51 protein-coding genes (2 of these 51 only partly in view) are annotated in these 57,671 nt (G+C 38.4%); 38 read left to right on the top strand and 13 right to left on the bottom strand.

Annotation, left to right across the window (positions count from 1 at the left end; all coding sequences use genetic code 11):
* Nucleotides 1-205 carry the 5' portion of an NADP-specific glutamate dehydrogenase gene (gene gdhA / locus MUN87_RS10910; RefSeq protein ID WP_244747796.1) on the bottom strand. It extends 1,157 nt beyond the left edge of the window, so the window shows 205 of its 1,362 coding nt (coding positions 1-205); it begins with the start codon at nt 203-205; the stop codon falls past the left edge of the window.
* 72 nt (nt 206-277) lie between these two features.
* The gene (locus MUN87_RS10905; protein ID WP_244747795.1) at nt 278-1,567 is read right to left on the bottom strand and encodes an MFS transporter; all 1,290 of its coding nucleotides are present in this window, start codon (nt 1,565-1,567) and stop codon (nt 278-280) included.
* A 166-nt stretch (nt 1,568-1,733) separates the two neighbouring features.
* On the opposite strand from MUN87_RS10905, the gene MUN87_RS10900 reads away from it, so the two are divergent.
* Entirely contained in the window at nt 1,734-2,081 is a 348-nt protein-coding gene (locus MUN87_RS10900) for a hypothetical protein (protein ID WP_244747793.1), read from the top strand.
* A gap of 896 nt (nt 2,082-2,977) precedes the next feature.
* On the opposite strand, the gene MUN87_RS10895 is transcribed toward MUN87_RS10900, so the two are convergent.
* The 3 genes from MUN87_RS10895 to MUN87_RS10885 all read right to left on the bottom strand — a co-directional run bounded on the left by MUN87_RS10895 (nt 2,978) and on the right by MUN87_RS10885 (nt 4,870).
* Nucleotides 2,978-3,244, bottom strand: a complete 267-nt coding sequence (locus MUN87_RS10895; protein WP_244747791.1) for a hypothetical protein — start codon at nt 3,242-3,244, stop codon at nt 2,978-2,980.
* A 95-nt stretch (nt 3,245-3,339) separates the two neighbouring features.
* Nucleotides 3,340-4,173, bottom strand: a complete 834-nt coding sequence (locus tag MUN87_RS10890; RefSeq protein ID WP_244747790.1) for a DUF2268 domain-containing putative Zn-dependent protease — start codon at nt 4,171-4,173, stop codon at nt 3,340-3,342.
* Nucleotides 4,151-4,870: a class I SAM-dependent methyltransferase gene (locus MUN87_RS10885; protein WP_244747788.1), complete on the bottom strand. Its 720-nt coding sequence runs from the start codon at nt 4,868-4,870 to the stop codon at nt 4,151-4,153. The genes MUN87_RS10890 and MUN87_RS10885 overlap by 23 nt, the downstream gene beginning before the upstream one ends.
* A gap of 138 nt (nt 4,871-5,008) precedes the next feature.
* Between MUN87_RS10885 and MUN87_RS10880 the strand changes: the two genes are divergently transcribed.
* The 3 genes from MUN87_RS10880 (at nt 5,009) to MUN87_RS10870 (ending at nt 7,967) form a co-directional block, all read left to right on the top strand.
* A complete protein-coding gene (locus MUN87_RS10880) occupies nt 5,009-5,506 on the top strand; it encodes an Lrp/AsnC family transcriptional regulator (protein WP_244747787.1) in 498 nt (165 codons plus the stop codon).
* Nucleotides 5,503-6,687 (top strand): aminotransferase, encoded by a 1,185-nt coding sequence (locus tag MUN87_RS10875; protein ID WP_244747786.1) that lies wholly within the window; start codon nt 5,503-5,505, stop codon nt 6,685-6,687. Before MUN87_RS10880 ends, MUN87_RS10875 begins: the two co-directional genes overlap by 4 nt.
* Before the next feature lie 119 nt (nt 6,688-6,806).
* The gene (locus MUN87_RS10870) at nt 6,807-7,967 is read left to right on the top strand and encodes a family 43 glycosylhydrolase (RefSeq protein ID WP_244747785.1); all 1,161 of its coding nucleotides are present in this window, start codon (nt 6,807-6,809) and stop codon (nt 7,965-7,967) included.
* A gap of 399 nt (nt 7,968-8,366) precedes the next feature.
* Here the strand turns inward: MUN87_RS10870 and MUN87_RS10865 are convergent, their stop codons facing one another.
* Nucleotides 8,367-8,654, bottom strand: coding sequence for a HesB/YadR/YfhF family protein (locus MUN87_RS10865; RefSeq protein WP_244747952.1), 288 nt, complete (start codon nt 8,652-8,654; stop codon nt 8,367-8,369).
* 173 nt (nt 8,655-8,827) lie between these two features.
* On the opposite strand from MUN87_RS10865, the gene MUN87_RS10860 reads away from it, so the two are divergent.
* Entirely contained in the window at nt 8,828-9,160 is a 333-nt protein-coding gene (locus MUN87_RS10860; protein WP_244723125.1) for a MerR family transcriptional regulator, read from the top strand.
* Between the two features lie 20 nt (nt 9,161-9,180).
* Here MUN87_RS10860 and fbpA read toward each other — a convergent pair whose 3' ends face one another.
* On the bottom strand, nt 9,181-9,405 hold the full coding sequence (fbpA, locus tag MUN87_RS10855) for a Fur-regulated basic protein FbpA (protein ID WP_244747784.1): 225 nt from the start codon (nt 9,403-9,405) through the stop codon (nt 9,181-9,183).
* Nucleotides 9,406-9,732: 327 nt separating this feature from the next.
* Here fbpA and MUN87_RS10850 point away from each other — a divergent pair, with 327 nt between their 5' ends.
* The 9 genes from MUN87_RS10850 (at nt 9,733) to MUN87_RS10810 (ending at nt 18,953) form a co-directional block, all read left to right on the top strand.
* A complete protein-coding gene (locus MUN87_RS10850) occupies nt 9,733-10,545 on the top strand; it encodes a glycosyltransferase family 2 protein (protein ID WP_244747783.1) in 813 nt (270 codons plus the stop codon).
* Between the two features lie 11 nt (nt 10,546-10,556).
* On the top strand, nt 10,557-11,894 hold the full coding sequence (locus tag MUN87_RS10845; RefSeq protein ID WP_244747782.1) for an MATE family efflux transporter: 1,338 nt from the start codon (nt 10,557-10,559) through the stop codon (nt 11,892-11,894).
* A 31-nt stretch (nt 11,895-11,925) separates the two neighbouring features.
* Nucleotides 11,926-12,939 (top strand): Gfo/Idh/MocA family protein, encoded by a 1,014-nt coding sequence (locus MUN87_RS10840; RefSeq protein WP_244747781.1) that lies wholly within the window; start codon nt 11,926-11,928, stop codon nt 12,937-12,939.
* A 60-nt stretch (nt 12,940-12,999) separates the two neighbouring features.
* Nucleotides 13,000-13,683 (top strand): CAP domain-containing protein, encoded by a 684-nt coding sequence (locus MUN87_RS10835; RefSeq protein WP_244747780.1) that lies wholly within the window; start codon nt 13,000-13,002, stop codon nt 13,681-13,683.
* Nucleotides 13,684-14,415: 732 nt separating this feature from the next.
* Complete coding sequence (locus MUN87_RS10830; RefSeq protein WP_244747779.1) at nt 14,416-15,570, top strand: MFS transporter; 1,155 nt, start codon at nt 14,416-14,418, stop codon at nt 15,568-15,570.
* A gap of 18 nt (nt 15,571-15,588) precedes the next feature.
* On the top strand, nt 15,589-16,494 hold the full coding sequence (locus tag MUN87_RS10825; RefSeq protein WP_244747778.1) for an AEC family transporter: 906 nt from the start codon (nt 15,589-15,591) through the stop codon (nt 16,492-16,494).
* Between the two features lie 171 nt (nt 16,495-16,665).
* The gene (locus MUN87_RS10820) at nt 16,666-17,463 is read left to right on the top strand and encodes a basic amino acid ABC transporter substrate-binding protein (RefSeq protein ID WP_244747777.1); all 798 of its coding nucleotides are present in this window, start codon (nt 16,666-16,668) and stop codon (nt 17,461-17,463) included.
* 114 nt (nt 17,464-17,577) lie between these two features.
* Nucleotides 17,578-18,234, top strand: coding sequence for an amino acid ABC transporter permease (locus tag MUN87_RS10815; RefSeq protein WP_244747776.1), 657 nt, complete (start codon nt 17,578-17,580; stop codon nt 18,232-18,234).
* Nucleotides 18,231-18,953 (top strand): amino acid ABC transporter ATP-binding protein, encoded by a 723-nt coding sequence (locus tag MUN87_RS10810; RefSeq protein ID WP_244747775.1) that lies wholly within the window; start codon nt 18,231-18,233, stop codon nt 18,951-18,953. The genes MUN87_RS10815 and MUN87_RS10810 overlap by 4 nt, the downstream gene beginning before the upstream one ends.
* Nucleotides 18,954-19,432: 479 nt before the next feature.
* Here MUN87_RS10810 and MUN87_RS10805 read toward each other — a convergent pair whose 3' ends face one another.
* Entirely contained in the window at nt 19,433-20,437 is a 1,005-nt protein-coding gene (locus tag MUN87_RS10805) for an HAAS signaling domain-containing protein (protein WP_244747774.1), read from the bottom strand.
* A complete protein-coding gene (locus MUN87_RS10800) occupies nt 20,424-20,786 on the bottom strand; it encodes a PadR family transcriptional regulator (protein WP_244747773.1) in 363 nt (120 codons plus the stop codon). Before MUN87_RS10800 ends, MUN87_RS10805 begins: the two co-directional genes overlap by 14 nt.
* 298 nt (nt 20,787-21,084) lie before the next feature.
* Here MUN87_RS10800 and MUN87_RS10795 point away from each other — a divergent pair, with 298 nt between their 5' ends.
* From MUN87_RS10795 to purU, 6 genes are all read left to right on the top strand, one after another.
* Nucleotides 21,085-21,999, top strand: a complete 915-nt coding sequence (locus tag MUN87_RS10795; protein ID WP_244747772.1) for a fumarylacetoacetate hydrolase family protein — start codon at nt 21,085-21,087, stop codon at nt 21,997-21,999.
* Nucleotides 22,000-22,382: 383 nt separating this feature from the next.
* Entirely contained in the window at nt 22,383-23,420 is a 1,038-nt protein-coding gene (gene argC / locus MUN87_RS10790; protein ID WP_244747771.1) for an N-acetyl-gamma-glutamyl-phosphate reductase, read from the top strand.
* Between the two features lie 12 nt (nt 23,421-23,432).
* Complete coding sequence (gene argJ / locus MUN87_RS10785) at nt 23,433-24,662, top strand: bifunctional ornithine acetyltransferase/N-acetylglutamate synthase (RefSeq protein ID WP_244747770.1); 1,230 nt, start codon at nt 23,433-23,435, stop codon at nt 24,660-24,662.
* 12 nt (nt 24,663-24,674) lie between these two features.
* Nucleotides 24,675-25,478 (top strand): acetylglutamate kinase, encoded by an 804-nt coding sequence (gene argB, locus MUN87_RS10780; RefSeq protein WP_244747769.1) that lies wholly within the window; start codon nt 24,675-24,677, stop codon nt 25,476-25,478.
* The gene (argD, locus tag MUN87_RS10775; RefSeq protein ID WP_244747768.1) at nt 25,471-26,649 is read left to right on the top strand and encodes an acetylornithine transaminase; all 1,179 of its coding nucleotides are present in this window, start codon (nt 25,471-25,473) and stop codon (nt 26,647-26,649) included. Before argB ends, argD begins: the two co-directional genes overlap by 8 nt.
* A 65-nt stretch (nt 26,650-26,714) precedes the next feature.
* Complete coding sequence (purU, locus tag MUN87_RS10770; RefSeq protein WP_244747767.1) at nt 26,715-27,617, top strand: formyltetrahydrofolate deformylase; 903 nt, start codon at nt 26,715-26,717, stop codon at nt 27,615-27,617.
* Nucleotides 27,618-28,362: 745 nt separating this feature from the next.
* Here purU and MUN87_RS10765 read toward each other — a convergent pair.
* Complete coding sequence (locus MUN87_RS10765) at nt 28,363-29,109, bottom strand: C40 family peptidase (RefSeq protein WP_244747766.1); 747 nt, start codon at nt 29,107-29,109, stop codon at nt 28,363-28,365.
* Nucleotides 29,110-29,547: 438 nt separating this feature from the next.
* Between MUN87_RS10765 and araD the strand changes: the two genes are divergently transcribed.
* The 17 genes from araD to MUN87_RS10680 all read left to right on the top strand — a co-directional run bounded on the left by araD (nt 29,548) and on the right by MUN87_RS10680 (nt 50,712).
* Nucleotides 29,548-30,249, top strand: a complete 702-nt coding sequence (araD, locus tag MUN87_RS10760; RefSeq protein ID WP_244747765.1) for an L-ribulose-5-phosphate 4-epimerase — start codon at nt 29,548-29,550, stop codon at nt 30,247-30,249.
* 33 nt (nt 30,250-30,282) lie between these two features.
* Nucleotides 30,283-31,767 carry an L-arabinose isomerase gene (araA, locus tag MUN87_RS10755; protein WP_244747764.1) on the top strand — a complete coding sequence of 495 codons (1,485 nt, stop codon included), beginning with the start codon at nt 30,283-30,285 and terminating at the stop codon, nt 31,765-31,767.
* A gap of 141 nt (nt 31,768-31,908) precedes the next feature.
* Nucleotides 31,909-33,024 carry a GntR family transcriptional regulator gene (locus MUN87_RS10750; RefSeq protein ID WP_244747763.1) on the top strand — a complete coding sequence of 372 codons (1,116 nt, stop codon included), beginning with the start codon at nt 31,909-31,911 and terminating at the stop codon, nt 33,022-33,024.
* Nucleotides 33,025-33,657: 633 nt separating this feature from the next.
* A complete protein-coding gene (locus MUN87_RS10745; protein WP_244747762.1) occupies nt 33,658-34,920 on the top strand; it encodes an extracellular solute-binding protein in 1,263 nt (420 codons plus the stop codon).
* Nucleotides 34,921-34,966: 46 nt separating this feature from the next.
* Complete coding sequence (locus MUN87_RS10740; RefSeq protein ID WP_439649669.1) at nt 34,967-35,866, top strand: carbohydrate ABC transporter permease; 900 nt, start codon at nt 34,967-34,969, stop codon at nt 35,864-35,866.
* Nucleotides 35,867-35,900: 34 nt separating this feature from the next.
* Nucleotides 35,901-36,746, top strand: a complete 846-nt coding sequence (locus tag MUN87_RS10735) for a carbohydrate ABC transporter permease (protein ID WP_244747760.1) — start codon at nt 35,901-35,903, stop codon at nt 36,744-36,746.
* Nucleotides 36,747-36,773: 27 nt separating this feature from the next.
* Complete coding sequence (locus MUN87_RS10730; protein WP_244747759.1) at nt 36,774-37,202, top strand: hypothetical protein; 429 nt, start codon at nt 36,774-36,776, stop codon at nt 37,200-37,202.
* Between the two features lie 527 nt (nt 37,203-37,729).
* Nucleotides 37,730-38,851: a GntR family transcriptional regulator gene (locus MUN87_RS10725; protein WP_244747758.1), complete on the top strand. Its 1,122-nt coding sequence runs from the start codon at nt 37,730-37,732 to the stop codon at nt 38,849-38,851.
* Between the two features lie 355 nt (nt 38,852-39,206).
* Entirely contained in the window at nt 39,207-40,727 is a 1,521-nt protein-coding gene (arfA, locus tag MUN87_RS10720; protein ID WP_244747757.1) for an arabinosylfuranosidase ArfA, read from the top strand.
* A 193-nt stretch (nt 40,728-40,920) separates the two neighbouring features.
* Nucleotides 40,921-42,222 carry a glycoside hydrolase family 27 protein gene (locus MUN87_RS10715; protein ID WP_244747756.1) on the top strand — a complete coding sequence of 434 codons (1,302 nt, stop codon included), beginning with the start codon at nt 40,921-40,923 and terminating at the stop codon, nt 42,220-42,222.
* Nucleotides 42,223-42,248: 26 nt separating this feature from the next.
* Nucleotides 42,249-43,727 carry an alpha-N-arabinofuranosidase gene (locus MUN87_RS10710; protein ID WP_244747755.1) on the top strand — a complete coding sequence of 493 codons (1,479 nt, stop codon included), beginning with the start codon at nt 42,249-42,251 and terminating at the stop codon, nt 43,725-43,727.
* 263 nt (nt 43,728-43,990) lie between these two features.
* Entirely contained in the window at nt 43,991-44,680 is a 690-nt protein-coding gene (locus tag MUN87_RS10705) for an IS110 family transposase (RefSeq protein WP_244747754.1), read from the top strand.
* Nucleotides 44,677-45,126 carry a transposase gene (locus MUN87_RS10700; RefSeq protein WP_244747753.1) on the top strand — a complete coding sequence of 150 codons (450 nt, stop codon included), beginning with the start codon at nt 44,677-44,679 and terminating at the stop codon, nt 45,124-45,126. Before MUN87_RS10705 ends, MUN87_RS10700 begins: the two co-directional genes overlap by 4 nt.
* A 1,580-nt stretch (nt 45,127-46,706) precedes the next feature.
* Nucleotides 46,707-47,648 (top strand): carbohydrate ABC transporter permease, encoded by a 942-nt coding sequence (locus MUN87_RS10695; protein ID WP_244747752.1) that lies wholly within the window; start codon nt 46,707-46,709, stop codon nt 47,646-47,648.
* Nucleotides 47,648-48,490 carry a carbohydrate ABC transporter permease gene (locus MUN87_RS10690; RefSeq protein WP_244747751.1) on the top strand — a complete coding sequence of 281 codons (843 nt, stop codon included), beginning with the start codon at nt 47,648-47,650 and terminating at the stop codon, nt 48,488-48,490. The genes MUN87_RS10695 and MUN87_RS10690 overlap by 1 nt, the downstream gene beginning before the upstream one ends.
* A 27-nt stretch (nt 48,491-48,517) precedes the next feature.
* Complete coding sequence (locus tag MUN87_RS10685) at nt 48,518-49,141, top strand: YesL family protein (RefSeq protein WP_244747750.1); 624 nt, start codon at nt 48,518-48,520, stop codon at nt 49,139-49,141.
* A gap of 239 nt (nt 49,142-49,380) precedes the next feature.
* Nucleotides 49,381-50,712, top strand: a complete 1,332-nt coding sequence (locus MUN87_RS10680) for an ABC transporter substrate-binding protein (RefSeq protein ID WP_244747749.1) — start codon at nt 49,381-49,383, stop codon at nt 50,710-50,712.
* A 770-nt stretch (nt 50,713-51,482) separates the two neighbouring features.
* On the opposite strand, the gene larC is transcribed toward MUN87_RS10680, so the two are convergent.
* Complete coding sequence (gene larC / locus MUN87_RS10675; RefSeq protein WP_244747748.1) at nt 51,483-52,280, bottom strand: nickel pincer cofactor biosynthesis protein LarC; 798 nt, start codon at nt 52,278-52,280, stop codon at nt 51,483-51,485.
* Nucleotides 52,281-52,504: 224 nt separating this feature from the next.
* Complete coding sequence (gene gltC, locus MUN87_RS10670; protein WP_244747747.1) at nt 52,505-53,416, bottom strand: glutamate biosynthesis transcriptional regulator GltC; 912 nt, start codon at nt 53,414-53,416, stop codon at nt 52,505-52,507.
* A 145-nt stretch (nt 53,417-53,561) separates the two neighbouring features.
* Between gltC and gdhA (MUN87_RS10665) the strand changes: the two genes are divergently transcribed.
* Nucleotides 53,562-54,944 carry an NADP-specific glutamate dehydrogenase gene (gene gdhA / locus MUN87_RS10665; protein WP_244747746.1) on the top strand — a complete coding sequence of 461 codons (1,383 nt, stop codon included), beginning with the start codon at nt 53,562-53,564 and terminating at the stop codon, nt 54,942-54,944.
* Nucleotides 54,945-55,646: 702 nt separating this feature from the next.
* Here gdhA (MUN87_RS10665) and MUN87_RS10660 read toward each other — a convergent pair.
* Nucleotides 55,647-57,671 carry the 3' portion of a helix-turn-helix domain-containing protein gene (locus MUN87_RS10660; RefSeq protein ID WP_244747745.1) on the bottom strand. The gene runs 273 nt beyond the window's last position, so 2,025 of the gene's 2,298 nt are visible here — the last part of the coding sequence; its start codon lies off the right edge, out of view; the stop codon is at nt 55,647-55,649.

Below are 57,671 nucleotides of genomic sequence, written 5' to 3'. Positions count from 1 at the left end.
GAAAACTGATAGCACGGTCTGGTTCGACGATGCGCTCTAATATATTATGTTCCATATAAACGGCTTTTTTCTCAAAGACAGGAACAAGTGAATGGAAAATTTCGCTGACCGCCTGAAGAAATTCATCTTCATTTGGATTTCGCTTTTTTACTGTTTCGAATACTTGATTTACGTAATTTGTTGCAGACTGTTTTGCGTTTGCCATCGTCACTAATTCTCTCCTTGTTCTGGTTAAAGTTTTTCATCTACAGAATGTTGTTCCCTATACCCGATTGACTCAAACGGTACTTCTCCCTGATGTTGAAGCATTTGATTGTTCGAATTTTTTATCTGATGGTACGAAATAAAGAATGATCATTCCACATACAAACAGGATGATTAAGCTTAATATTCCTGCATTAGATTTCCCGGTTATTTGAGCGGTAACGCCAAGTAACAATGGTCCAGTAATAGAGGCGAACTTCCCAAAAATGTTGTAAAAACCAAAGAATTCGTTTGCATTGTTTTTTGGAATTAATTTGGCAAAGTAAGACCTGCTTAATGCTTGCAAACCGCCTTGTGAAGTGGCGACCAGCATGGCAAGTACCCAGAAATCAAATGCTGTTTCTAAGAAATATCCATAAATACAAACGACCATATATATAATAATACCAACATTTAACATGCTTTTTGCAGAAAAACGATCCGCTAATCTACCGTACAAAATTGCGAATGGAGCAGCAACGACCTGAGTAACGAATAATACTACTAACAATACTGTAGAACTAAGACCGACATCTGTTCCATATGCGGTAGACATTGAAATAATCGTACCTACACCATCGATATAAAAGAAATAAGCTATTAAAAATAAAGTTAAATATTTATATTGTTTAATATTGCGGATGGTGCGAAATAATCTTTTGAAACTTTGGCTGACTGGCTTAGGATCTCTTTCTATATAATGCACCTGTTGGACATTTTTTATAATGGGTATAGCAAAAATCGCCCACCATGAACACGTAATCAGAAAGGCTACTTTACTTGCGGTGGTACTGGTATTGGGGAGGACTCCTTGCTGGGCAAGTAAAATGATAGCAATACTAAGAACAAAAGGAATGGCACTACCGATATAACCGAGAGCAAATCCACGAGAAGAAACTTTATTCATCCGTTTATCGTCTGTTACATCTACAAGGAAGGCATCATAAAAAACATTTGCACCAGTAGATCCTAAAGATGCCAATGTGTAAAACACTAACAGCAGCAGCCATTCTCCTTCGGGAACAAAAATAAGTGCAAAGGTGGAGAAAATACCTAAACAGATGAAGCTGACAAAAAATCTTTTTTTCAAGCCTTTATAATCAGCGATAGTTCCTAGTATAGGTCCTAGCATTGCCAATATAAAGGTGAAAATGGAAATGGTATATCCTAAATATGCCGTGGAATCAGCTGCTTCGATCCCTACTGCACTTGCTTGTGCTTTGTAAAAGATGGGGAAAATAGCTGTTGTTATAATAATGGAATATGCAGAGCTTCCCCAGTCATAAAAAACCCAACTTTTTTCATGTTTTGTTAACTTGTCCATTACGTCACCATCCTTGATTGTTTAGGTGTATGGTACTCTCTGTTTTATTTTACTAAAGATTTTGGCTAAAAACTCAGTAGATCAAAAAAAATTTACATAAAGTTTATTTTTTTTGGAAACGGGTACATTATAATCAGTACATCATTAAAATGAGAGGATGAGAGTAATGTATAAACCATTACAAGCTTTCTTTAAGACGGAAAATGATGCAGAGTCTGTAAAGGCAGATTTAAATAAGTTGAAGACCAATGATATTCGTGTGGATCAATTACCTGATGCTGACCATACGCTGATTCTGACCCCGTTAACTTATTCAGGTAACAATACTTCTGGAATGGGAGCAGGCGGTGGTATTGTGGCAGCCTTCAGACAAGATGATGAAGGGTTAGAAGTAGATAATGACCCGAGAGAGTACACGTTAGAGTGTGAAGTGTCTGAGGATGATTTTCAAGAGGCATTAAGAATTATTATGGATAATGAGGGATATGTTGACCAGGAGTCTTTCAATAAATAACAAAAAAAGCGGAATCGTCCAAACGGTTCCGCTTTTTTACATATTAGGAAAACATAAAATTTTAGAATGTACCAATAATAGGAAAAACAAGAAAAGCCCACCCGGTTCAAACTAACAGAATAATGTACAACTTCCTATAATATGGATTATGTAAACTAGCCGCTTTATGCTTAGTGGTAATTTTGAAATGATTCATGTGCTGGGATACCGCTCCGTCCAACCACTCCGCGTCCTGCGGGGCACGGCTGAAGCTAACTTTGTGAAGAAGGGCGCTTCACAAAGTGGATCTTCAGCGCCTGCATAATCCCGCGGGAGTCTACGTGGTTGGCCTACGCTAGGATTTTGGCTCTACAAATTCTGGAATTGCTAGCATATTGATTGCACCATAAATATCAGATTTTAAATAACATAATACCGAGAACCACTGCTTTTAGCTGCACCGTAAGTTGTAGCACTTCCCTTAAGCGCAGGAAATAGGCGGAGACTCCCGTGGAATCAGTGCGAGCTGAAGATCCACTTATATTTGTGCCTGTGTCTGCAAGTATCGCTTCGAAGTGAGCTTCCTCGGCACAATGCAGCACAGATGCTGTTCAAGTAGTAGCCTAGCTGAAGCCGTGCCCACAGGACGCGGAGCCTATTTCCGGAGCTTTGCAACGCAGATAAAATATATCAAAATGATCATTCTGCAATACAGCCTTAGTTTACATAATCCATATTATAAGAACCAAACGTGATGTTCAGCATGATTTGTTCTATTGCTGTACTTATATATTTTTTTGCTGATAGGAAAAACTCGGCATTTGCTTATGAAGAGGCGAATGCCGAGTTTCTTTGAGAATACTCACCGAAGTGGGAAGATAGGTGATACAATATTGTTTTATTCATCCTTGCTAGTCTTACCAGAAGAAAAGTGGCAGGAACGCAATTGTTGCGATGGCGCCAAGAGCGATACCTAAACCAAATCCTCCTCGGCCGTAACCACCATATCCACCACCGTAATAGCCAATACCATATCCACCCATTCGGTTATTTCCGCCAAATGGCTCTAGAAAAACCTTCGAGCGATTAACATTTCGGATAACGCCTCTGTGTATTTCACCATTATGTGTCACGATTCGTACCGGACGTCCCATATTATTACAACAAAAATCATAGTGTGACATGACCAAGCTCCTTTCCATTAGCAATTACCTCTAACTTTTACTAGCATATGCCAGTTAATAGGAAGGGAGTGGTCAGTTGTACGTCGGCACATTCATTAATTTTCAGTAGAAAGAAAGCTGACTTCATTTAGAATCTTTTTGTTATTGGTATGCAATAATGCGGTAGCTGTACATTTTTTACTTTTCATGAAGCGGTGAACGACATTAAAGCCAATCATATAACCAAGATTTTTTGGGGCACCACGCAAGCCATACATAATAATGTCATGTTTGGCATTTCCTCTTGTTACCTGCTGATTTGGTTCTATCCATTTCTTCCACAACCTTGCTAATTCTTTATCAGATACCGTAGTAACGCGCTTATTGCCATAGGATGGACCAACCATCTTTCGGACTAGCCATTCAGCGATGCCTTCAAGCATAATGGCATCTTCTAATGTATAATCTTGCTCTGGTTTAGGAAAACGTTGGAGGCGGCAAATATGGCTGTATTCATGGATGACCAGCGCTGCAACTTCACGCTTGGCTGCACCTTTTTGCAAAAACAAAAAAAGTTTATCAGGAAAACTTAATCCTGCATTGCCGTTAAACCATTCCTTTAACTCTGGGATGGACTCGTTAGAAGGAAAAATAAAAATATCTGTGTCAGGCCCTTTCCAGCTTTGTTTACACTTCTGATACATTTTATTAACTGCTTGTTCGTAGGATTGCTGTTTCCACTCTTGCCAATCTTCTTGACTGATGTCTGCAGCGAACAGACCATGTTGTAATAAATGCTGGTGAATGGCAGAAGATTCAACTGCAGGAAAGGAATCACCTAAGTATTTGGAGATCATCGATTGCTGCAGGCGGAACGCTTCTTTTTTAGATTTTGCTTCTTTCTTTTCAATGAAGGTGTCAATCCACTTAGTAGTAGGGTGAATAGTCACGTCCGATCCCCCGTTTTCCCACGATAAATAAGTACGTATGCAAGAAGTCGTTATACTTATCATTTAATTGATAATGGTGAAAGAGTGTATCGATTGCTTCGTCGGATATGGAGGAAGGTAAGGCAGGCGGTGTATGCGATATCTTTGTGAGCTGATCTGCAGTAATAACATCGAGAGATTGCTTTTCGAATTGCAGGAGCCATTCTTGCTTTGAAAACAGTTGTGGCAGCTGGTAGAAGGATTTAATTTCCTCTTCTTCTTCTGGACGAAGCTGATCAGACTTAACCATTTCTACAAGAACGATCTGACCATCAGGCTTTAATAAATCAGTTAAAAATTCGAGGTTTTCTGAAATCGGTGTGAAAGCAAGAACTGATTCCGATACAATCAGATCAAAGAAGTCATGCATAAATAGTAGCTCCTCGATCCGTTGCTGCATAATTTCGATCAATGGCATTTGTAACGTTTCTTTTTTGGCGATTTGTACCATTTCATTGGATTGATCAATTCCATACAGAAAAGCTTCAGTATGGTCTCGTAATTGTTTCAATGTTTGGCCAGTACCACAGCCGATTTCTAAGATGTGTTTCATTTGATCGAAATGAATCTGTTGTATCCACTGCTTGGTAGTGGCTTTTCCGCCCGGATGTGCATAGGCTATTTTTAACTGATTCAGGAGGTCTTGATAGCTGAACATTGGTTTCAGTCCTTTCTGGATTTAGGTTTGCTTTCTATATGGTTTATATTTAAATTTAATTGTAGTATTATTAACTATTAGAAAGATAAATCACAGTTGTATTTAGTGTATACACAACTTCTAAAGAAGGTGAATCAATTGGAACAAAAAGAAATTGAATTATTGAAATTATTAGAAAAAAACGGTCGAATGGATAATGAAACGATTAGTAAAATGCTAGATGTTCCATCAGCAGAAGTGGAAGAGATGATTCAAAAACTAGAAAAAGAACATGCCATCCTTGGATATTCCACGTTGGTTGATTGGTCTAGTGTTTATGAATATGAAGGTGTCGCAGCGTTAATAGATGTAAAAGTAACACCTGTTCGCGGCTTGGGTTTTGACAAAATCGCATCCAGAATTTACCGTTTCCCAGAAGTGAAAGCTGTTTATCTAATGTCAGGCGCTTATGATCTAAGTGTATCGGTAGAAGGAAAGACAATGATGGAAGTAAGTCGCTTTGTTTCCGATAAACTTTCGACGTTGGATACCGTTTTGTCTACTACTACTCACTTTATTTTGAAAAAATACAAACATGACGGAATTATATTTGATGATGGCGACGATGATGACAAACGCATCATGGTGACTCCATGACACGTTCATACTTAGCAAAGCAAGTACAAGATATTAAACCATCCGGTATTCGTAAATTCTTTGATCTAGCTTCGAAAATGGATAATGTGATATCACTAGGTGTAGGGGAACCAGATTTCGTAACTCCCTGGAATGTGATCGAAGCTAGCTATCATTCGCTTGAACAAGGTTATACAGCATATACAGCAAATGCAGGTTTGTTAGAACTTCGTGAAGAAATTAGTAAATACTTATATGAAACATTTAATGTATCTTATAATCCGGAAAATCAATTGCTAGTTACTGTTGGGGCGAGTCAGGCGATTGACGTTGCTTTACGAACGATATTAGATCAAGGCGATGAAGTAATTATCGTTGAGCCTTGTTTTGTTTCATATGGACCAGCTGTTTCTTTGGCAGGTGGTGTACCTGTATCTGTTAGTGCAACAGCGGATAATGCGTTTAAGATCACACCGGAGCAAGTGGAAGCAGCAATTACGCCACGTACAAAAGCGATTGTACTGTGCAGTCCTAATAATCCAACGGGTGCTGTTTTAAGTAAAGAAGAATTAACAGCTGTTGCAAAAGTCATCGAAAAGCACGATTTAGTCGTTCTCTCGGATGAAATATACGCAGAGCTTTCTTATGATGAACTTGCAAGCAGTATGGCAGCGATTGAAGGAATGAAAGAACGTACGATTGTTATTTCCGGTTTCTCCAAAGCCTTCGCGATGACTGGTTGGCGATTGGGTTATGTGGCTGGTCCTGTTGAGATTTTGGCTGCCATGACCAAAATACATCAATATACCATTATGTGTGCGCCAACTATGGCTCAGCATGGTGCACTAGAGGCATTGCGTAACGGTAATGACAGCGTGAGAGAGATGAAAACGAGCTATCGACAACGTCGTAATTTTGTTGTTAAAGCATTGAATGAAATGGGCTTATCCTGCCATTTGCCAGGAGGAGCATTTTATGTATTTCCTTCGATCCAATCGACTGGGTTCAGTTCTGAAGAATTTGCTCAAAAGTTGTTGGAAGAAGAAAGAGTAGCGGTAGTTCCAGGCCATGTGTTTGGAGAGAGTGGAGAAGGATATATTCGCTGCTCCTATGCAACTTCTATTAAACAATTGGATGAAGCGATGAAACGAATGGAACGTTTTGTTAATCGTCATAGTAAAATGGATGAACCAACAGTTTAATTAACTGTTGGTTTTTATTTTTTAAAATTAGTATTTAGTCAATTTGATAAACTAATATATTGATAGTGTTAATCCTCTCGTTTATAATGAAAAGGAAGAATGTAGAGAGGATGTCAAACATGGAAATAAAGCGGATACATGACGTGATGATCAGTATTGATAAGGGTGCGGATCTTTCGTTGCCGGAACAAGTCCTTGTTGATCTGGATCGGAAATTAACAGCACCATTTCCTGTTAAGTGGAATGATGTAAATATTAACGAACTTGAAAGTAAAGGAAATACGGAAGTAGAAGGCGAAATTGAACATATTGATTATTCAAAACCGTTTATAGAGCAAAGAGCAGATCCATATTTATATAAACATACAGATGGATATTATTATTTCACAGGGTCATATCCGTTATATGACCGAATTGTTTTAAGAAGGTCGAAAACTATCGAAGGCTTACCAGAAGCAGAAGAAAAGGTTATATGGTGGAAGCATGAATCAGGTATTATGTCAGAACATATATGGGCGCCGGAAATTCACTATATTGATGGTAAGTGGTACATGCATTTCGCTGCTGGTGAAAAAGAGGATGTCTGGGCAATCAGACCTTATGTATTAGAATGTGATGCAGAGAATCCATTAGAAGGCGAATGGATTGAAAAAGGACAAATCAATACCTCTTTTCAAAGTTTTTCACTAGATGCTACTACATTTGAGCATCAAAGTAAACGGTATTTAGTATGGGCTCAAAAAGTCGAGAATGATACGATTTCTAATCTGTATATTGCAGAGATGGAAAATCCGTGGACGATCAAGCAACAAGTTTTACTTTCAACACCTGAATATGATTGGGAAGTAATCGGATTTGATGTGAATGAAGGTCCTGCTATGATTAAAAATGATCAACGCATTTTTATTGCATTTTCAGCTAGTGCAACCGATGAGAACTATGCAGTTGGTCTACTGCATGCAGATGTAGGCAGTGATTTATTGGATCCGTCTTCCTGGACAAAGGAGAAGAATCCGGTACTTGTATCCAGTGACGAAACAAAGAAATATGGACCAGGCCATAATAGCTTTAGTGTCGATGAGAATGGGAATGATATTCTCATCTACCATGCGAGACCATATAAAGGATTTAATACGGAGAATCCATTATACGATCATAATCGCCATGCTCATATTCAAAGACTATTCTGGACAGAAGACGGATTCCCGTACTTCGGTCAGCCAGGTTATAAGTTAGATTTCTCCAATCACAAAGCAAAGGCGTATATAACACTGAACTAATCTAAAGCAGCAAAGAGGACAAATGACAGTTCTCCTTGTTGCTTTTTTGTATGATGAAAATTCAGGTTAAGATTGGGGGGATAAGTGTAGTTCTGATCATACATATGTCTACTAAGGTTGTATTGCAAGATGGTCATTTTGAAATATTTTATCTACTTAGTAAAGCTCCCGGAAATATGCTTCAAGTCCAGTGAGCACGGCAGTCTGCCAGGCTACTACTTGTGCTGCCTTGTGCCGAGGAAGACCACTTCAAAGCGATACTTGCAGATGCAGGCACAGACAAAGTGGATCTTCAGCTCGCGGTGAGGCATGAGGAGTCTCGGCATATTTTCTAAGCTTAAGCAATGGTTTCTAGATATCGTAACGGTAAGAGTGCGTGGGGCTACTGATCATGGAATATTACTCTACAATATACTCAATTTCATCATATTTACGTGAATATTTAATGTGAAGATTTTTTTGGTCAAAATACCAAATATCGGACTCTTCAACGAAAAATTGAATGCCTTCTTCTGTAATCTCTGCGCCAAGATTATTGGGTTCTGCTTTTTCGAGTGCCAGGGAGAAGCCCTTATGTACGCCGCCAAATCCGCCGTATCTAGCGAAAAAACGGATTGAATCGCCCTCTGTTAACTCTAATTCGTTGATGAACCATTTTGCTGCAGGCTTTGTAATGGACATTTCCATCATCATTCCTCCTTCCTTCTCTATACTAACGAATTTAGAGGTATGTAGCTAGCAAAAAAGAATAAAATTATTATTGTTATATTATCTAACAAAAGTTTGTGCAACTGTAAACTATAATTGTATAATTCTAGTAAGGTCACGTTACAACGGAAACGCAATAGGTGGTGTATCACATGGCAGAAAGTCAAAGTCCTTCGTACAAGGAACGTAAGGTGATAACGATAGGCGTGGTAAGTGAACTGACGGGGCTTTCAGAACGTCAAATTCGTTATTACGAGGAAAGAAAGCTTGTTTTTCCAGAACGTTCGGCAAAAGGCAATAGAAAATACTCTTTTGCGGATGTAGAATTACTGATCGATATTGCGAATAAGCGTGAAGAAGGTGTCCAAACCTACGAGATTAGACAAGATATGATACGGGCAGAGAAAAAGAAAGAGAAAAAATTACGCAAAGAACTACTTCGAGGGGAAATCAACGCACGTTTCGGTATCCAAAAAGAAAGATAAAAAAAGAGATAAGGAGAAGCCTAATGAAGACCAGGCTCCTCCTTATCTTTTTTTGGATTAAAACGTGTGAATTTCATTGCACTCTGTTTCTCGAATTCTACACAGAATTTCTCATAATCATGTACGATTTCACTTATAGGTTTGTTATAGAGGTCTTGATCATCTTTATCCACAATACCATTGGCCACCAACTGCTGAATCAGATACACTTTCTGCTTCTCAACTGCTTCGCGCAAAAAAGCCATGAGATTAACCTCCTAATAATGATAAATGCAATATGCATCCTTTTATAAGAAAAGTATTACCATTTCTGTTATATGTTATACAAAAAAACTTCATGTCACTTTCACAGAATTGTGTCTAAATTGTAGTAAAATTGTAATATGGAATAAAAAAATCGAATGATTTCGTAGATTACAACGGCTGTAATATAATGATTGAAGGAAATAGTAATGGGCTAGTAGATTAAAAGTAGGATATGTCTTTACTATATGCCATTATTTTAACTTTGTCATGGCGAATGTCAATAAAGTTTACATACAATTTAATTATTCTTAGTGAGGGGTTTACAAATGTCCAATCCTAAAGTGTCTGTCCTGATCACGACTTACAATCGTCATGTTGCACTAGCAGAACTACTAGCCGCTCTTATAGAGCAAACTTTCCAGGATTTTGAGGTTATTATTATTAATGATGCTGGTAAACCGGTCGATCATGTAGTCGCTTTATATCCAGAGCTTCAGATCAGTGTTATCCAATTATCGGAAAATCATTACCACGTTTATGCACGTAATCAAGGATTGAGAGTTGCTAGGGGGAAATTTATTATGCTGATGGATGATGATGATTTGCCGTTGTCTACTCATCTGGAAACAATGATACAGCATATAGAGCGTGTCGATCTAGTTTATTCAGATGTTGAAATTGTCAACTATCACAAAGGAGATAAGAGTAGAACACCACTAAATCATCAGCTCTTTGCATATGATTTTAATCTTGCAGCTATGCGTACATTTTCGACATATGTTCCTTCGGGCAGTTTGTACCGTAAATCACTTCACAAAGATATCGGCCTATTTGATGAGGAAGTTCGGAATTATTGGGACTGGGATTTCTTTTTGCGTATAGCAGAAAAACATCGAATCAAACGTGTGGCGGTCGCAAGTATACTATATGAATTTTCCGAGTATGGTCAGAATCAGTCCAAGAAACTAGATAGTATGCGATTATATTTAGATCGATTATCAGAAAAACATCAGTTAGGCAGCTTGCCAACTAAAAACTTCTTTCTGCTATTAGATGAACCAGAAGTAAAAAAGAGGCAAGCAGAGAGCCAGCGAGTCTGGGACGGGAAAACAATGCCCAAATCCAGGTTGAACAGCTAGGAGGAAATGTGTTGAGTAGACATCGTGATTTTACAAAAGGGAATATATGGATGGACTTATTTTATTTTTCTTCCCCTATTATGTTTGCCCAATTATTACAAGTATCCTATCAATTTGTCGACAGTATCTGGGTGGGGAATTTAATTGGGGCAAATGCTTTGGGAGCGGTTAACATAGCAGGAACTGTCATCTTCACAGTGTTATCGTTTATCATAGGTATCAATAATACAACGCTGACAGTCCTTTCCCAACAGAAGGGGAAAGGAGATGAACATGGTGTAGCGCGGTATGTAAATGCCTTCGTCGTTACCTTAACAGTATTAGGTATCATTATGGGGACTGTTGGATTTATTTTTGCAGAACCAGTTTTGAAGCTGTTGGACACCCCTTCCTCAATGCTTGATTCCTCCGTTGTGTATTTACAGATCAATGCGATTGGGATTTTATTTTTAGTTGGTTATAACTTTATCAGTACGGCATTGCGGGCGGTTGGTGATAGCAAGACGCCGTTAAAATTTGTCACAGTTGCGGTACTGCTTAATATTGTTCTCGATCCATTGTTTATCTCTGTATTTCATCTAGGGGTACAAGGGGCTGCGGTTGCCACGATTTTATCTCAAGGATTTGCATTTATATATGGAGTTGTGTATGTTGTCAGGAAGAAAATTATTCCGTTAAAGTGGCCGCTTATACCGCAATTATCAGAAGTGAAGCTGATCCTGAATCTAGGTATACCGTCTGGATTACAGATGGCGGTGATTTCTGCAGGTGCAGCCGCAATAATCAGTGTGGTGGCAGGGCATGGAGAAGCTGCTGTAGCAGGATATAGTGCTGCACAACGGTTGGATAGTTTGTTTTTGTTGCCGGCGCATGCGTTAAGTGCGACTGTCAATAGCATGGCTGGTCAAAATATTGGAGTGGGAAAATGGAATCGGGTGAAAAAAATTGCTACATATGGCGTCATCTATAATTTAGCTGTCATGCTTGTTGTCGCTGTTATCATTTCCTTGTTTGCTGAGTTTGGAGTCCGCTTGTTTATTCAGGAAGAGGATGCGGTACAATTTGGTGCAAGTTACTTAATGATCGTTGCCTTTTTCTACCCTTTTCTGGGCATTAACTTTGTCTTGAATGGTATTGTCAGGGCTTCTGGTGCAATGTATCAGGTGTTAGTGCTGAATCTTCTATCCTTTTGGGTGCTTCGTTATCCTCTTTCCTATCTTTTTTCTAAAATAATGGGTGAAGATGGTATTGGATATGGAATTGGTGTAAGCTTTTTGATAAGTAGTATTTTCGCCTTTTTGTATTACAAATACGGTAATTGGCGTCAGAAGAAAATATTTGTATCGTAAATCTTCCTGCTTCGGCAGGGGGGGCAATCATTTGGAAACGTTTAATTTGAAGGGAGAGGTAATTTTGTTACGTATTGGATTTATCGGAACTGGTGGATTTACCAAACATCACGTCCAAGTATTACAGGATCTGGAAAATGTAGAAGTGGCAGGGTTCGTAGGTTCAAGCCTTGAAAAAGCAGAACAGTTTGCAGCTCAATATACAGGTGCTGTCGGGTATTCTCAATTGGAAACGATGTTGGAGCAAGAGAAGCTCGATGCGGTTTATATTTGTGTACCACCGATGGCACATGAGAATTATGAGGCATTGTTAATTGACTACGGCATCCCTTTTTTAGTAGAAAAGCCTTTAGGAATAGACGCTCAGCAAGTGCGAAAGGTAAAAGAAAAAGTAGAACAGCATCATCATTTGACTGCAGTTGGTTACCACTTGCGTTACTCCGATACCATCGCCAAAGTGCAGGAAATCCTCGAAAATGCGGAGACGGCAATGGCCGCGGGGAAATGGATGGGCTCTATGCCAGGTGTATACTGGTGGCGGAATCAGCAGCAGTCTGGTGGGCAATTTAACGAGCAGACAACACACATAACAGACCTTATTCGCTATTTGTTTGGTAAGGTAAAGTCCGTGTATGCACAAGAAACCAATCAATTAACAAACAAAAATGATTCCTCTGTAACAGTTGCAGATGTAGGTCTTTTTACATTAACGATGGAATCAGGTATGCTAGTGCAAATCATGAATACGTCCGCATTGCCAGATGGCACAGGAGATGTAGGAATTGAAATATACACGAATCAAGGCATTATCGATTGGAAAATGGGACATGTCGATTGGAGAAAACCGGGGAAACAAGAGCGGTATGAGCAACAGCAAAACCCTTATAAACGGGAAACTGAAGCATTTTTGCATGCTGTTACGACAGGTGACCGTTCCAAAATATTATCTACGTATGAAGATGGTTGGCATTCTTTTAAAGTAACAGCTGCTGCAACAAAATCGCTCAAGGAAAAAAGAGTCGTTGATGTAGATGAGATAGAATAAGTAAAGCGTCTTTGGTGCATAGTAAGCCTACAGGGATAAAAACTACCTAGAGGTGATAATATGTACAAACAGATGACGATATTGTTATTGTTCGTCGCCTTTTTACTTGGCGCATGTAATGAAAGTTCTTTAGAACCAGAAAATGAAGATATTCAGCCAGAGAATGTGAGCTTTGGTGGCAACAATAACGATGATGGTCAACCGGCAACTGATAATCCTGATGAGGTCCCTGTCAATCCAGGCAGAGAACAGAATATTTTTGAGAAAGCGAACCCTAATCAATGGTTTCGTGGCTCTGATGGAAATGTCAACAATGAACAAAACGAAACAACGGATCAGACAACACCCTCCAATGATGGAGAGTCATTAGACGCTGTCCGCCAACAAGTAGTTGATTTAACGAATGATGCTCGGAACAGGAATGGGGTACCTCCATTAGAAATAGATTATGAAGTAGCAGATGTAGCACAAAAGAAAGCGGACGATATGTCGCAAAATGATTATTTCTCGCATACTTCACCAACGTATGGTTCCCCTTTTGATATGCTAAAGCAGTTTGGCGTCTCATACTCAAAGGCATCAGAGAATATTGCAGCAGGACAGCAATCTCCTGAACAAGTCGTTGAAGGCTGGTTAAACAGCGAAGGTCACCGACGAAATATGCTGGATCGAGAAGTTACGCACATTGGTGTAGGTTACACATCAGATGGCAATTACTGGACGCAGCTGTTTATCAAAAAATAGGGTGAAGAAGACTAGCCTAATGGCTAGTCTTTTTTTGTCAGTAAAGAAAATTGCAGTTACAGCAGTAATCATAATGAACATGAATTTGAGTTCCTATAATATGGATTATGTCAACTAGCCATCACTGCCAAGCATCCATATTGAGATATTTAATGTGCTGGGATACCGCTTCGGCCAACCACTCCGCGTCCTGCGGGGCACGGCTGAAGCTAACTTTGTGAAGAAGGGCGCTTCACAAAGTGGATCTTCAGCACCTGCACAATCCCGCGGGAGTCTCCGTGGTTGGCCTACGCTGATGTATAGCTCCACAATTTATTCGACAGCTAGGATATGAAGCACTATCTGCAAAATTCACACCATAATTGATGAAATACATTGCTAAGCAGTTGACATAATCCATATTATAGAAAGTTGTACGTTATTCTGTTAGTTTCAACCGGGTGGACTTTTTCTGGTTATTCTTATTAAGAAGGAATATAAATTTTAGATATAAAACATCTGAATATTTGCATTGCTTTATGTTAAGGAAGACTTGCTGGATAGTGATAACCAGAAATTGAGTTGCTGTGTTCAATCTGTTCGAATGCTAACCGTTCTTAGACGGATTTTGCAGTTTTTCTTCTCTTGTTATGATCTGCTCTTCTTTCCCCTCTTTAAAATACCCTTTCTTTTATCTCAAATAAACACTATAATTAGAACTTATTAGTACAACTTGAGAAGGGAGCTTTGTACTTGTTATTTCGGGGAGAATCAACGATACCATTAAAGATGCTCTTATTTTGTTTTCATGCGGCCAATACAGTTATTGTCAGCTTTTTACCACTAAGCCTCCAAGATAAAGGGCTGAACGGGACGGAGATAGGCTGGGTAATGGCGGTGGGTCCGCTTGTTTCGATATTTGCCCAACCATTTTGGGGTTATACAAGTGATAAGCGACAAACGGTCAAAAAAATACTTATGCTATGCTTAGTTGGTATTATGATCATGAGTCTATTCTTTTTGCAGATGGAAACCGTACCGTTGTTATTAATAAGTGGCGCCACTTTCTTTTTCTTCGCCTCACCAATTGGGGCGCTTGGTGATAGTTTATCGCAACGACGGGCAGATCAATTGGGGGTTAGCTTCGGTTCCATTCGTACATGGGGATCGATTGGTTTTGCCACATCTTCGTTGCTGGTAGGTGAAATCCTCACACATACAGGAATCCAATATATCGCATGGCCATATTTTATTTTAGCAACAGCTGGTTTTATAGTAAGTACGCAACTAGTAGATGTAAAGGTGGACACACCTCCTATTCAGTTTAAAGATATTGGTATTCTGCTGAAAAAGAAGCCATTTATAATTTTTTTGGTCTTAATTGTATTTATTACGATTGCACATCGGGCTAATGACAGTTTTATTGGTCTATATATTGCTTCGCTGGGTGGCTCGGAGGATTTAATTGGAGTTGCCTGGTTTGCTGGAGTAGCGAGTGAGGCGATTGTCTTTGCGACAGCAGGATTTTGGTTTCGTAAATATCATCCGCTTATTTTTATTATCGCTGCGGGTCTGCTTTATTCGATTCGCTGGTTTTTGTATGCTGTTTTCGATGATCCGATGTTAATTGTTGCACTGCAATTTTTACACGGTTTAACATTCGGTGTATTTTATTTAACGGCTTTTCAGTATGTCTCAAGATTAATCCCTAAAATGCTGCAATCGACAGGGCATTTAGTATTTGTATCTACCTTCTTTGGTTTGTCTGGTATTATAGGCTCACTGTTGGGTGGTTTTATGATGGACAACTTAGGCGGTTCTTCGCTCTATGCTTATATGGGAGTTTTGACTTCAGCAGGGACGGTGATGATGCTATTGTATCATCTGCTGCCATTCGGAAAATCATAACAGAAATGGTGTGATAAGATGGAATTTATCGGTGTGTTGATCCCGATATTTAGTATTTTTGCAATCGGTTATATAGGAATTAAGTTTCTTCCAATAGATATTAAATCGATATCAACGATGACCCTTTATTTGATGTCACCGTTTTTGGCGTTTCGGACATTTTACCAAAATGAACTGAATATGGATTATGTTTATTTAGGTGCATTCTTATTAGTATTGTGTATCATTAGTCTGTTGTTCAGTTATCTGGTAGGATATGTACGAAAATGGGACCAACAGGTGAAAAGTGGGTTTGTTCTTTCCAGTGTTTTTATGAATAATGGGAACTATGGTGTTCCGCTTATTTTACTCGTGTTTGGAGAGGAAGGTTTTCACTACGCGATTATATTAATGGTATTGCAGACGCTAATTATGTGTACAATTGGTATCTATTTTGCGGCAAAAGGTGGAGCGGAAGGAAGAAGGATCAAGATTTCGCCATTAAAAGATGTCGTGAGAGTACCAATAGTGTATGGTGCCATACTTGGTATTTTATTAAATTTGTTTCATTTACCAGTTAATGATCAAATGATGACAGCAATTGATATGGTAGCGGATGCGACGATTCCGACCATTATGGTTGTATTAGGTATGCAATTGGCTAAAATTAAACTTGGAGATCTGGAGTTTGGTCGTGTAAGCTTGGCGGTTGTGTTTCGCTTGCTGCTGGCGCCGATTATTGCATATTTTCTAACCATTCCTTTACCGGTGGATGAGATGGTGAAAGATATTTTGATCATTACTGCAGCGATGCCTACAGCGGCAAATACAACAATGTACGCTTTGCAATTTGGTTCAAGACCTGGCTTTGTTTCGAGCGTAACGCTCATTACCACACTGTTGAGTCTGATCACTTTGCCACTACTATTGACGATTTTAGTATAACCAGAAAGGGGGGGCAAAATAATATCGCTCCCCTTCTGCCAATGTAATAATTATGCAAAAATTCAGAATTGTTAAAATAAACAAACTTTGCAAAAACCTATTGATTTTAAGAATGAATTACTTTATGATATTCGTTATGAAATGTATAAATAATAACTGGAGTGAATATTTATGAATAGATGGATAAAAGGTTTTGCCGTTTTGTTACTCGCTGTTTTAGTGGCGTGCGGTACTGACGATAGTGCAGATCAAAATAACGGAAGTGATAAGCCAACCTTAAAAGTAGTGACAGAGGCAGGATTTATGCCATTTACTTATTTAGATAAAGGTGAAGTGGTTGGTTTCGACATTGATTTACTTGCCGCTGTTATGGAAGAAGCAGGCTATAATTATGAGCTTGAGAATGTTGGCTGGGACGCGATGTTACTATCAGTTGAACAAGGAGATGCTGACCTTGCGATTGCCGGTGTGACGGTGAACGAAGAGCGTAAACAATCCTATGATTTCTCATCTCCATATTTTGAATCAACACATAAAATCATTTTCCGATCAGGTGAAAATATTACAAGTGGACAAGACATAAAAGATTTGAAAGTCGGTGTACAATCAGGAACGACTGGTGCAGAAGCAGTGGAAAAGATTCTTGGCAAAAACGCTGACAATATTTCCAAATATGATTCCAATACACTTGCATTAACCTCTCTGCAATCAGGAGATGTCGATGCAGTTGTAACAGATAACGTTGTTGCGGACGAATATGTAGCAAATAACCCGGAAGCTGACGTTGAAATGATTTCAGATCCAGACACGTTTGAATCTGAGTACTACGGCATTATGTTCCCGAAAGGCAGTGACATTAAAGAAGATATTGATGCAGCGCTTCAAACGCTTATTGAAAATGGAACATATGCTGAGATTTATAAAGAGTGGTTCGGAGTTGAACCAGACACTGCTGCGTTAGAACAATAATTTCAGATCCTACGAAAAGCGTAGCGGACCCGTTGCGCTTTTCGTTTTGTTTGGTTTATGCAAGTATAAAAAAGGGAAACAAAAGCAAAGTAAAGATAGAAAGGAGATCACAACATGGATTTCAGGTTTGATATCATCGTAGAATACTTCCCCTTCTTCATGAAAGGTATGGGGCTTACTATCCTAATGTCTGTAATTGGTGTTTTAATGGGTTGTATTCTCGGTTTTTTTATAGCGTTAGGAAAGATGTCCTCTGTCTGGATCGTACGATTACCATTTGTCTGGTACATTAACTTTTTAAGGGGTACGCCATTATTAGTGCAATTGTTTTTATTTCATTATGCTGTTTTACCAACAGTTATTGGGGAAACAACACCTGTTATTTCGGTGATTGTAACGTTGTCACTAAACTCATCTGCTTATGTGGCAGAAATTTTCCGAGCAGGGTTACAGTCCATTGATAAAGGACAAGCGGAAGCTGCGCATTCATTAGGAATGAATAAATTTCAAGTAATGCGTCATGTTCTGCTGCCACAAGCATTCAAACGCTCTATTCCGCCATTAGGAAATGAATTTATTGTCTTATTAAAGGACTCTTCTTTAGGTGCTATGATTGCAGCTCAAGAAATTCTGTATTGGGGAAGAGCCGCATCTGGACAATATTTAAGAGTGTGGGAGCCTTACTTAATGGTAGCACTGCTTTATTTAATTTTAACACTTGGTCTTACGTATTTATTAAACTATATAGAAAGAAGGTTTGATGTGAAATGATTTCGGTTAGAAACTTAAAAAAATCCTTTGGTGATTTAGAAGTATTAAAGGATATCAGTGTTGACATTGATCAACAGGAAGTTGTTGTTGTCATCGGACCTTCTGGATCAGGTAAATCGACATTTCTCCGTTGCCTTAACTTAATTGAATCCGTTACGGATGGAACAGTGACAATTGATGGACAGGAATTAACCGGGAAAGGTGTCGATATTAATAAACTACGTGCAGAAGTTGGAATGGTGTTTCAGCAGTTTAACCTTTTCCCTCATAAGACGGTATTAGACAACATCACGCTCCCGATTATGACTGTAAAAAAATGGGGCAAACAGGAAGCAGAAAAAAAGGCGAAGGACTTGCTGCAAAAAGTCGGTTTGTTAGATAAGGCAACGGTTTATCCAGAGTCATTATCAGGCGGACAAAAACAGCGTGTCGCTATTGCAAGAGCATTGGGAATGGAACCGAAAGTAATGTTATTCGATGAACCGACATCTGCATTGGACCCGGAAATGGTCGGAGAAGTATTAGGGGTCATGAAGCAGCTTGCAGAAGAAGGCATGACCATGGTTGTCGTTACGCACGAAATGGGCTTTGCCCGTGAAGTCGGCGATCGTGTTATCTTCATGGATGAGGGTTACGTAATCGAAGAAAACGAACCAAAGCAAATCTTCGAGAACCCACAGCATGATCGTACGAAAGCATTTTTGAGTAAAGTATTGTAGAATAAAGTCGCAGTATATAGATGCAGCATAAAAAAGCCGAACCTAGCATGACCGTTGATTAATCAATGTTTATGTTAGGTTCGGCTTTTGTTTTATTAGTTAGAGAGTATATAAGTGCAGTCATAGCTGATATGAAGTTTCGTTCCTATAATATGGATTATATAAAGTGGAACTGTCTGATATTGTGGTAATTTTGATATAATTTATCTGCTTAGCAAAGCTACGGAAATAGGCTCCGCGTCCTGTGAGCCTAGCTTCAGCTGTGCCCCGCAGGACGCGAAGTGGTTGGACGGAGCGGTATTCTAGCACATTAAATAGCTCAATATGGATGCTTGGCTAGCGATGGCTAGTTAACATAATCCATATTAAAGGTAGTTGTATATAATTGATGTCAATTAAAACCGGGGAGGTTACGCCAGATTTTTCTTAGTTTTAAATTTTTTGCCCAAGACTCCATTTAGATGACCAGTAAATATAATCTATTTACTTCTGTTCACTTTGATAAACCCTTCTACCAGTTCCAAAATTAGTCCAATGACCATCAATATAAAAATGAATAAAGTGGCATTTTCCCAAATAGAACTTACCGTTTGATAGGCATCGCTTCCTTCATTAAGCAAGCCTGCCTGTGTTAATTCAACCATGAAATCTGGATTCCAAAAGTCCAGTCCGATGATCATCAGCATCACTGCTGCTAATTGTACAAGGTTGAGTAGTAATATAGACGTTGCTAATTTTGATGTCCATTTTCCGAATACGAGTTTTAAGGACTCCTTTATGATTCCTAATCCTAAATAAATGATGATTAGTATCAGTTGAAAGGCATACGTTTCTGTGTTTAAAAATGGTACCACTCCAGAGAAACCATTATCAAAAATCCAAACGCCTAGATATTCACTTGAAAATATAAAGGCGATGATCAATATGGCTAAAAAAGCAATGCTTACAATTGGTTCATGCTGCTTGATGCGGCCTTTTTCGTCTGGAACGGGGGCTAATTGTGACGGGTGCCATTCCTTGCTGAACTCTAAGTCTTTCGGGTTAATTTCCTCCATATATTCTGCAATACCAAATCCGAAAGCAGTCCAGCCAAACGCTGCAGGAAGGATGGTTACTAGAGAAACGATAAATCCGACGAAATGATCCAAAATTGAAATTGGATTTATAATGGACTTAGCGATAAAAACAACAAAAATAGCCAAAGCTGTTGAAATTAATGTGATTTTTAATACCAGCATGAAGGAATCAAATAACTCAGGTCCTATAAAGTATTTTTTTGAACCACGATAATTCCTTGCTAATTCTTTCGGGTTACCTAACTCAAGCAATACTTCTTCTACATCTTTTTTTGTTGCCTCTTCACCATGGCCTCGTTCTGCCAGCATATCCTCAATCAGACCACGAAGCTCCATCTCGATATCTTTCTGTTGCGATTGTGGCAGCCTTTGGGTAACAGCATAAATATAACGGTCAATCATCTCCATTTTCTCTTTCTCCTTTCTCTTCTATCACGTGATTTAGACTCTGGACAATATGTTCCCATTCTGCAATAAGGAGGTCATAGACTTCTTTGCCTGTTTCACTTAAAAAATAATACTTCCGTGGCCGTGATTCATTGGTATCCCATTCTTGTTCGAGCAAACCTTGTTTTTCTAATCTTCTTAAGAGGGGGTACAGTGTACCAGGTTCAACGTGAATTCCTTTTTCTCCAAGCATACTAACGAGTGAGTATCCATATTGCGGTTCGGATAACTGGCTTAATACTCCGATAGTAATGGTTCCGCGACGTAATTCTTGTATTAGTTTATCCATATAATCTTTTGCTTCACTCATATATTATCAGCTCCTGTTCACAGTATAGTGTATGACACACACTATTGTAAAGTGCATAATAATAAATTATATTTATCATGATGTTATTCAACATAATGAATCGTGTTTTAATTAGAGGTAAATAAAGAAGCTGGATGATAAAATTTAAAAATATCCTTAGAAATTTTTATTAGTAAATGAAGACACTAATAGGTTCATAAGGGTTCCATTCTATTTCATGTATTTCGTGTTGACACCAAGCGACAAATTGAACAAATTAGGTGTGCTATAATAAAAAATAAATGGGAGGGAGATAGAGATGAAATTAGTACGCTATCGATTCAAATATCCGTATGCCCAAAGCAGAATGGGAATTATAGAGGGAGATCGTGTGCTTGATATTAGCGAGTTACAACAAGAGTTAATCGCTCAAGGAGTGTTGGATGCTGCCACTTATTTGATTCCGTCCGATCCGCAAGTCTTTTATCAACAAGCCCAATTTCATATCGAGGAAACAGAAAAATTACTTATGCATAGGAATGCAGCTTCATTGCCTATGCATAAGCGGGCAGATGTTATACTCGAATCACCAGTACCAAATCCTTCAAAAATTATTTGTACTGGTATTAACTACGCCGACCATGTAAAGGAAATGGGCAGTGACATACCAAGCTATCCAGTTTTGTTTTCTAAATTTAATAATGCCATAATCGGCCCTGAAGATGATATTCATCATCCACAAACTACCAAAAAACTAGATTATGAAGTAGAACTCGTTGTTGTTATTGGAAAAAAAGCCTCGCATGTAAAAAAAGAAGACGCTCTTACATATGTTGCTGGTTATACGATTGCTAACGATGTGTCAGCGCGTGATTTGCAAAAAAGAACACCACAATGGTTGCAAGGGAAGTCATTGGATCACACAACACCGATTGGTCCATGGCTGGTAACACGATCTGAACTGTCTGATCCTAGTAATCTTGCTATTACTTCCTATGTAAATAAGGAAGTAAGACAATCATCGAATACCAAGCATCTGATATTCGATATAGAATATTTAATAAGTTTTATCTCGAGCCTGATGACATTAGAACCTGGAGATATCATTTTCACTGGTACCCCGGATGGAGTAGGTCTGGCTATGAGTCCGCCACAATTTTTGCAAGCTGGTGATACGGTTACACTTGAAATAGAAAAAGTCGGAACACTAACAAATCGAGTGATTGACCAATAAAAGCACAGCATCCACAGTTAAGAAATTGTGGGTGCTGTTTCTATCAGATAAGTAATAGGCATTGTCTTATTTCAATTATTCTCGCAAGCGAGTTATAGCTATAGTGTGAAGGTTGAGTTTTTTTCGCTAATGTTCGTGCATATTTCAATTGCTGCACACAAGATCATTGTACTTAGTGTATATTTATACAAAGTAGTGTATAAGGTTGTTTATGTGATATGCAAGAATGGGCATAAGCTATTTTGATGATTTTAGATAGATAATTAGACACATAGCTATTTAAATGTTTATTTTTAAAAGTTTTTTATAAATAACATTGCATGAAAATACAAAATGCAGTATAATTATAAACTAATCAGACACGGAAATTAGGGGGAACTGTTGTGGATGTAGCGATAATAGGTGGAACAGGTTATGGTGCGGTAGAATTATTACGATTTTTGCATAACCATCCACATGTAAATATAAAAAAAGTAATTTCACATTCAAATAGTGGGAGGGATTTAGCGGATGTATATCCTCATCTTACAGAGGTAGCAGATATTCAAATGTCTGCGTTGGAAGTGGATACGCTTGCCGAGGAAGTAGAGCTTGTTTTCTTTGCGACACCATCGAATGTCAGTAAGAACGTTATCCCATCTTTAGTAGAAAAAGGCGTACGTTGTATTGACTTGTCTGGAGATTTTCGCTTGCGGGATGGTGATAAGTATCAGGAATATTACGGTGAAGAAATGGCATCTCAGCAATATATTGATAAAGCAGTTTACGGGTTGCCCGAGATAAATAAAGAAAGTATTAAAGAAGCTAGTATTCTAGCAAATCCGGGATGTTATCCGACGGCAACGGCATTAGGTTTAATCCCAGCTGTCGAACAAGGAATTATTGATAAAAAATCGATTATTATTGATGCAAAAACAGGGGTATCTGGCGCAGGAAGAAGTCTTTCTTTAAATGTTCATTTTTCGGAAATGAATGAGAATTTCAAAGCATATAAAATTGGCGTGCATAAACACATACCCGAAATTGAGCAAATGATATCTGAGCGGGCAGAAGAAGAATTGCAAGTTATCTTTACTCCTCACATTGTGCCTATGACAAGGGGAATCATGAGTACGATCTATGTGGATTTAAATGACCAATACTCTACGAAACAGCTATTGGATATCTACCAGTCATACTACAAAGATCATCCTTTCGTAAGAGTCCGACCTGAAGGTGTGATCCCGGCTACGAAAGAAGTCTATGGAAGTAATTATTGTGATATTGGTTTATACGCGGATGAAAGGACCGGTAAGCTAATTATTGTCTCTGTTATTGACAATCTAGTAAAAGGTGCTTCCGGCCAAGCGATTCAAAATATGAATATTATGTATGGATGGGATGAGATGACAGGCTTAGACCAGTTACCTATCTTTCCTTAAGGAGTGAACAAAGTGGTATTTACGGATCAACAAGACACATTTAAGCTATTAAAAAACGGAAATATTGCATCTGCAAAAGGTTTTCAGGCAGGTGGTTTACATTGTGGACTAAGAAAGAAGAAAATCGATCTAGGCTGGGTATACTCTGATGTACCAGCACAGGCAGCTGGTGTTTATACAACCAATGTGTTTCAAGCTGCGCCGTTAAAAGTGACACAGGAAAGTATTGCTAAGGAGAATCAATTGCAAGGAATTATAGTTAACTCAGCGATTGCCAATGCTTGTACAGGTGAACAGGGGCTGCAGGATGCGTACGATATGCGTAAGCAATTTGCTGAAACGGTTGGTATCGAAGAACATATGGCAGCTGTAGCATCTACTGGGTTAATCGGAGAATTATTACCAATGGATCGTTTGCAAAAAGGAATCAGCCAGATTAATCAAGAAGAACATCTCGGCGCAGAAAAATTTGAGACGGCGATTTTGACTACCGATACAAAAGAGAAAGGGATCGCAATTGAATTAGAAATTGATGGTCAACCGGTCACAATCGGCGGAGCGGCAAAGGGCTCTGGAATGATCCATCCTAACATGGCGACAATGCTCAGTTTTGTGACAACAGATGCGAACATTGCTGCTGATCAATTACATGGCACACTCAAATCAATCACAAATAAATCATTTAACATGATTACAGTCGACGGTGATACTAGTACGAACGATATGGTATTAGTGTTGGCGAACGGTAAAGCAGGAAATCAGCCATTAACTGCTCAGCATCCGCAATGGAACGATTTTTATCAGGCATTACAGTTTGTCTGTGAGTATCTAGCAAAAGAAATTGCCAGAGATGGTGAAGGAGCTACACGCTTGGTAGAAGTGCAGGTAGATGGTGCCTTCACAGATGAAAGTGCAACGGCGATCGCAAAATCAATCATTTCTTCCAATCTGGTGAAGACAGCTATACATGGGGCAGATGCGAACTGGGGGCGGATCATCACGGCAATCGGCTATAGTGGTCAGTCATTAGATCCAGACAAAGTCAGTGTATACCTCGGCGACATTTTAGTTGTAGAGAACGGTGTACCTGCTCCATTTAATGAAGAGCAAGCAAAGGAATACTTATTAGAGGATGAAGTGAAAATTATCGCCAAATTAGGTGATGCTAATGGAAAAGCAACAGCATGGGGCTGTGATCTTTCCTATGAGTATGTAAGAATTAATGCTTCTTATCGTACGTGAGGAGGAAGTTTAATGAATTATGTCGTAATCAAATGTGGTGGTAGTGTTTTCGAACAACTGCCTCCTTCTTTTTATCAGGATATCGTTACAATTCAACAACAAGGGGACTGGCAGCCAATTATCGTCCATGGTGGTGGTCCGCTAATCTCCCATCTATTACAACAAACAGGTGTGGAAACGCAATTTGTTAATGGTTTGCGTGTCACGACGAATGAAGTGTTGGATGTCGTCGAAATGGCACTGAGCGGCTCCATTAACAAAGGCATTGTACGTAAGTTATCGGAAGCCAAAGGGAAGGCGATCGGTGTAAGTGGCGTGGATGGCACCTTGTTTGAAGCGAAGCCTGTTGAGGAAGCTGATTCTCTTGGATTTGTTGGGGAAGTAACGAATGTTAATACTAGTTTATTGGAATCGTTTGTTACACAAGGGCTGATTCCGGTAGTCTCACCTCTAGGTATTGATACATCTGGTCAACGCTATAACATCAATGCTGACATGGCAGCTTCTGCTGTAGCACAGGCATTAGGAGCGAAATTATGCTTTATCAGTGACATACCAGGCATTTATCACGAAGTAAACGGGGAAAAACAGGTCTTTCATCAGTTGGACGAAGGAAAGATTGAAGAATTAATTGACCAAAAAATCATCCATGGTGGAATGATACCAAAAGTTCAGTCAGCTTTATCTGCATTATATCGTAATGTAATGGAAGTATCGATTGTGGACGGGACGAAAGAGCACGGATTTATCGATTTTATGCAAGGGAAGCAAATTGGTACAAGAATTGCACTAACTCAGGAGGTGCCATATGTCTAATCAAACAGAAATACTTCAACCAGTCATGCAAACATACGGAAGGTTCCCGATTACGTTGGTAGAGGGAAAAGGGAGTTACGTATGGGATGATCAAGGAACGAAATATTTAGATTATACGTCAGGAATTGCGACGTGTAATTTAGGGCATGTACCAGAACCGGTTGAAAAAGCTGTAAGTGAACAATTAACCAAGCTGTGGCATTGTTCCAATTTATTTCATATTCCAGTTCAGGAACAATTGGCCAAAGGATTAACAGACAATAGCTGTGGAGATCAGGTTTTTTTCTGTAACAGTGGAGCAGAGGCGAATGAAGCGGCTATTAAAATTGCAAAAAAATATGGTCACGATGTATTAAAACAAGATAATCCACTTATTATAACTTTTCAGAACTCCTTCCACGGTAGAACGATGGCAACCTTGTCTGCTACAGGTCAGCAAAAAATTCAGGATGGATTCGCACCTTTGACACCAGGTTTTGAATATTTACCTTATAACGACCAAGAAGCACTCCAGCAATTAAGTGAACGGAAGCCTGCAGCTGTTTTGTTAGAGCTAGTACAAGGAGAAGGTGGCGTCATTCCGGTTGATCCTGATTGGATTAAAAAATTATCAGCTAGCTGTAAAGAAAATAATATTTTGTTGATGGTGGATGAAATTCAAACAGGTATTGGCCGAACTGGTAAGTTATTTGCTTATGAGCATTACCAAATAGAACCAGATGTGTTCACCCTTGCAAAAGGACTTGGATCTGGCTTTGCTATTGGCGCTATGGTAGCAAAAGAACATGTAGCAAAAGTATTTACTCCAGGTACACACGGAAGTACATTTGGTGGTAATCCAATGGCAGCAACTGCTGGTCTTGCTACAATTAAGCAGGTAACAGAAAACGATGTCTTAGAGAAAGCGAATGAAGCAGCAGATATTATTTGGTCAAATCTTGAAGAATTAGTTAGTAAGAAATCAGAGATCAAATCTGTAAGAGGTCAAGGACTTTTAATTGGTTTAGAGGTGGAGGGGAATGCGATCGACTATGTGAACAAAGCGCGTGAAGAACAGCAACTGTTAATCGTAGTAGCTGGTCCTTCGATTGTAAGAATTTTACCTCCGTTAACAACAACAAAATCAGAAGTGGAACAGTTTATTGCAAAAATGGACCAGGTTTTTTCGTAGAATACTTGACCCAACTGTATAAGATGGTAAAGTAATAAAGGATAACAGTATAAAGAGGGATCAAGATGAAAAGCTATATAGCGGAAAAACTGGAAACATTTAAAAAAAATAATAAGAATAGAGCGAGACTGTTAATTAACTGTGCGGACCAGCCAGGTATTGTAGCGACAGTATCACAGTTTCTGTATGATCATCAGGCAAACATACTCGAATCTAATCAATATTCTACCGATCCAAATGGAGGCGGTGAATTTTTTATTCGTATTGAATTTGAAATCGAGGACCTGAAAAATAAAATTGATCAACTGGAAAAAGATTTTGAGGAAATTAAAGATCGATTTCAGTTGGAAGCTACGTTTAAATACGTCGATCAAATAAAAAAAGTGGCGATTTTCGTATCGAAAGAGCCGCATTGCCTGTTGGAGCTGCTATGGGAATGGCAGAGTGGCGATTTGATGGCAGATATCAGCCTTGTTATCAGTAATCATGACACGTCACGTGAGTTTGTGGAGCCATTGGGAATTCCGTATTATCATATACCAGCCAATAAAGACATCCGTAAACAAGTAGAGGAAAAGCAGATTGCATTGCTTAAAGAGCATGATGTTGATGTGATTGTCCTGGCTCGATATATGCAAATTTTAACACCACATTTCGTGGAGACTTTTAAGAATAAGATTATTAATATTCACCATTCGTTTTTGCCGGCATTTATAGGTGCGAAACCGTATGAGCGGGCATATCAACGTGGTGTCAAATTAATCGGGGCTACTTCTCATTATGTTACCAATGACCTTGATGAAGGCCCGATCATTGAACAAGACATTAGTCGCGTCGATCACCGTGATAATGCTGAAGCAATGAAAAAGATCGGTCAATCGGTTGAAAGAAGCGTCTTAGCACGAGCGGTCAAATGGCAGTTGGACGACAGAATTATCGTGTACGGCAACAAAACAATCGTATTTTAACCAAAAAGCATTCCCGGCGTTACGAAAACGTTGGGAATGCTTTTTTCTTCAGTCAAGAAAAGTGCAGTCACAGCAGTAATCATATGGAACATGAAGCTGAGTTCCTATAATATGGATTATGTAAACTAGGCGCTTTATGCTTAGTGGTAATTTTGAAATGATTCATGTGCTGGGATACCGCTCCGTCCAACCACTCCGCGTCCTGCGGGGCACGGCTGAAGCTAACTTTGTGTAGAAAGGCACTTCACAAAGTGGATCTTCAGCGCCTGCCTGTCCCGCGGGAGTCTCCGTGGTTGGCCTACGCTGATTTATAGCTCCACAATTTATGCGACAGTTAGGATATGAAGCACTAACTGCAAGATTTAAGCCTTAATTGATAAAATAAATTGCTTAGCACCACTGCTTCTAGCTGTTCCAATCGTTGTAGTACTTCCCATTAGCGTAGGAAATAGGTGGAGACTCCCGTGGAATCAGCACGAGCTGAAGATCCACTTAGGAAAGAAAAGATTTTTCTTTCCTAAGTTAGCTGAAGCCGTGCCCACAGGACGCGGAGCCTATTTCCGGAGCTTTGCTAAGCAGATAATCTATATCAAAATGACTATTTGGCAATAAAGCCTTAGTTAACATAATCCATATTATAGGAAGTTGTTTATTAATTAAGTCAATGAGGACCGGGTGGGTTATGCGCGGTTTTTCTTAATAAGTGTATAAGTCAAATTGCGAGCCGCTTTTAAATAGCAAGATCTTACGTATCGATCAGAAATTCTATATCTTGATGCTGATAGATGAGTTCAAAATCATCATTTTCTAATAACTGATGATACATATCCTCCGGTGAAAACCATAAATAATCATTCTCAAATGTATAATCAGCTCCAAAATGGTAGCAAAGCCAAACCAATTTAGAACAATATATTTCTTCCCACGGATCCTCCAAATCTTGCGAAAGATTAAATGAAAATGTCGGCTTAAGTAATCCTTTTTTTAAATTATCATGATAGTCTTGTAAATAGTTCATTGCATAATCTGCCGCATTCTTTGCGATTTTCGATTGTTTGGGGCGAAATTGTGCATGCAACGGGTGTTTTACAAGGAATTGCTGAATCGAATCCTTTACAATTGCTGGTTCACCGCCTGGTGCTTCGATTAAGAACTTCTCATTCATCACAATAGCTGCATGCCCCATATAGCCAGATAATTCTGCCTTGATATTATCACTTGCTACCAATATATCACCCGCTTCGAATGTCCGATCCTTTGTGGCATAGTACTGTCTTAACGGATATTGCTCTCTTTGTAATGTATCATTTACAACATACTCAATGGTGATCAAGGTAGAGGGAGTTGGCTTCTGCAATGTTAAATAGGCTTCGCGTGAATGACTGTTTGCAGCCAGGCGCCTATTATTCTCATATACTTTAAAAGCCAGGTCAGGGAATAGTGGTCTAACCCATATCAGGTCACCTTGAATATTAACATCAAACATACGCATCCAGTATCACCTCACCATAACATATGCCGAAAACTAGGCGTTGGCGACTAAGGAAGGCGTCTAGTTTTATTTCAATAATATCCATGTCCTAAATCACGCTACTAAAAAATGCACATTAATGATAGGGTTTTACATAAGTAATAAAGCTCCGGAAATATGATGGGGTTATGTGGGTTTAATCAGGTAACGGACACAAAAAGGTACCTTTTACAAGTTGTAGAATCAGACCATTGTGCAGCCAACCACGTAGACTTTCAGAGGAAGTGAAGTGGTTGGCAGGAGCGGTAACACATCCGCCCAATTGATGCTTTTGTAGGAAATTTTATAAAAATAGGATTTTATTATTGAATGTACGTACGAATTGTATTATTATGAAAGTAATTCGTTTTACACATACGTACAAGAAAGAGATGAATAGCGAAAGGGTGTTAGCAAAGCATGCTTGAATCATTGAAAGAGCAAGTAGTGGAAGCAAATCGCGATTTACCGAAGTATGGATTAGTAACCTTTACTTGGGGCAATGTAAGCGGTTTCGACAAAGAGTCAGGATTAATGGTTATTAAGCCTAGTGGTGTACCATACGAAGAGTTAAAACCAGAAGACCTCGTTGTCTTAGATTTAGATGGAAATATTGTTGAAGGTGATCTGAAGCCATCTTCAGATACACCAACACACCGATTGTTATATAAGAAATTCCCTGGTATTGGCGGAATTGTGCATACACATTCCCCTTGGGCTACAAGCTGGGCTCAGGCCGGTAAAGGGATTCCTGCCCTTGGTACTACTCAGGCTGATTATTTCTATGGCACCATTCCATGTACAAGAAGAATGACAAAGGAAGAAGTACAGGGTGAATATGAATGGGAAACAGGCAATGTAATTGTCGAAGCTTTTCAAGATCAAGATATTGATCCATTGCAAGTGCCGGGAGTGCTGGTCCACAGTCATGCACCATTTAACTGGGGTAAAGACCCACACGAAGCAATTCATAATGCCGTTGTACTGGAAGAAGTGGCAAAAATGGCACTACACACTTATCAAATCAATCCTAACACAGAAGACATGGATTCGTTTCTGCTAGACAAGCACTATTTAAGAAAACATGGTGCCAATGCTTACTATGGTCAAGATAAAAAATAAGTAAAAAAGGTGTAAATATGAGGAGGAAACTATATGTTAAAAGTACGTCCGTACACATTTTGGTTTGTAACAGGAAGTCAACATTTATATGGTGAAGAAACAATACAGGAAGTAGCAGATAATTCAAAGAAAATCGTTGCTGGGTTAAATGAAAAAGGCGACTTACCTTACCAGGTAGAATTTAAAGAAGTATTAACAACTTCGACGGATATTCATCGTCTATTTCAACAAGCAAATTCTGATGAAGGCTGTGCAGGTGTGATTACTTGGATGCACACATTCTCTCCGGCAAAAATGTGGATTGCTGGTCTGAAATCACTGCAAAAACCGTTATTACATTTACACACGCAGTTTAACCGGGATATTCCATGGGAAAGCATTGACATGGATTTCATGAACACAAACCAAGCGGCACATGGTGATCGTGAATACGGTTTTATTGGAACTAGAATGGATGTTTCCCGTAAAGTAGTCGTTGGACATTGGGAAAATCCAGAAGTAACAGGCAAAGTGTCTGACTGGATGAAGACAGCTGTTGCTGTATCAGAAGGCAGTAATATTCGCGTAGCACGCTTCGGAGATAACATGCGTAATGTTGCTGTTACGGATGGAGATAAAGTAGAAGCACAAATTAAATTTGGCTGGGTTGTTGACTATTATGGTATTGGTGACCTTGTTGAAGAGATGGATAAAGTAACGGATGCACAATTGGATGCTTTATATAAAGAGTATCAAGAACTTTATGAACTTCCTGCAGAAGCTAGTGAGCCAGGACCAGTTCGTGACTCCATTTTATACCAAGGTAAAATTGAGCTAGGGTTAAAATCTTTCTTAGAAAAAGGGAATTATTCAGCATTTACAACAAACTTCGAAGATCTTCATGGAATGAAGCAATTACCAGGACTTGCCGCACAACGTTTGATGGCAGAAGGTTATGGTTTTGCTGGTGAAGGTGACTGGAGAACCGCTGCATTATTACGTATGATGAAAATCATTTCAGATAATGAGGGAACTTCTTTCATGGAAGATTATACGTATCACTTAGAGCCGGGTAATGAAATGATTTTAGGTTCTCACATGTTGGAAATATGTCCAACTGTTACTGCTACAAAGCCTAAAATTGTCGTGAATCCATTAGGTATCGGTGGAAAAGAAGATCCGGCGAGACTTGTATTTGATGGCCGCGGTGGCGATGCTGTCAATGCATCACTTGTAGAAATGGGTGGACGCTATCGTCTTGTCATCAATGAAGTGAAAGCAGAACAGCCAAAAATCGAAACGCCAAATCTGCCAGTAGCAAAAGTGTTGTGGAAACCACAGCCATCTTTAAGTGAAGCGACAGAAGCTTGGATTTATGCAGGTGGTGCACACCATACAGTTTTCTCTTTTGATGTGACAACAGAGCAATTATATGATTTCGCCAATATGGCAAAAATCGAATGTGTTGTTATCGATGAGGACACGAAATTACGTCAATTCCGAAATGAATTAAAATGGAATGAAGCAATTTACCGTTAAGTTGATTAGCAGAGGCCTTATTCAAGGCCTCTGCCTTCTTATTAAGGACCAAACCTTGACAGTTGCGATGAATCCTATATGCTTGAATAAGGGAAAATGATGAATAGTATGAATTTGTAGGATTATTGGGGTGTAAATGAGATGCAAACAAAGTACAGTATTGTGAAACAAGCAATCAAATCAAAAATATTAGACGGTACCTTTCAACCACATGAAAAAATCAGTTCAGAAAGTGAATTAATGAAGCAGTTCGGCGTCAGCAGACATACTGTTCGTCTAGCAATTGGTGATCTCGTCAATCAAGGCTGGCTTTATCGTGAACAAGGTGCGGGTACTTTTTGTGCAGATCGTTCGAAAGAGGACATAGCGGCAACTATTCCACAAAAAAATATAGCAATCATCACGACGTATATATCGGATTATATCTTTCCTTCTATTATTAGAGGCGCTGAATCTCATTTAAGCGAACAAGGCTATCAAGTCAGCTTGTTCAGTACAAATAATGACCATGATAATGAACGAAAATTCTTGGAAAAAATTCTGACCCAGCACTTTGATGGTGTCATTATTGAACCAACCAGAAGTGCGATTACCAACCCGAATATCAATTATTATTTAAATTTGGAAAGACAAAATATTCCATACTTAATGATTAATGCATTCTATGATGAATTGGAACCATTTCGTATTGTAATGGATGATGAAAAGGGTGGATTTGTACAAGCTGAACATTTACTGGAACTTGGACACCGAAATATTGTAGGATTCTTTAAGAATGATGATATCCAAGGTTCAAAACGGATGAAAGGATATTTAAAGGCGCATCGGAAACATCAAATCGATATTATGCCTAATAATATTGTTACGTACAACACAGAAGAAAAAAACAGCAAACCGGCAGAAACATTGCGAAAAATGTTAGAGCAGCCGAAAGAAAAACGACCGACAGCAATTGTCTGCTATAACGATGAATTAGCTATCAAACTACTGGATGTAATTCGAGAAGCTCAATTGAAAGTACCTGAAGATCTCTCCATTGTCGGGTTTGATGATTCTTTTATGGCGGAAGTAACAGAAGTGAAACTGACAACAGTGGCTCATCCGCAAAGTGAAATGGGAGAGCTGGCAGCCAAAGTGATATTAGATATGGTTAAACAAGAACGTCCTACAAGTAAAGAGAAGCATATGGAAAAAGATCTTATACGATTCGATCCAGAGCTAATCATCCGGAGTTCGACAACTGCGATAAAAAATTAGGTTGCTATTTTAAATTGGACTATCTAATAAGAACGACAACTAAATAGAATAAAAGCTGAAAACTGTAGTGAGCAAGGATACTGCAGTTTTTTTAATGAGCAAAATGAGTAAATCGAACATATAAGTACAGTCACACCATTAATCATATTGGGCAAAAAGTGGAGTAGTATCATACCACACATAATTTTTCAAAATGAACACTAAGCTGCTGCATGACATAATCCATATTATAGGTAGTTATATATTGTTTTGTTATTTAGTTCCAGTGGATTATTTGTATTATACATATCTAAGTTAGAGAAGAAAGAGTGTATTCTTCATTTTTCTCACTACAAGTTATTAGAATAATCCGACAACACATGTTATTAATTAAAATGTTGTTGGAAAACAAATAATAACAAATTAAATTAATAAAAAAGTATTGAAAATTTATTGATGATTAGATATACTTAAATAAATTATTTCATACGTACATATTTTGGGGGTTACCAATATGGCATGGGGAATATGGGATAGTTACAATGAATTTGTGATAATAGCTTGTCACGCTTAGGAGGTCGATTAATGTAAGCGTTTGTTCTTGTGATAATTAAATGTAGGGGAGTATTATTTTAAATTAACGGAGGATTAATTATGAAAAAAACATTAACTTTTTTGTTAATTTCTATGATGGCTATTTTTCTATCAGCTTGTGGAGGGGATGATCCTAATACAATAGAATTCTGGACCCCTTTAACAGGTGATGATGGCGCATACATGGATCAATTGGTTGAGGACTATAATGCAACAGAACCAGAATTTAAAGTGAAGCATGTCGTTACTTCAGATATGTACACAAAAATGTATACGGTTTTAAATTCAGGTAATGGTGTTCCAGATTTATCAATTATACACGCTGATCGTGTTCCTAGTTTTGTTAGTCAAGATTTATTAGAGCCAATGAGTTCAGTAATGGAAGCGCAACCAGATCTAAACCAGGAAAATTACCTGTCAGAAGCTTGGAATGCTGGGAATATTGACGATACACAATATACGATTCCACTAGATATTCACGGTAGTGCCATGTACTACAATAAAGATCTACTAGCAAAATATGGAGTGGAAAATTGGTTAGATGACAATGTAGTAACGTTTGATGAAATGTTATCTCTGCAAGGTGAACTAGAAGAAGGGGATTATGTTCTGAATGATGCTCTTCTAAGCTGGGTATTATTAGCTCAAATCCAAAATCTTGGTGGAGATATTCAAGAAAATGGTGAGCCCGCAGTAAATACAGAAGAAATGCGACAGTCAATTGAAGCAGTTAAAGAACTGGCTGATGCCGACTTAATGACACCATACGGTGAAGACGGTTACTTAATGTTCCAATCAGGAAATGTATTATTTTCAACAGATGGTACATGGAGTTCCACAGGACACGCTCAAGTTGAAGGTTTGAATTTTGGTGTCACCAATATCTATTCATTTGAGCCAACTGTCTTCCATAATCGCTCTTCTTCTCACTTATTCTCTATGCTGAAAAATGAAGAAAGAACGGATGAAAAAGAACAAGGTATCGCAGACTTTTTGGAATATGTTCGACAACACTCTATTGAATGGGCAGAAGCAGGACAGATTGTAGCTAGTGTTGACGTAATTGAAAGCCCAGATTATGAGCAATATATGCAGTCGTTCTTTACATCTACGGAAGAGGAAAAAGAATCTCTATACATTTATACGTATGAGCATTATCCATATATTGCAGAAGCAATGGATAACTATGTAGCAGATCTTGTTCATGGTGAAATGGATATTGACCAAGGATTAGAAGAGATGCAGAAATTCGTAGAAGATAAAGTGGAAGAAGGTTCATTAGATATCGAGAATGCAGAAACGGAAGAAGCTGCAGAAGAATAAAAAATGAAAGTAATGTGCCAGCTCTTGTTTGGCACATTACTTTTCCATGAAGGAGGTCAAAACAGTGAATAAAAATAAAGTGATTGCTCCTCTCCTTTTTGTTGGACCACATATCATCTTATTTGTCGTTTTTATTCTAATACCATCTATTTATGGTATTTACGCTTCATTTACAAATTGGAATTTGATAGGAGATCCTCAGTGGGTAGGGTTAGATAACTATAAAACCATTTTAACCGATACGGATTCTACATTTTACAGTCAATTCTTTAATGGGATGAAAAATACACTAATATTTGTATTGTTAAGCGTACCTTTAATGATTATTATTCCATTAATAATTGCTGTGTCACTCGAACATAAAGATGTGAAATTCACCAGTCTATTTCAAACATTGCTATATATTCCTGGTTTAGTGTCGATCTCGGCAGCAGCACTAATTTGGTCTTTGATCTTCAATAAACAATTAGGTGTCGTGAACAATTTATTCGATTCAGATGTTGTATGGCAAGCAAATCAGCCGTATGCTTGGATCATTATCATAGTAATTACAGTTTGGGCTGGTATTGGTGGTAATATGATTATTTATCGTGCTGGTATTAACGGTGTGTCAAAAGATTTATATGAATCGGCAGAAATTGATGGTGCTGGCCCGATCCGGAAATTTTGGAATGTCACTTTGCCATCTATTAAATTCCCTTTAATTTATACGATGGTTATGACAACAGCTGGTGCGTTTAATGTCTTTGCTCAGCCGCTAATGATGACGGATGGTGGACCAAGAGAAGGAACTACGGTTTTGATGATGTATATTAGAAATTTAGCTTTTAGTCATGGTGAATCAATAGCAGGGATTGCGTCTGCTATGGCCGTGTTGTTAGGTATTGTTATTCTGATCATCTCAGCGATTCAATATTATATTATGAATAAGAATGCCACGACGTAAGTGTAATGGAGATTTCATTAATAGGGGTGAAAACATGTTGAAGAAAATAAAGTTTTCTAAATACTTAGCATATTTGTTTTTAATTATTATTAGTGCGATATGGACTATCCCGGTCATTTTTGGTATTGTGACATCTTTTCGATCACAAACAGAAATAGTGAATGAAGGATTTAGATTGTTACCGGTTAACTGGATTGTCGAGAATTATGTCGCAATATTGGAGAATACTTCCACAGCACCTATTCTTCAATGGCTTTGGAATTCGGTTTTTATCGCAACATTGCATACCTTCCTGGTTATAGTAGTGATTTCACTAACTGGCTATGGGTATTCGAGAATGAAATTTAAAGGAAGAGATTTATTGTTCTTTACATTACTAGGAATTTCTTTCTTCCCAAATGTTGTTAACCTTATTCCTTCATACAAAATTATCGATATATTAGGATGGGTTAATACACCTTGGGCGATGATAGTTCCTGGTCTGGCAGGGATGGGGAATATATTCCTGGTGAGACAGTTCATGAAAGGTATACCAATGGAATTAGATGAATCCGCAAGAGTAGATGGCGCAAGTGATTTTATGATTTTTTCGCGCATCATTATGCCACTGATAAAGCCAGTGTTAATCGTATGTGCCCTGTTCTCTTTTACAGGTTCTTGGAACGACTTCCTCTGGCCGGTAATTGTGTATACGGATGTAGATAAAATGCCTGTAACAGCTGGTTTATTGTTACTTCAAGATGTCTATGGTAACTATAGAATGATTGGACAACTAATGGGATCAGCGATGTTAGCGATTATCCCTACATTATTGTTGTTCTTCTTCGCTCAAAAACACTTTGTTTCCGGTATCAATTTAAATTCTGGTATTAAAGGCTAAAAATATGAAAGAAAATGAGGTAAGTAAATGAAACGAAGATTAGAAAGAATTTTATTATTCATTGGTGCCACTTGGAATGTGATTACAGCTATGTTAACGATATTCAGTTATAATACATGGTTTAGCAGAGAAGGCAGTAAGCAACTGGAAAATGCAGAAATGGATACGATGATTGCAGGGTCACAAATGATAAATAACATCTCTAGTATTATTTTCTTGTTTGGTTTATTTACATTGATTGGTGCTATAGTTAATTACTATTTAGCAATTAGGCTTAAAGATAACGAGATACAAAAAGGGTTACTTACTTGGATAGGAATATGGACGGTTGTCCAGCTAGGTTCAATGGATATAATAGGATTTGTTATATACATGTTTGCTTTTATATTCTATTTAGCTAGAAATAAAGCTATCAAACTATCGAATAAGCAATTAAGGAGTGCAGTAAATAATTAGGTGATGTATAAAAATGCGATCCCTACAGAAAATGACAAAAGAGCAATGGTATAGCGAAGAGGATAAGAAAACACGAAGTTGATAGTTATCCTTCACTTAGTAATGAGGAATTCAATAGTATGTTATATATTATAATGAAAAGCTATTACTGATAAACATACAAGTAATAGCTTTTCATTGTACCATGAGACAGGAAGTTATCGTCCGATTAACCCCCACTCAGCTTCTCGTTTATCTCCCGAGTCTTGAGTGGCGGTATTACGGACGGTTAGCGCCGTGATAAAACACGGCGTAGTTGCAGGTGTAAGTTAAATGGATTGCGATATAATCCGTAATCGAATACAGAATGGCAGTATTGTAAATATCAGGTTTTTTGTTATACTAATAGTACGTACCATTTCATAAATGAATTTATTAACTTGTTAATGATTTGTAAACGTTATCAACAACTTGAGATAAATGGCATAAAATGTATATCGTTTTTCGGTAGAGGGGACGATCGGAAGGTGATGAAGGGGGTTAAATGGATGGAAGCGAAATATAAAAAAATCAAACAATCGATTAAATCAAAAATTCTCGAAGGCTTGATTATACCACATGAAAAAATCAGCTCTGAAACAGTCCTGATGGAAAAGTTTAAAGTTAGCCGTCATACTGTTCGTCTTGCCTTAGGGGAGTTAGTGAATGAAGGTTGGCTTTATCGTGAGCAAGGAGCGGGTACTTTTTGTGCTGATCGATCTTCTATTCAGAAAAGGTCTACATATGAACTGCCAGCGAAGAACATTGCAATTATAACAACGTATATTTCAGAGTATATATTTCCTTCAATTATTCGGGGGGCAGAGTCTTTTTTAAGTGAAAAAGGTTACCATGTCAGCATATTTAATACTAACAATAAGCATGACCAGGAACAAAGAGTATTGGAAAAAATAATAAACGGCAATTATGACGGGGTAATTCTTGAACCAACCAATAGTGCATCAGCCAATCCTAATTTACGATATTATTTGATGATGGAAAAAGAGCTAATACCGTATGTGATGATTAATGCTGATTACGATGAGTTGGAGCCTGTTTCATTTATGCTGGACGACGTACGAGGTGGTTATTTACAGACCAAACATCTGTTAGAACTTGGACATTCTGATATTGCTTGTATGTACAAAACGGATGATGCACAAGGTCGCAAGCGCTTAAAAGGGTATATTCGAGCGCATCGGGAATTGCAGGTAGCTATCAATCCGAAGAACATTATTTCCTATCACACAGAAAATATGAATAGTAAACCATTTGATGCCCTAAAGATGATAATGGATGCAAAAAACAATGCACCAACAGCAATTGTGTGCTATAACGATCAGCTTGTTTTGCGATTAATGGATATGTTAAGAGAAGATAATATTGCAATTCCTGAGCATATGTCATTTGTTGGTTATGATGATTCGATGCTTGCTGAGATTTCCGAAGTGAAACTGACTTCTATTGTTCATCCGAAAAGTCAGATGGGAATAGATGCAGCAAAAGCGATGATAAGTATGATAGAGAAAAAGAGTCAATACCATAACCAAGATTTATCTATTTTATATGAACCAGCATTAAAAGTACGACAATCTACAGTTTCGGTAAAAAAAGGAGCAGATATCTCCTAAATCGTAGGTGTGATATCAATATGTACGGATCTTTTTTTGTAAGTTAGAAAAAATAAAAAATGCTAACAATGAAGAAGCTCGCTTTAGCGTGTGCCAAGTGTACGAATTGATGTGACATATGCTAAAAGATGAAGTGGTTTTCTAGTTTTTTGAATGTTGCAGTTAAGTCATGATAATTTAACAATGTAAGCCTTGACAAATAGAACGTAATTTCATAATCTTAATATACGTACAATTAACTAATTTCTTATAAAAAAGGAGAAATCGTACGATCAAGTTAATGAAAATGCTATTGTTGTAAGCGGTTCACTTATTGTTGGTAATTATCAATGTTATAAATGAAAGGATGATATCAATGGCAAATGAAACAGTAAAAGCAAAAATGGTTGTAGACAAAGAATTTCAGATAGCAGAAATTGATCCACGGGTCTATGGTTCTTTTATAGAGCATTTAGGTCGAGCTGTTTATGGAGGGATCTATGAACCGGAACATCCAACTGCTGATGAGCATGGTTTCCGCCAAGATGTTCTGGAGCTTGTCAAAGAGTTGCAAGTGCCAATCGTCAGATACCCAGGCGGTAATATGGTTTCCGCATATAATTGGGAAGATGGAGTTGGTCCAAAAGGCGATCGTCCCAGTCGTTTGGAATTGGCATGGCGAGTAACAGAAACAAATCAGGTAGGTACCAATGAGTTCGTTGATTGGGCAAAAGCAGCCAATACGGACGTGATGATGGCTGTCAACCTAGGAACAAGAGGAATTGATGCTGCTAGAAACTTGCTTGAATATTGTAATCACTCAGGTGGTACATATTGGAGTGATCTTCGTAAGTCACATGGTTATGAAAACCCTCACAATATTAAAACATGGTGTTTAGGTAATGAAATGGATGGTCCATGGCAAGTCGGTCAGAAGACGGCTCAGGAATATGGTCGTTTGGCATATGAAACAGGGAAAGCAATGCGACTGGTAGATCCGGAGATTGAACTGGTAAGCTGCGGAAGTTCTAATTCTAACATGCCAACATTCCCTAGCTGGGAAGCAGAGACGCTTGAACATACGTATGAAGTAGCAGATTTTATCTCGCTTCACCAATATTATGGAAACCGTAGTGGTGATACAGCTAATTTCCTGGCAAAATCAATGGATATGGAAAATTTCATTCAAACAGTCATTGCAACGTGTGATTATATCAAAGCGAAGAAACGAAGTAAGAAGAAAATGTTCTTAAGTTTCGACGAATGGAATGTTTGGTTCCATTCAAATGAACAAGATAAAGAAATCGAGCCGTGGACGATTGCACCACCACAATTGGAAGATGTCTATACTTTCGAAGATGCATTGCTGGTAGGCAGTATGCTAAATACAATGCTTCGCCATTCCGATCGTGTGAAGATTGCTTGTATGGCACAGCTTGTTAACGTAATTGCACCTATTATGACGGAAAATGGCGGTGCAGCATGGAAACAAACGATCTTCTATCCATATTATTATACTTCTGTTTATGGACGCGGAGTGGCGCTTAACCCAGTAGTAAGTTCTCCGAAATACGACAGTAAGGACTTTACAGACGTACCATACTTGGACCCTTCTGTCGTATACAATGAAGAAAAAGAAGAACTGGTTATTTTTGCAACAAACCGCCACTTAGAAAAAACACTAGAAGTTGATATAGACGTTCGTGCATTTGAAGGATATGAAGTGATCGAACATATCGTGTTAGAGAACGAAGATGCAAAAGCAGTGAATCTAGCAGGTCAGGAAAATGTTAAACCACATAATAATGGCGAATCATATCTTGATAACGGAAAATTAACAGGTATTTTCCCTAAGTTCTCTTGGAATATGATCCGACTGCAAAAGAAACATTCATAAAATAGTTAACAGGATAGGAGAAGTAGATTGTGAGCTTCTCCTTCTTTATAGGGTAAGAAAGCAATAAAATGTTGATTCTGCGTAGTGTAATGGAGAGTGTTCCGAGTAGAAGGGGAAGTAAGGTGCTCGCTAATAGACGAAGCGAATGTCGGGTTTTATAAATAGACAATGAAAGAAGGGTGAACTTCTGATTATGAAACACCATCAATATGCATTAACACCGCCAATGGGATGGAACAGCTGGGATTGTTATGGGGCAACGGTTCGCGAGGAAGAAGTGAAAGGAAATGCTGACTATATGGCCAAGCACCTGAAGGATTATGGCTGGGAATACATTGTTGTAGATATTCAATGGTCAGAGTCTGGAGCTGTTTCATCAGCATATCGCCCATTCATCCCATTGGAAATGGATGAATATTCACGATTAATTCCTGCCGAGAATCGATTCCCTTCCTCTAAAAATAATCAAGGCTTTAAGCCATTGGCGGAGTATGTCCACCAGTTAGGATTGAAATTCGGTATACATATCATGCGTGGTATTCCGAGACAAGCGGTTCATCAAAATACAAAAATATTAGGTACTGAAATAAGAGCGCGTGATATTGCGAAGCCAAATTCTATTTGTCCATGGAATACAGATATGTATGGAATAGACCATAATAAAACAGGAGCACAAGCATATTATGACTCTCTTTTTCAGTTGTATGCCGAGTGGGGCGTTGATTTTATAAAGGTCGATGATATTGCTGATTCTAAATTGTATGGTACACATGCAGAAGAAATAGAAATGATTCGCAAGGCGATTGATAAGTGTGGCAGACCAATGGTGTTAAGCTTATCACCAGGACCTGCACCGTTAGAACGTGCAAGTTTGTTAGAAGAGAATGCTAATATGTGGCGGATGACAGATGACTTTTGGGATATTTGGGAATTACTTTATGACATGTTCGAACGCTGCTATAAATGGAGTAAAAATATCGGACCGGGATTTTGGCCCGATGCGGATATGCTGCCACTAGGACATATCGGAATTCGTTCAGTGGATGGTGGTGGATCGGATCGCTATACTCGTTTTACGAAAGATGAACAAGTTACCATGATGACCCTTTGGTCGATCTTCCGCTCGCCACTCATGTTTGGTGGGGAATTACGTGATAATGACGAATGGACGTATGCTCTCTTAACAAATCCAGAAGTGCTGGAGGTACATCAAACAGGGTTCGGCGCACGTCAGGTTTACCGTGATCAGGATCGGGTAGTCTGGAGTTCCAATGGATTAGACGGCTCCATGTACGTCGCGTTGTTTAATTTGTCAGATCAATCACAATTAGTTGAGGTTAATTTAGCGGAGTTGAACAATCAGACAGAAGAGGTAATAATTCGCGATTTGTGGAAAAGGAAAGACGAAGTATCGCAACAGGGTACAATAGGTTATGAATTAAACCCGCATGCAGCTAAATTTATTAAGCTGGAAACTGTGAAACTATCAGGATAATCTTAAATTTTAAATGAGGTGAAAAGATGACAAGAAAAATAGTAGTAAATGCAGATGTAGGTAAAGGGAAAATTAACAAAAATATTTATGGTCATTTTGCTGAACACTTAGGAAGATGTATTTATGAAGGTTTTTGGGTAGGAGAAGATTCTGATATACCGAATACAAATGGAATCAGAAATGATGTAGTGGAGGCACTAAAGAACATTAACATTCCAATATTGCGTTGGCCAGGTGGATGTTTCGCAGATGAATACCACTGGAAAGATGGTGTTGGCCCAAGAGAGAATCGTAAACGTATGGTAAATACGCACTGGGGTGGCGTCATCGAGAATAATCACTTTGGTACGCATGAATTCTATCAGTTGTGTGAATTACTAGAAACAGAACCGTACATTAACGGGAATGTTGGTAGCGGAACAGTTCAAGAAATGTCTGAATGGGTAGAATATATGACGTTCGACGGTGAATCACCGATGGCTAACTGGCGTCGTGAGCATGGTAAAGAAGAGCCATGGGCACTTAAATATTTTGGTGTTGGTAATGAGAACTGGGGTTGCGGTGGAAATATGCGTCCACAGTATTATGCAGATCTTTATCGTCGTTTCCAAACATACGTAAGAGACTATGGAGATAATAAGATTTTCCGTATTGCTGGTGGTGCTAATGTAGATGACTATAACTGGACAGAAGTATTAATGAGAGAAGCAGCACCTTTCATGGACGGCCTGAGCTTACACTATTATGTGCATCCAGGTGGTTTCTGGAATAAAGGGCCAGCAACTGGATTCGCAGAAGATGTATGGGATATTACAATGGAGAAAACCGTGCATATTGAAGAGTTAATTGAAAAGCATAGTACGATAATGGATAAATATGATCCTGAAAAACGTATCGCGATGATTATTGATGAGTGGGGTGCGTGGTATGATGTAGAGCCAGGTACAAATCCAGGATTCCTTTATCAGCAGAATACGATTCGTGATGCGCTTGTAGCTGGTGTTTCCTTAAATATCTTTAACGACCATAATGATCGAGTTCAAATGGCGAATATTGCGCAAACAATTAATGTTATCCAATCGATGATTTTAACGGATAAAGAAAAAATGATTCTAACGCCAACGTATCATGTATTTGAAATGTATAAAGCGCACCAGGATGCAGAGCGTTTAGATTTAAGTATCGAGAGTGGATCGATTAAAGTAGGAGATAAAGAAATCCCTCAAGTATCAGCATCTGCATCTAAAGCAAAAGATGGTGTTGTAACGATTACACTTTGTAACCTGGATAAAGCTGAAGCGGTAGATCTATCTACTGATTTACGTGGTCTGGATTTCGAGAACGTGTCAGGACGTATCATCACTGCAGATGAAATGGACGCGCACAATACATTCGAACAACCAGACAACGTGAAGCCGGTACAATTTGACCAATTCCAAGTAACAGGTAATGAACTTACTCTCACATTACCATCGAAATCTGTATTGAGCTTAACAATTAAATAATAAGACTAATAGAAAAGCTGGTAAGTGTGAATACTTGCCAGCTTTTTTTATTATAAGCAAAGAAAGTATATAAGTACAGTCGTAGAAGTAATCATGCAGAATAGGAAGATAGGTTCCTGTAATATGGATTATGTCAACTAAGCATTACTAGCCAAGTATCCATATTGAGATTTTTTATGTGATAGAATACCGCTCCGTCCAACCACTTCGCGTCCTGCGGGGCACGGCTGAAGCTAACTTTGTGAAGAAGGGCACTTCACAAAGTGGATCTTCAGCGCCTGCCTGTCCCGCGGGAGTATAACACAAAATATGTAGGATTAGACGTATCGAAAGAGAAAATTGCAGTAGCCGTTGCGGATGAAGGGCGTTCTAAACCAAGGTATATTGGGATGATTGACTATACGGTAGGAGCCATTGATAAGATAATGAAGAAATTAGGAGAATCCGCAGAGCTTCAAGTTTGTTATGAGGCCGGAGCTGTTGGGTATGGACTCTATCGATTACTTACACATTTGGATATCCCTTGCGAAGTTATTGCGCCATCCTTAATCCCTCAGAAACCTGGTGATAAGGTGAAGACCGATAAGCGAGATGCTTTAAATCTGGCAACCCTTTATCGCGCAGGGGAATTAACACCGATTTTTGTCCCCACGGAAGATGATGAGGCTTTACGTGATTTAGTTCGGGGACGTGAAGATGTGAAGGAAGATGAAAAAAGAGCCAAACATAGAGTGAACCATTTTCTTCTTAGAAATGGAAGAAAAGAACCGGAAGGAGTCAGAAAATGGAGTGTGAGATATTGGGAATGGCTTCACACCTTAACATTTAAACGATTAACATCAAGGAGCATATTCCAAGAATATGTGCAACAACTTAGGGAATCTCAACAACGATTAAAGCGATTAGAAAAGATTATTAAAGAAGAAGCCGAAAATGGTGTACATGCCCCATGATTCAAAAACTTATGTCACTTCGAGGTGTAGCCTTAATCACCGCAACTAGTTTAGTGGCAGAAGTCGGTTCATTTGAACGCTTTCAAAAAGCCAGCCAATTTATGGCCTACACAGGTTTGGTGCCGATGGAAAGTTCCAGCGGGTATATACGGAAGCAAGGTAATATAACGAGAACAGGAAATAGACATGTTCGAAGGCTTTTGATTGAGGCTGCATGGAGTTATCGTTATTCACCTGCCGTGAAAGGAGAGTTGGCAAAGAGACAAAAAGGACAACCAGCTAATGTTACAACTATTTCGTGGAATGCCCAACAACGCTTGCATAAGAAGTATTTCCGACTAATGCAACGAGGAAAAGAAAGTGGTAAAGTTATCACAGCTATTGGGAGAGAGTTGGCAGGTTTCATATGGGCAATTGCCAACGAACCAACTAATGAATTTACGTAATCATTAAAGTAGGCATGCGCGAATAAAAGGAAGAAGTGATCTGTAATAAAAGGAAATGAATATAGGGCTTGAAGGCAAAGATAAAAACCGTAAAGGATAACGCACGACGTAGACTTGTGCTAGCTATGTTTTAATAGTGAACGCACGCCAGGAGTTCGTGACAGATCCTGAAACGGAAAGATAAAATGTGAGAACCCACGGATATCAGTATGCCAATCGGAGCAGAGAATTTTTGCCTTCATGCCGTGTGTTCACCTCCTTTATAACTGAAAAGGAAGGGTGAATCCCATTATTTCTTAGCTTTGCATAAGTGTCTCTCCTATCAAAAGGATCGTCAAGGAGAACACTTGACAATCCTTTTGATAGGAGAGGAGAAGTTGGTAAGCTAAGAAGAAGGAGATATTCTGCATATCTCTGCTTATTGAATAGTATTTAAAAAAAGAGCCAACATAGACTCTTAGCTTAAGGTTGCCCAAAATTAGAAACTTTCCATTGTTTGCGAGAGGGACTTGACAGTTTCGTTCATATCAGTCTACGTGGTTGGCCTACGCTATGGCTTTGCTCTACAACTAATAATACAGCTAGTATTTTGAGCGGTATCCTTTAGTGTCTATACCTCATCTTTAATATGGATAATGCCTAGAACTGCTGCTTTTCACTGTTTCATACGTTGTAGCACTTCCCTTATGCGTAGGAAATAGGCGGAGACTCCAGTGGAATAGCTGAAGATCCACTTATCTGTGCCTGTGTCTGCCAGTATTGCTTCGAAGTGGGCTTCCTCGGCACAAGGCAGCACAGATGCTATTCAAGTAGTAGCCTAGCTGAAGCCGTGCCCCATAGCCGTCAAGCTAAGGAAAAGAGAGCTTAAACTGTCTTACATGTTCGGCCTATCATATAATCCTTTCTTATGGACAGTTGAAAAGAAAAGAGCAAAAGTTGTCCATAAGAATCAAAAATATGACCATTCAAGGATATCAAAAGGACTCTTATCACTTTTCTTTTTAAAAGCATTACCTTGACTTGACGGCTATGAGCCGTGCCCACAGGACGCGGAGCTTATTTCCGGAGCTTTGCAACGCAGATAAAATATTTCAAAATGACCGTTTTGCCATATAGCCTTAGTTGACATAATCCATATTATAGGAAGTTGTTAACTAGTGTTGCGCCCACTTTGATATATTATAAGTGCTAGGATACCTCCTACCAATCACTTCGCATACTGCGGGGGTGGAAAAGCATTAAGGGGCTATGCGGTTTAGTCAATGAATTTTACATAAACGTATCATAATAAAAACCAACCATTATCTCGTTAGATAAAAGCAAATCAACGAAAATAAACATAAAGGATAAATAAATACAAAAACCCTAGATGAAAATGAATTAAAAAGTTTAAAAATATAGAGTTTTTTTCTATAAAATGATTGAAAAAACTTATGCAGTTATATATAATATAATCATACATTACTTATACGTACGTTTCGGTGATAAGGAAAGAATTGGTTACCGGAGCAAATATTACAGAAAGAACTGAGTGAAAGCACGCAACCATTGAAAGCGTATTCAAAAAATGAGGAGGGGTTATGTTGGCAACAAATCAAACAGCTGAAACAGCAAGCGCAAATAAAAGGTCAAACCCATTATTGAATTTTTTAAATTCCAAAAAAGTTGTACCTTACATTTTCGTATCACCATTTATCATTTCATTTATCGTTCTAACTTTATATCCAGCCATACGCGGTATTATGATGAGTTTTCAAAGTGTTTTACCGGGACAGGTAGAGTTTATTGGATTAGCTAATTATGAAAGGGTTTTTAATCCAACTTTTTACAAAGCTTTAATGAACACTTCGATTTATGTTGTGCTAACCGTTGTGATTCTGACTATCTTACCAATTATTTTTGCCGTTATATTAGATTCTAAGTTAGTAAAATTGAAAACGCTATTTCGAGCATCATTATTTATGCCGACTTTAGCATCTACCATCGTAGCCGGTATGATTTTCAGATTAATGTTTGGAGAGACAGATAGCGGGGCAGCAAACCAAATCATTAGCTTATTTGGACTTGATCCAGTTAATTGGCGCTACCATGCGTGGTCAGGTATGTTTTTGATGGTATTGCTTTGTGTATGGCGCTGGCTAGGTGTCAATATCTTATATTTCTTAGCAGCATTACAAAATGTGCCTAATGAACTTTATGAAGCAGCAGATATTGATGGCGCAAGTATTTTTCAGAAATTCCGATTTGTTACTTTACCATTTTTGAAACCGGTAACGATCTTTGTGGTAACAATATCAATTATTAATGGATTTAGAATGTTTGAAGAAAGTTTCGTTTTCTGGGAAGCTGGTTCACCAAACAATATTGGTTTAACCGTTGTGGGTTATATTTATCAGCAGGGTATACAGCAAAATGACATGGGCTTCGGCGCTGCGATTGGTGTTATCCTAATGATTATTATTTTTATCATCAGCTTCATTCAATTAATCCTAACAGGTGCGTTTAAACGAGGTGATCAATAATGAATAAAAGAGGAACAAGCAACGCGTTAAAGTGGTTTACTAATATTGGAATGGCAATTGTTTGTTTAATAGCACTATTCCCAGTCATTATGTTGTTGATTTCATCTTTTAGACCGTCAACAGAATTAATGCGTACAGGAATTAGCTTGAACTTTGACTGGAGCATGCTCAATCTTGATAACTATACGTACATCTTTACACAATCAGCAGAATATTGGACATGGTATACAAACAGTTTAGTTATCTCGGCAATTACGATCGTGCTATCATTGTTTTTCTCGTCAATGGTAGGGTATGCACTTGCCGTATATGATTTTAAAGGAAAACATTTATTCTTTACTTTTGTTGTATTCATTTTGATGGTTCCGTTTGAGATATTAATGCTTCCTTTATTCCAGATGATGATATCATTTCAGTTAGTCAATTCTTATTTGGGTGTTATTATACCGATGATTGTTGCACCTATTGCGGTTTTCTTCTTTAGACAATATGCATTAGGGTTACCAGTACAATTAATGGATGCTGCACGTATAGATGGTGCAACAGAATACGGTATTTTCTTCAAAATTATGTTGCCGTTAATGGCGCCTTCATTAGGGGCGATGGCAATATTACAAGGTTTAGGAAGCTGGAATAACTTCTTATGGCCATTAATCGTACTTCGTTCTAATGATATGTTCACATTACCAATTGGTTTAGCAACACTATTAACACCTTACGGAAATAATTATGATGTGTTAATTGCGGGCTCTGTAATGACGATTGTACCGATTATTATCTTATTTATATTTTTCCAACGTTACTTTGTTGCTGGTTTAACAACAGGCGGTGTCAAAGGATAATAGCTAAACATTAGGATGTGACAATACATGTTTGGAAAACAAATAGTTAACTCATTCGATCAATTTCTACATGTGATCATAAGAATAGCATGGCTTAATTTTTTATGGATCCTTTTTACACTTATAGGGGTAGTGGCAGGAGGGATTTTCCCTGCTACTACAGCTTCTATTAGTGTTGCAAGGAAATGGATTCAGAAAAAAGAAGTGAAATCTGTCTATCAAGCATTTAAGCAAGCCTATAGACAAGAATTTATTCGTGCTAATATGATCGGATATATTCTTGTTGCAATAGCGGCAATCCTTTTTGTGAATTATCAGGCGATATTGCAACTAGGTGATCAGATTCCAGTATTTGTTGTGTTTGCTTATTATTTTGTCATCTTTCTTTTCAGTATCTTAGCTTTGTGGATCTTTCCGTTACTAAGTCATTACAAGACGACTGTAAAAGAGTATTTTAAAAATGCACTAATTATTGGTATTACGAAAATGCCGGTCACTATTACAATGGCGTTAGTTTTGTTTATCATTTTGTATGTTTCATTAGAGTTACCAACGATGTTGTTATTTTGTACAGTGAGTTTAATAGCAGTTGCAATAGCATATTTGTCTGTGCAGGTTTTTGAAAAGATAGATAAGGAACAGACTAATTGAGAAAGGTACGTACTATTTATGATCGTTTTAAATAAACAAAAAAATTAATCATACAACTTATTTTTAAACTAAGAAAACTTATTGACAATTTAAATGTAAAATGATATCGTTTACTTAACAACAAGATAAACTTAATGGAATCGAATAAGAAAAATATTTCGTTCTTGCTTCTAAGAGTGCGAAACACTTGAAAGCGGTTACTATTTATTGAATTAATAAATATTTTAGGGGGTTTAGTAATGAATAAAAAGAGTTTGTTAGTTTTATTATTTGGTATGCTGGCAATAGTACTTGTTGCTTGTGGAGGTAGTGATTCTGCATCAGAAGCAACAGATGTATCTACCACGGGTAGCGATATTGAAGGCTCTACACCGTTGAAAATGTGGGTGTTTGCTGCACAGCACGTTGATTTTTATATTGATGCTGCTGAAAGATGGAACGAGGAAAACCCTGACAACGCCATTGAATTATCTGTCGAAACGTATCCATTGGATCAAATGCATAATAATTTATTGCTAGCTTTACAATCAGGTAATGGAGCACCTGATCTTGCGGACATTGAGATTGGTCGTTTTCCTAACTTCCTGGAAGGGGAGCCACAGTTACTACCAATGAATGAATATGTAGAACCAGAATTAGAAAACTTCGTACAAGGTCGCTTTGAAATTTACGCGAAAGATGGACAATATTACGGTATGCCAACACACGTAGGTGCTTCTGTAATGTACTATAATACAGAAATTATGGAACAAGCTGGAGTCGATATCGATTCGATTCAAACATGGGATGACTTTAAAGAAGCTGGTCAAAAAGTAGTAGATAATACAGATGCATTTATGATTAACTCATTTCCTGGTGACTTCCTACCATTCTGGAGTAGAGTATCTCAACAAAACTCCGATTTAATGGATGAAAATGGAGAATTAACAATTAATACACCAGAAAGTGTGCAAGCACTTAATGTAATGAAAGATTTACAAGATGCTGAGATTGCAGAAGTGGCTCCAGGTGGTGCACCACATGCGGAAGAATTCTATTCTTACATGAATGACGGTGGTGCGGCAGCTATCTCTATGCCAATCTGGTATATGGGACGTTTCACGGACAGCATGCCAGATCTTGAAGGTAAAATGACAATCCGTCCAATGCCGGTATTTGATGAAGATGATAACCGCTCTGCAGGTATGGGTGGTACTGGTACTGTTGTTACAAACCAATCAGAGAATCCAGAATTGGCACAAGAATTCTTAGCATATGCTAAGCTTACGAAAGAATCTAATATTAAGCTTTGGACGATCTTAGGTTTTGATCCTCCTCGTCACGATGTTTGGGATGATCCAGCATTACGAGAAGAAAACAAGTATACGAACTACTTTGGCAATGACATTTTCGACGTACTTTTAGGCATTAAAGATGAGATTGCACCACTTCAAATCTCACCAGCCACACCTGATATTGCCAATGAATTGAATACAACCACCTTGAATACAGTATTGAGAGATGGAGCGAAAACAGCAGAAGAAGCGCTTGCAGAAGCACAAGAAGCTGTGCAATCACAACAGAGCGAATAACTAATAAGAAGCCCTATCCGTTAGAAAGCAAACGGATAGGGCTTTTCCTTTCTCGTCAGTCGAGAAAGTATAAAAGTGCAGTCACAGCAGTAATCATATGGAACATGAAGCTGAGTTCCTATAATATGGATTATGTCAACTAGCCATCGCTGCCAAGCATCCATATTGAGATATTTAATGTGCTGGGATACCGCTCCGTCCAACCACTCCGTGCCCACAGGACGCGGAGCCTATTTCCGGAGCTTTGCTAAGCAGATAAAAACTATCATAATTAACTCCATGTCAGACAGTTCCAGTTTACATAATCCATATTATAGGAAGTTGTTTATTAATGAAGTCAACTAGGACCGGGTGGTTTATGCCAGGTTTTTCTTATAAGTCAAGAAAGTATAAATTTTGGGCTATATGATGTTCGCTGACAGAACGGCCACGTCCGGCTCCAGCGCCCAGAGACTAGGCGACTTCGCGAAATCGCCCTACGATAAGTCATCATCGATTCGCAAGCTCACCGTGATTCCTTTATCTCAGTTGATTCGCTCCACTCGCTACGTCTCTAAACGGGCGCTTGCGCCTTTGTTCTTTCTTAATAATATAACCGATTATTCTCGAATCTAGGTTTCTTTTATCGCGGCGCTAATGTCTGTAATACCCCCACTTTAATTAATAAGAAGCTAAGTGGGGTGATCCCCGCTGATAACTTCCTGATAAATTTCGCTAGCAATCAGAGGGATCACCCCCTGATTAAAGTCACGCTTCATCTGTTAACCGATTTAGTCTTCTCCGATTACGACACGTAATACATTAGGGTGATCTTTGAATGTTTTGGTGCCTGCACCGTAGCCTATTTTGTCTACTCGCATTGTTGGTAACGTCGAGAATGCATCAACTTGAGTCTTTATAATGGCCGCGCCTGTCGGTGTAGTTAATTCTCCCTTTATACTGCTTTTCGCCAATGGAATGCCTTTTAAGACTTCTAAAGTTGCTGGTGCGGGAACGGGATAGACCCCATGGTCAATATGAATATGTCCTGAGCCAACTGGAACTGGAGCGGCTATCATTCGATCCACAGCTAGTTCCTCAAGCAAAATCGCAGTTCCTACAATATCAATGATCGAATCAATCGCCCCGACTTCATGGAAATGTACTTGCGCAATATCCATTCCATGAATTTTTGCTTCTGCCTCACCAATAACACGAAACATTTCAAGTGACCTGCTTTTTACTTTATCATCTAGTTCACTATTGTCTATTAATTTCACGATATCCTGATAGGTTCGATGGTGATGGCTGTGTGAATGGTTATCGTGATGATGATGATGGTGATCTTCAGGCTCTCCATGATGATGGGAATGCTGGTGTGTATGTTCTTCCTTCAACATCACATGAAACTTATTGCTGTGAATTCCATTCTTCATTACCTTTTCTATAGACAGCTGATACTCTTGTTCGAGTTGCAACAACGCCAATTGACTTTCTAGCGAATGAAATGAAGCACCAGCGTCTAATAAGGCGCCGATCGTCATATCACCACTGATTCCTGAAAAACAATCTACATACAGTATTCGCATAATGCAAGCTCCTCTATCATCTATTTACTCTATTAATTATAAAGTATTCAATCGCTAATTCCTATGTATCTTCATTTTACAACGAAGAATAGTCTTCGTAAATCACACATTTGTCTGAAAATACAAACAGTTTTTCTGGCTTTCATTGCATGTATTAGAACGTTTTAATAGCTTTAATCGATTAATTTTTTATGGTTTACGTGCTAAATGTGTTTTATATTGTTTTATCTTTTCTTTAATGCACTTAATCCTCCATATATTTCGAGTAAGAAATCATAAAATAATTCCTCTGTTGGCAGGAGTTTGCGTTGTGTCGGGAAAATAACACCAACTGTTCTGCTAACCGTCCGATCGGAAAGAGGTACGACAACGGTTGAGATTGGGGTATTATCTACGAGCGTCATTTCGGGCATTAACGCAACACCTAAACCTGCTGAAACTAATCCTTTCAGTGCATCAATATCTTTTCCTTCGAATGCTACCTGTGGAGAGAAACCTGCTTTATTACATGCTTCAATGACTTGGTCACGGAATACGAATCCTTCAGGCAAGACAACAAAAGGATCATTACTTAATTCTTCAAGTGTGATGGATTTTCTTTTAGCAAACGGGTGATTAAGTGGAACAAGGGCAACGATACTCTCGGTAAATAGTGTCGTACCGTTAATTTTGTCATTCCCTTTGTCTGGCATTGGTGCAATCATTGCCAAGTTGAAATTACCATCCGCTACACCGTCGATCAGGTCATAATAAAGAGCATTGCTCATTTGAAATTGTGCTTCAGGGTGACGTTGGCGGAATGCGTAGATTATAGATGGCAGTGTGTGTGCAGCCATGCTGATAGGAAAAGCAATCCGTACGGTCCCTTTTTCCGGATCTAAATATTCTTGTACTTCTCTTTTTGCTTCTTCCATCATATAAGTAGCCTGTTTCATTCTCTCGAAGAATATCTTTCCTAACGGCGTCAGCTTCACACTTCTGCCTTCACGAATGAATAAGTCTACGCCTAATTCATTCTCTAAGTTATATATTTGTCTGCTGACAGATGATTGTGCCACATGTAAATGTACGGCTGCCTCTGTCATATGTTCTCTTTTGGCTACTTCCATGAAATATTGAATTTGTCTAATTTCCAAATAAAACACCTCATTTTCCATGCGCAAAACGCATTAATGTCATCGTTTATTAGTATTGAAGCTATCACTCCCAAAATTATAAAATGAAACCACACCAAAAAGAAAGAGTTTTAATTCAAATTTTAGATAAATAGGAGTGGACGTAATGAAAACCCTTGAAGAAGTGCAAGATATCCATATGGAATCTGCTAAAGTCTATGTAGATGAATTATTTGAAAAAGTTCAACAACGCAATCCGAATGAAGCAGAATTTCATCAGGCAGTTAAGGAAGTATTCGAATCGTTAATTCCAGTATTGGCAAAAAATCCTGAATATATCGAACAATCAGTATTAGATAGAATGGTTGAGCCTGAAAGAATGATTATCTTCCGTGTACCATGGGTAGATGATCAAGGGAAAACACAAGTAAACAGAGGTTTCCGTGTACAGTTCAACAGTGCAATCGGTCCTTACAAAGGTGGATTACGATTCCATCCTTCAGTTAACGGAAGTATCGTTAAATTCCTTGGTTTTGAACAAATCTTTAAAAATTCGTTAACAGGTCAACCAATTGGCGGAGGGAAAGGTGGATCAGACTTTGATCCAAAAGGGAAATCAGACGTTGAAATTATGCGTTTCTGCCAAAGCTTTATGGCTGAGCTCAGCAAACATATCGGACCTTACACAGATGTACCTGCAGGTGATATTGGAGTAGGGGCTAGAGAGATTGGTTATTTATTTGGAGAATACAAAAAAATCCGTGGTACATTTGAGGCGGGTGTATTAACTGGTAAAGCTATTGGTTATGGTGGTAGTCTCGGTCGTAAAGAGGCAACTGGCTATGGTACTGTTTACTTCGTCGATGAAATGCTCAAAGCTCAGAAGGAAAGCTTTGACGGATCAACTGTTGTTGTCTCTGGCTCTGGTAACGTATCAATTTATGCGATGGAAAAGGCGACACAGCTTGGAGCTAAAGTTGTTGCATGCAGTGATTCCAGTGGTTATATCTATGACGAAAACGGAATCGATATAGATCTAGTGAAGCAATTAAAAGAAGTCGAAAGCAAACGAATTCATGAATATGTTGAAACACATCCAGAAGCAGTGTTCGTCGCGAATCACGCTGACATCTGGTCAGTCGCTTGTGATATTGCCTTACCATGTGCAACACAAAATGAGATTGATAAGGAAGCTGCTGAGCAATTAGTTGCGAATGGTGTGAAAGCTGTTGGAGAAGGTGCCAATATGCCTTCTACATTAGATGCTATTGATGTATTCCTTAAAAACAATGTGTTGTTTGCGCCTGCTAAAGCAGCCAACGCTGGCGGTGTTGCAGTTTCTGCATTAGAAATGGCACAGAACTCAGCAAGACTTTCATGGACATTTGAAGAAGTGGACGTGAAATTGCAAAATATCATGCGTGATATTTATCAAAATAGTATGGAAGCATCGGTAGAGTACGGAGCTCCTGGCAACTTAGTAGTTGGAGCAAACATTGCCGGTTTCACTAAAGTGGCAGATGCGATGGTATCGCAAGGAGTTATCTAAACCACTATTATGTCTATAATAAATAAACCCCTATTAAAAAACACCAGAGCAGCAAAATAGCGCTCTGGTGTTTTTTTATGGTATAAAATCTCAAGTTTTCGTCGTGTTTTATAATAGGAACAGCCAAGTTCACGCTGGCGCCTAAAAACAAGGGAACTTTCTGCATCCTCCTAAGATAAAGAAGAAGTTTATTTCCTATAATATGGATTATGTCAAGTTAAGCTATCTCACTTTGTGGCTATCTAGATAGTTATTATGTGCATAGCAAAGCTCCGGAAATAGGCTCCGCGACCTGTGGGCACGGCGGTCTGCAAGGCTACTACTTGAAATAACATCTGAGCTGCCTTGTGCCGAGGAAGCTTACCTCGAAGCGATACTTGAAGACACAGGCACAAATGAAGTGGATCTTCAGCTCGCGCTGAGGCATGAGGAGTCTCCGCCTATTTCCTACGCTTATGGGAAGTGCTACAACTTACGGTGCAACTAAAAGCAGTGGTTATTTGCATTATGAAACATCCTAGCTTCGGCCAACCACGTAGACTCCCGCAGGACGCGGAGTGGTTGGCCGAAGCGGTATCCCTGCACATTAATTATCTCAATATGGCTGCTTGGCTAGCGATGGCTAGCATTACATACTCCATATTAAGGGAAGTTGTATTTACTTTAGTTAAAGCAGGGTTGTGTGTATGCCCGATTCTCTTATTAAGCTTCTTTGCTTTTGTATTGTGCACGGTATTTGCCTGGTGTAATTTCCTCCATTTTTCGGAAGGATCGAATGAAATTCTGTGAATTGTTGTATTGTAACTGTTCGGCAATTTCTTTGACAGACATATTCGTTGTGGTTAACCAGTCTTTTGCTTTATTCAACCGATACCTTAACAGATATTCACTAAAGGAATAGCCGGTTTCTTTTTGAAAGATACTGCTTAAGTAGTTAGGGTTATAATGTAATTCAGCAGCAATCAGGTCTAGTGAAATATCTTTATTAAAATTATCACGGACAAATCGAATCATTTTATCAGAGATTTTCTTGTTCTTTGAATCATCGCGCGCATCGATATTTTCGATGAGTGGTAGAATAATGTCTTCTTTTACCCATTCATGGATCGCCTCTAATGACCTTAAATTTTGGAAATTAGTAATCATTTCTGTTGATTGGAATCTCTCTACATTCACACCTAGCATTTCCTTTAATTCGTAAAGTTCATATAGAAAACGCGATATGATGATTTCTAACTGCTGGTGATTCATATCATGTCGATTTACATAATTAAAAAATTTAGTTAACTCATTTAAAGCTTGTTCTTGATCTGTCAGTTTAATCGCATCAATGATTTTATTCTTAAGCTGGGTCGGGTAGGGGGCGACACTTGAATAACGTCTATTTAGGTTTTCATAGAAAATGATTGACGCTTCGCCCATTTTTAACCGGTATTTAAGTGCTTCTTTACTTTCTTTGAATGCGATACTTGCATCTTCTAACGTTTGATAGCGCTGGCTGATACCGATACTGATGGATAAATGTAATAATTCTTTAATTTTGGCTTGAATTAATTTTACCCGCTCATTAATCGCCTGCATGTAGGCGGCGGAATCTTCTTCATCAGTTAGGATGATTGTTGATTGTGTATCATTACTAACGACAGGAGTTAATCTCTCGTTAGAAGGGATCAAATCTTCTATTAAATTATTAATTGCGAATAAAATAAGATCCTGATCATTTTTATTAAATTTTTTCTGGTCTATTTCGTCAATTTTTAAAGAAAAGACCGTAAGTGAATTCCACTGATCGTTATAATTAAAGGATTTAACTTTTAATGGAATTTCACTCGATGACACTTTTCCTTGTAACAGGCGGATCATAAAGAGCTGCTTCAATTGTGTGATTTGACTTTGTACACGTTTCTCCAATTGATCGTTTTGGTTCAACAGTTTTTCAATGTGTGTTTCAATAAGGTCAAATTCATTTCCGGAATTTGAAGGGAATGATTCCTCATTCATGCTAATGGCACTTTTTAGTTTTTTGACTGGACGATATAAAAATCTGCTGCCTATAAACGCAAAGCAAGATGATATGATTAATAAAATCGTAACAATAAGAGCAGTTAACCAGCCAATCGAGCTTGATTTTGTGTGTAAATCACTTAATTTTACTAAAGATAAATAAGTCCAGTTGTTGTAATCGGATGATTGATACGAAATTTTATAATCCGTCCCATTAATAGTGTATTCAAATTGTCCTTCTAATTCATCTCTGTCAATTTTGTCGTAAAGTCCATTGGGAATGTAGCCATCATCACCTGTATATTCGGAATTACTATGCGCAATTATTTGATTATTCTTATCTAAAATAACAAATGATTCATTATCATTGCTTTGAGCCATAATGTCGTTCAATTCACAGGTAGGGATGATGACAGAGATCAATCCATCAGGGTTGGAAGATAAGACAGGCAACCTTTTAATCAGGTTAATGTATTGTGGGCAACTATTGGTTGTAGCATTCGGTAAGTTAATATCTTCTGCATCTTCCATTAACCACATAGACTTCCTCGGCAAGTTCAAGTAATCTAGGTTGATTTGTTCATAGGTCGGGTTATCAAGATGAACTAAGCCATCATTATTAATCAACCATCTCTTGTCAAGACTGACAAGAATGATGTCTTCGATCCCTGTTTCCAACGTTTGAAGATGGTTTAAATCTTTCCGTAAACTCTGAAAATCATT

The organism is Gracilibacillus salinarum, from assembly GCF_022919575.1.
Classification (GTDB): Bacteria; Bacillota; Bacilli; order Bacillales; family Amphibacillaceae; genus Gracilibacillus; species Gracilibacillus salinarum.
Note: the sequence above shows the minus strand (reverse complement) of the source record. Positions and strands in the feature narration are given on the sequence as shown.

Excerpts from the sequence above, each read along its gene's own strand:
- MUN87_RS10885 (WP_244747788.1), bottom strand. The coding sequence starts at position 4,870 with ATGTTCAGCTATCAAGACCTCCTGAATCAGTTAAAAATAGCCTATGCA.
- MUN87_RS10690 (WP_244747751.1), top strand. The coding sequence starts at position 47,648 with ATGAATAAAAGAGGAACAAGCAACGCGTTAAAGTGGTTTACTAATATT.
- MUN87_RS10685 (WP_244747750.1), top strand. The coding sequence starts at position 48,518 with ATGTTTGGAAAACAAATAGTTAACTCATTCGATCAATTTCTACATGTG.
- MUN87_RS10730 (WP_244747759.1), top strand. The coding sequence starts at position 36,774 with ATGAAACGAAGATTAGAAAGAATTTTATTATTCATTGGTGCCACTTGG.
- argD (WP_244747768.1), top strand. The coding sequence starts at position 25,471 with ATGTCTAATCAAACAGAAATACTTCAACCAGTCATGCAAACATACGGA.
- argB (WP_244747769.1), top strand. The coding sequence starts at position 24,675 with ATGAATTATGTCGTAATCAAATGTGGTGGTAGTGTTTTCGAACAACTG.
- MUN87_RS10865 (WP_244747952.1), bottom strand. The coding sequence starts at position 8,654 with ATGGAAATGTCCATTACAAAGCCTGCAGCAAAATGGTTCATCAACGAA.
- MUN87_RS10735 (WP_244747760.1), top strand. The coding sequence starts at position 35,901 with ATGTTGAAGAAAATAAAGTTTTCTAAATACTTAGCATATTTGTTTTTA.
- gdhA (WP_244747746.1), top strand. The coding sequence starts at position 53,562 with ATGAAAACCCTTGAAGAAGTGCAAGATATCCATATGGAATCTGCTAAA.
- fbpA (WP_244747784.1), bottom strand. The coding sequence starts at position 9,405 with ATGGCTTTTTTGCGCGAAGCAGTTGAGAAGCAGAAAGTGTATCTGATT.
- MUN87_RS10805 (WP_244747774.1), bottom strand. The coding sequence starts at position 20,437 with ATGGAGATGATTGACCGTTATATTTATGCTGTTACCCAAAGGCTGCCA.
- MUN87_RS10745 (WP_244747762.1), top strand. The coding sequence starts at position 33,658 with ATGAAAAAAACATTAACTTTTTTGTTAATTTCTATGATGGCTATTTTT.
- purU (WP_244747767.1), top strand. The coding sequence starts at position 26,715 with ATGAAAAGCTATATAGCGGAAAAACTGGAAACATTTAAAAAAAATAAT.
- MUN87_RS10870 (WP_244747785.1), top strand. The coding sequence starts at position 6,807 with ATGGAAATAAAGCGGATACATGACGTGATGATCAGTATTGATAAGGGT.
- MUN87_RS10850 (WP_244747783.1), top strand. The coding sequence starts at position 9,733 with ATGTCCAATCCTAAAGTGTCTGTCCTGATCACGACTTACAATCGTCAT.
- MUN87_RS10710 (WP_244747755.1), top strand. The coding sequence starts at position 42,249 with ATGACAAGAAAAATAGTAGTAAATGCAGATGTAGGTAAAGGGAAAATT.
- larC (WP_244747748.1), bottom strand. The coding sequence starts at position 52,280 with ATGCGAATACTGTATGTAGATTGTTTTTCAGGAATCAGTGGTGATATG.
- MUN87_RS10800 (WP_244747773.1), bottom strand. The coding sequence starts at position 20,786 with ATGAGTGAAGCAAAAGATTATATGGATAAACTAATACAAGAATTACGT.
- MUN87_RS10750 (WP_244747763.1), top strand. The coding sequence starts at position 31,909 with ATGCAAACAAAGTACAGTATTGTGAAACAAGCAATCAAATCAAAAATA.
- MUN87_RS10765 (WP_244747766.1), bottom strand. The coding sequence starts at position 29,109 with ATGCGTATGTTTGATGTTAATATTCAAGGTGACCTGATATGGGTTAGA.
- MUN87_RS10875 (WP_244747786.1), top strand. The coding sequence starts at position 5,503 with ATGACACGTTCATACTTAGCAAAGCAAGTACAAGATATTAAACCATCC.
- MUN87_RS10715 (WP_244747756.1), top strand. The coding sequence starts at position 40,921 with ATGAAACACCATCAATATGCATTAACACCGCCAATGGGATGGAACAGC.
- arfA (WP_244747757.1), top strand. The coding sequence starts at position 39,207 with ATGGCAAATGAAACAGTAAAAGCAAAAATGGTTGTAGACAAAGAATTT.
- MUN87_RS10795 (WP_244747772.1), top strand. The coding sequence starts at position 21,085 with ATGAAATTAGTACGCTATCGATTCAAATATCCGTATGCCCAAAGCAGA.
- MUN87_RS10835 (WP_244747780.1), top strand. The coding sequence starts at position 13,000 with ATGTACAAACAGATGACGATATTGTTATTGTTCGTCGCCTTTTTACTT.
- araD (WP_244747765.1), top strand. The coding sequence starts at position 29,548 with ATGCTTGAATCATTGAAAGAGCAAGTAGTGGAAGCAAATCGCGATTTA.
- MUN87_RS10680 (WP_244747749.1), top strand. The coding sequence starts at position 49,381 with ATGAATAAAAAGAGTTTGTTAGTTTTATTATTTGGTATGCTGGCAATA.
- MUN87_RS10695 (WP_244747752.1), top strand. The coding sequence starts at position 46,707 with ATGTTGGCAACAAATCAAACAGCTGAAACAGCAAGCGCAAATAAAAGG.
- MUN87_RS10905 (WP_244747795.1), bottom strand. The coding sequence starts at position 1,567 with ATGGACAAGTTAACAAAACATGAAAAAAGTTGGGTTTTTTATGACTGG.
- MUN87_RS10900 (WP_244747793.1), top strand. The coding sequence starts at position 1,734 with ATGTATAAACCATTACAAGCTTTCTTTAAGACGGAAAATGATGCAGAG.
- MUN87_RS10825 (WP_244747778.1), top strand. The coding sequence starts at position 15,589 with ATGGAATTTATCGGTGTGTTGATCCCGATATTTAGTATTTTTGCAATC.
- MUN87_RS10820 (WP_244747777.1), top strand. The coding sequence starts at position 16,666 with ATGAATAGATGGATAAAAGGTTTTGCCGTTTTGTTACTCGCTGTTTTA.
- MUN87_RS10810 (WP_244747775.1), top strand. The coding sequence starts at position 18,231 with ATGATTTCGGTTAGAAACTTAAAAAAATCCTTTGGTGATTTAGAAGTA.
- MUN87_RS10860 (WP_244723125.1), top strand. The coding sequence starts at position 8,828 with ATGGCAGAAAGTCAAAGTCCTTCGTACAAGGAACGTAAGGTGATAACG.
- MUN87_RS10895 (WP_244747791.1), bottom strand. The coding sequence starts at position 3,244 with ATGTCACACTATGATTTTTGTTGTAATAATATGGGACGTCCGGTACGA.
- araA (WP_244747764.1), top strand. The coding sequence starts at position 30,283 with ATGTTAAAAGTACGTCCGTACACATTTTGGTTTGTAACAGGAAGTCAA.
- MUN87_RS10725 (WP_244747758.1), top strand. The coding sequence starts at position 37,730 with ATGGAAGCGAAATATAAAAAAATCAAACAATCGATTAAATCAAAAATT.
- MUN87_RS10815 (WP_244747776.1), top strand. The coding sequence starts at position 17,578 with ATGGATTTCAGGTTTGATATCATCGTAGAATACTTCCCCTTCTTCATG.
- MUN87_RS10700 (WP_244747753.1), top strand. The coding sequence starts at position 44,677 with ATGATTCAAAAACTTATGTCACTTCGAGGTGTAGCCTTAATCACCGCA.
- MUN87_RS10740 (WP_439649669.1), top strand. The coding sequence starts at position 34,967 with ATGAAGGAGGTCAAAACAGTGAATAAAAATAAAGTGATTGCTCCTCTC.